The sequence below is a fragment of the Ruegeria profundi genome (assembly GCF_049800715.1).
In the GTDB taxonomy this organism is placed as follows: Bacteria; Pseudomonadota; Alphaproteobacteria; order Rhodobacterales; family Rhodobacteraceae; genus Ruegeria; species Ruegeria profundi_A.
In genome coordinates, this window is sequence record NZ_JBNAFO010000010.1 from 1 (window position 1) to 56895 (window position 56895).

Consider the following 56895-nt stretch of genomic DNA (forward strand, 5'->3'; position numbering starts at 1 on the left):
TGTCCGTTGTCAGGGGTTTTGGGACGGATGGCGGCGTGATCTAAGAGAGTATCTGTCTCATCTGGTTAGATTGATTATGCGGCGGTTTTGCGGTGAAGCAAGCGCCGGGTTTCGATAGTCTTTCGTTTGATCCTTTCTCGTTGTTTTAGAATGGTCTGCCCGCGTCCGAAGTAGACATCAGCGGGCGTGAGGTTTTGCAGGCTCTCGTGATAACGCCGGTGATTGTAGTGCTCGACGAAGGCGTCAATCTGCTGCGTGAGATCACCGGGCAGATAGTAGTTTTCCAACAGGATGCGGTTCTTGAGCGTCTGGTGCCAGCGCTCGATCTTTCCCTGAGTTTGCGGATGGTATGGTGCCCCTCGAACATGATCCATTTTCTGATCTTCCAGCCATTCGGCAAGCTCACCAGAGATGTAACTGGACCCGTTGTCGCTGAGCAGACGTGGCTTGTGCAGCACCGTTGCCTGATCACAGCCTGAGGCGTGCAGGGCGAGGTCCAGTGTGTCGGTCACATCCTCGGTCTTCATCGTCGTGCAAAGCTTCCAGGCGATGATGTAGCGGCTGTAATCGTCCAGGATCGTGCTGAGATAGAACCAGCCCCAGCCGATCACCTTGAGATAGGTAAAATCGGTCTGCCAGAGTTGGTTCGGTCGTGTTGTCTTGTCCTGGAACTCGTCTGCGGCTGACAAAACCACATAGGCTGGGCTGGTGATCAGATCGTAAGACTTGAGGATGCGGTAGACCGAAGCCTCTGACACAAAGTACTTTTCTGTGTCAGTGAAGCGAACAGCCAATTCACGCGGGGAAAGCTCACTTTCCTTCAGAGCCAGATCCTTGATCTTCTCGCGCACTGGCGTGGGAATGCGGTTCCAGACCCGTGACGGCGTGGGTCTACGATCTTCAAGCGCCTCGGGGCCGCCGACGAGATATCGGTCGTACCAGCGATAGAAGGTGGTCTTCGGAATGCCCAGCTTCTCCAAAGTGCGCTTGGTCGGCAGATGCGATTGCTCAACCAAGCGGATGACTTCCAGTTTTTCGGATGCGGGATATCTCATGCGTCGTCGTCCCCATCCGCGATCATGCTTTTTTTGAGCAACCGCAGTTCAAGAGCCTGTTCGGCAACCACCTCCTTCAGATCACGGGCTTCCCGTCTCAGATCCTTCACTTCGGTGGAAGTTGCCGCGCGGGCCGTGTCGCCTGCCAGACGTTTCTTGCCGGCCTCCAGAAATTCCTTGGACCAGCTGTAATAAAGGCTCTGCGCGATGACCTCACGACGGCACAGCTCTGCAATGCTGTCCTCGCCTTTTAGGCCGTCCAGCACGATCCTGATCTTCTCTTCTGCGGAATACTGTTTGCGGGTCGCACGGCGAATGTCCTTTACGACCTTCTCACCGTGGCTCTGCTTGGTTCCGGGTTTCTTTCTCATCTCCACTCCTTGGCGGTTACGATGAGCCAGAAACCCTCTCTTATCAAATCGACCTAAACTGTCCCATTGGCGCTGACGTCAGACACTTTGGGCACCGCAACGAAGGTGTTCTCCGAGATGGAAGCAATGGGCCTTACAATTGGCGAAGTCGGACGTGGAACCTTCGTCCGAATGAATGCCGATGCCCGCGCTATGGAGTTTTCCTACGAGACTCCGGGTGAGGCAGTAGTGGACTTCAGCAAGAACCACCTGGTTCTGCCCGAGCAGGACGGCATCTTCCAAACTGCGATTGCAAAAGTACTGGCCGATCCTGGCTGTGATGTTCTCGATTACCGGAACAATCCGGGGTCCGAGTATGACCGTCTAACGGCTTGGCGATGGCTGAACGAAGATCGCGACACTCCAATCGACAGCCACGAGGCAATCACCATATGCAGCGGCGGACAGCACGCATTGATGCTCGCCCTAATGGCAACCTGCCGTCCTGGACAAGTCGTGGCCGTCGAGCGTTTGACCTATCCGATGGTGCGTCTGGCTTGTGAGATGCTCCGCTTGGACGTGGTAGAAGTGGACGCCGACAGCGAAGGGATCATCCCAGAGAGCTTTGCTCGGCTGTGCCAAAAGCACGATGTCTCAGCACTTTTCAGTATACCCAACGTACAAAACCCGACTTCGACCACGCTGCCGATGGAACGCCGGTCAGAAATCGTGAATATCGCCAAGACGAATGATGTCATGGTTATCGAAGACGACACCTATGGTTTCCTGCTCGAACAGCCGCCAACGTCATTCGCTGAACTAGCCCCAGATCGCACGCTTTACATCCGAACGCTCTCCAAAAGTTGGGCTCCTGGCCTGCGAGTGTGTTACCTCGTGTCGCCAAAGAGTTACAGAGATGCCGTGGACCGTGCCCAACGTGCTTCCGTGTGGATGAACGCACCACTTATGGCTTCAGTTGCGTCTGAGATCATTGCATCCGGTCAATACAAGGCGGTTGTGCATGCCAAGCGCAAAGAGGTTTTCAAACGCCAGGCGATCTTACGTCGTGTTCTTGATGGCATGGAGGTCGTAACAGGACCGCAAAGCATGCATGTACTTTTGCCACTCCCAACCAACGCGCGGAACGACTGGCTGGTCGAAGCTCTTGCAGAGGCAAATGTGTTGGTGTCGCCCGCGTCTCAGTTCGCAGCAAAAGGCGAACGCTCCGGACTGCAAAATGGGCTTAGGCTGTGTATCGGCGCGCCTCGGGATCGAGCGACTATGGAAAACGCCCTGTCAACTCTTCGGACAGTGGTAGAGGCTTCTCAGAACAAACGGGCTTGGCGGTGAGCTGACATTGCGTCTTGGCAACTTATCGGCGACAAAGCCCACGCCTTCACCGTTCGCAGACCTCGAGATTTCGCCATCGTAGCGAATGGCCGCTAAGCGGGCTGCGACTGCAGCATAGTCATTGAGTGGCTAATGTCTCTTTTGGGCCGTCTTTGCCTCTCAAAGCAGGCCAGATCATGCTGATGCTGCGCTGCCTCCGTGGTCGGCCGTGAGCCCGATGTAGCTGTGAGTTTCCAGGCCGTTGGCAAGAAAGTCAAAGGTATTTAGCTTGCAAGCATTTCTTCGACGCACGCGTTAAATCGAACTGCGCGCCCAGGTATTTAATCTGATCGGAGCCGTGCAGTATTCTCCCATTTCGATGAACGCGATTGGGGGAATGCACGGAAAAAAACGAACGCCAGCGAATTGACTGCACGTTTTTCCAAGCAAATCTCAGACACGGTAGACAGCTTGTTCGGGTCGTCAAACTGACGCGTGCAGAACGGAAGTGACCGATCAGGGATTGTCACTTTGTTTCGTTGGCTGACCGCAGGTGGGACAGTGATCAACCTGTGACATCGTTTCGGCATGCACGCGGTTGCGGATATGATCCGCAGCGCGGCGCGAGAGACCCAATTGCTTGCGAACAGCGTCAATTTCCTTCTCATCAGCCTCGCAGATATCGCCATCTTCCAACGCCTTTCGAAATTCGAGCTCCAAGCTCGCACGTCGGCGGTGCAACTGGTCGTTTAGACCGCTTGCGATGATCCCTGCTGGCAATGCAGCCATACCAATGCCAATCACCGTGATCGCAGCACCGAAGATCTTTCCGGCCACAGTAATAGGTGTCACGTCGCCATAGCCGACGGTTGTCAAAGTCGCCATCGCCCACCACATCGCCGCTGGGATTGAGCCAAAGGCTTCTGGTTGCGCCTCGTGCTCTGCTAGCCAAGCGCCACTTGCAGCAAAAATCAGCATCACCATCAGGATGAAGAAACCCGCAAAAAAGGCGCCCGCTTCTTCCTCGAACACCGCAAGCAGCATGCCGAGCGCGGGTGAGTACCTTGTGAGTTTGAGCAAGCGCAACATACGGAAGGTTCTTAGCAGCCGCAGGTCAACCGGAAAGAGTAGGTAAAACAGCGCTGGGAGTATGGCCAATAGGTCGATTATAGCGATTGGAGAAACGGCCCAGGATGCGCGCGTTTTGTAGATTGGGTTTTCTGTCGCAACCCAAAGCCTAGCCGCGTACTCCACTACGAAAACGAACAATGAAAGACTTTCGAACAGATTGAGTGCGAACCCCCAGCGGTCATAGATTGAATCGACCGTTTCAAGGATAACGGCGGCCACGTTCAGCGTGATCAGAGCGATTAGTGCGAGTTCAAGCACCCAAGGTCCGGTCGCAGCACGGTCTGGGCGCTCGAGCCACCAGTACACTCTTTTTCTCAGGTAGTTTGCACCTGTCACAGCTTCAGTCATGGCGAAGCTTCGCTCTGGCGCGCATCAAGGGAACCGCGATTTGCGACAGCAAGGCTGTGCCCCAAATCATATTGCCAACCAACGAGGGGACATGCGGGACAACATAGAAACAGGCGATTGCCAAAACGATCCCAAACACCCGCACATCCCAACGCCCGAAATCTGAGGCCACACGGTGTTCAATGACGTTCTGAAGTACCCAAAGCATGGCGATATAGCCTGCAAGGCCGAAACAGCCAATGGCAGCGTATTCTGTTGGGTAAGGCTCCCAAAACCCGACCTTAACCTCGGCCGCAAGGGCCACGCCGACCATGACGCCACACAACATCAAGACCAGATGAGCAAGCCACCAGATCACCAAGGTCGAAACCTTTTTGTCTTTAGGTTTGGCGTTGCCAACGAAGTCGAAATAGATCCAACACATCACGAACATCGAAACGCCGCCAATAACAAAGTTGACCAGCACGTCGGGTGAAACCTTGTAGATGCCTTTCTCAGACAGTGTGACGACTAGTTTGAAGAACCCTTCACCCAAAACGATCAGCGTCAATAAGGCAAACCGCTCTGCCATATGACCGAGGCGCGGGACGAACCGTTCAAAGCGCAGGACAGTGACGCCGGGGATCATGTACATCGCCTGCGTGGCAACCATCGCGGTAGCAAACGCCCAATAGGCAAGCGGTTTAGGCAGAAACGCCGTGATGGCAAAGATCACTGCAAAGGCCGAGAAGTTGCGGATTTGTGCCGCCGACATCGAAACGCCCGAGGAATTGGTTCGCTGAGCACGGAAATATAGCGCGGCGATCATGGCTCTGTTCGCGGCAAAACCTAACGCGAAGAAAACCCAGCCCTTGCTGTCGATGGCGGGGATGGCGGCGGCCATGAACATCACCGTACAGATCATCACGGCCATGATCAGGCGATGCCAGAAATCGGTGCTGACGTAGATCGAGTTGAAAATACTGAGCTCACCCCACGCGTACCAGAGCGTGATGAAGACACCGGCGAACACAAGAAACCCATTCAGATCGAGGTGGTGTGACAGGTAGTTCCCAAGAAGGAAGATCGTCACAACATGGATCAGGTCATAGAACAACTCGGCCCAGTGGACATGGTCGTGAGTGTGGTCGAGGTCTTGATGATGTTGCGGCTTCCGCCACATGGGGTGGTTATGCAGTGCCATAAATTAGGGACCCTTCAAAATTCCAAGGTTGTAGTGGTCGGCAAGCGATCACCCCGATTTAGTGTTTTTCTATAGGATGAAGGTTGTCTTGGAGACCCTCGCCTTGCAACCCTGCAACGGTTGTTCAGCGAGGGCGCACTGGAATTTCCAGTCCGATCTTGTGGTGATCATGCCGGGAATGCCCGGCATTCACCGCTTCAGCTTCCTTTCACATCACTCGAAAACCGCGCTGCGTTTTCCTTAGCAAAGGCGCTGGCATCTGCGTCGGCGTCCCAGAACTGAGGGTTGGCCTTGGGAATGGCCAACGCCCGCTGCACGGCGGGCCGGGCATCAATGCGGTCGAACCATGCGTTCAGATATGGCAGGTCCGATACATCCACCCGTGCCCAGACATGAGCACGCGCCCACGGGTACAGCATCATGTCGGCAATGGTGTATTCGTCCGCAGCGATCCATTCACGCCCGTCCAGACGTGTATTCATCACCTCCATCAAGCGGCGGCTTTCGTCCACGTATCTGCGGATTGAAAAGGACTCTTCGTGGCCATTGGGTGCTGCAATGTGCTGGAAATACATTGCCTGTCCCATCATGGGGCCTACATGGCCGACTTGAAACAGAACCCATTGCATCACCTCGGACCGTTTTACTGGATCCGCAGGCAGGAACTTTCCGTATTTCTCGGCCAGATGCCACAGGATTGCACCGGATTCGAAGATGGCGCGCCCTTCCGAACGATCCTCGATTGTTGGGATCTTTCCGTTAGGGTTCAGCGCCAGATAATCCGGCGCCTTTTGTTCCTTCTTGGAAAAGTTGATGTGAGTCAGGTCGTAAGGGACGCCTGCCTCCTCTAGAAAGATAACCGGCTTGTACCCGTTCATCGTTCCCGCAGTGAAAAGATGGATATCAGGCTGGGACATGTTCAACCTCGGCAAATGTGGTTTTCAGATGCGCGTCAAATCGAGCGAAATCGGACTCGATTTCCGGGTTCTTCATAACATCAAATGCAGCAAAAGTCGGAAGGGGCTGCATGGCAAAGAACTTTGCGTTCAAGTGCATCGGTGCTAGTAGGTCGTCGACGCTGGCACCCGCAAAAAAAGGCTCGGACGCATCATCGAACGCTTCTTTCGGGGCGTTGAATGTAACCGACAGCAAGTATTTCTTGCCGTGCAGTGATCCACCCATGCCGTACTTGGCCTTTGGTGCGTCGGCGGTGCGACCGTCGCCTGCGCATAGGCGGCCATCCATTCCGGCTGTGTAGACCTCATCCATATATTTCTTAAAAATCCATGGGACGCCCATCCAGTTTACCGGGAATTGCATGATGACCGTATCTGCCCAAACATGCGCCTCGACCTCTGAATTTGCGTCATAGCCATCAGCAACGGTGGTTATGCGTACTTCGTGGCCAATTGCGGCCAACGTGTTACGTGCGCGTTCGACGAGGCTGGCGTTCAACTGTCCGGGGGCGAATTCGTAGGGCTGGGTGCCATTTACGATCAGGATTTTACTCATGTCTATATCCTATATGTGCAATCTCTGAACCCTTGACTTTCGCCGGGTTCAGAGAGCATTTGAGAGTGTAAGTATGAGAAATCAACTAGTATACTTTTAGTAACCTAATTTTCTTAGCGGAAGGATGACGATGCGAGCGCGGATTGAAAAGGACGCCAAAGGTCGTCGACAGGTCTCAGAGGCCTGTCTGGAGCCATGCGCAATCGAAAGAGGTATGCGGATCATTGGCGGAAAATGGACCGGATCGATCTTGTGGCACCTCAAAGATGGTCCCGTACGTTTCAATGACCTGGCGCGAATGATCGGTGGTGCCAGTAAGAAGATGATTGCCGAGCGGCTGCGCCAGCTAGAGGATCAGGGGCTGGTGAGCAGACACGTGATGGATACCGCACCGGTTTCCGTGCAGTATTCTATCACTGACCTTGGCTGCACGGCACTTGGGTTTCTCGACGAATTGCGAAAGTGGAGCGAGGAGCTGCCTAACGGCTTAAAGTAATGAATTTAGTCAGTGTTCACTGATCTGAAAGCTTGAGTTTTTTTGACCGCGTACCGAATGAGGTTTTCACCAATCCGCGGATGAAGTGACAAGGTTACTTACAACAGTAGTCCAAGGGTTTGCTTTCCCGAAGAAAGCAGTGCGAACAACCTTCTGTAGGCTGCTCAGTACCATTTGAACCGACAGGTGACGAAAAAGCTGTCCCGCAGGCGACGAGTTTTTTTGAATTTGGTTCTGGCATCCACCGCGAACGGCTGCTTTGGCGGCCGCACCGCGGCTGCGGCTTTGCCAAGTAAGCGGCAGCAAAAACCAGTCGATATGCATTGCGATTTCCGCCTTGTCCGCTGCGCCGTCATTTATTCCCTCGGAATGCTGCACCTAATATCAACGTCCGCTTCCGGGAAGCTGCGCTGCGGCGAGTTTATACCACTTGAACGGCGGCATTGGGCCGTCCGCTAGACTTTGCAAAGTGAGCTTTCAGTGCATTACGGTCATTGGGGCACCGTAAAGCATTGATCAAAGAGGGCTCGGAGCAGATGTTCGCCTGAATACCGCGAGCGACCGCTATACGGACTTTACCGCCATTCGCCCGAATGATTTGAATGACTGTTTCCCATTCAAGGCATTCAGGTATTCTCCGCTGAGCGCGATTTGAGCCATGCCACAACGTTGGTCACCGACCCATGGTTTTTAGTTGCTCGCGACATGAGGACATAGAAGTCATTTCTACCCACGTCCCAGGCCGCACCAACCTCGACCAAGCATCCGGCTTCAATGTCATGAGCTACTAGAAACCGGCTTACCAAGGCCACGCCTTGTCCAGCGATGGCTGCGTCGACCGCAAGCGACGTTTGGCTCAAGGGAGGTCACGGGGAGACTGGTCCTCGACGCCTAATTGCGCAAGGTAGCTGGGCCATAGATCATGGGTGTCATGGATCTTCGGCAGTTTAGTGAGGGTTTCTGGCTCAAGGAGACCACCGTCTTTGGCCGCGAATTTTGGCGCGGCTACCGCGATGAGCGATTGCTTGAACAAAAGCGTTACGTCCAGTGAAGCGCCGAAGTGTGGCGACCCTTGGCGCACTGCAAGGTCTATCCCGTCGCTATGAAAGCTCGAGACTTTCTCAGTGGCCATGATCCGCAAATCTATATTCGGGTATGCTGCCGAAAAATCCGGTAGGTTGGGGATCAACCATTTTGCAGCGAAAGTCGGGGTGACGCTGATAAGGACTTTGTTCGGCTCTGGCTTCAACTCGGCCGTTGCGGATCGAAGGTCTGCAAACACGTCAGCTATCCGGTTGTGAAAGCTGCGCCCGACCGATGTAAACCGCAGGCCCTTCGGCACCCGTTCAAACAAGGCCACATCAAGATGCGCTTCGAGCTGACGCACTTGTTGCGCCACGGCCCCTTGCGTGACGCCCAATTCATCAGCGGCGGCTCGGAAACTAAGGCGGCGGCCTGCTGCGTCGAAAGCACGCAAACTATTGAGCGGGGGAAGGTCAGTCATTTTGCGATAGTATTTCTACTGTCATGTAGCATCAATTCTCAATCGCTCTCTCTCATTGAGAGAGCCATATATAGTCCAATCATGAAAGGACACTAGTTATGTCAGTGGAAAAAGTAGCTCTGGTCACAGCGGGCGGCAGCGGCATGGGAGCGGATGCAGCCCGCAAATTGGCGGAAGATGGGTTCAAGGTCGGCATCCTGTCCTCGTCCGGCAAGGGTGAGGCGCTCGGCGCCGAACTCGGCGGCTTTGGCGTGACTGGCTCTAACCTTGACGGAGAAGCGCTGAACGCTTTGATCGAGGGTGCGAAGGAACGTTGGGGTCGTATTGATGTCTTGGTGAACTCTGCTGGCCACGGACCGAAGGGTCCGGTTCTCGAAATCAGCGACGACGAATGGCAAAAAGGGATGGAAGTCTACCTGATGAACGTGATCCGCCCGACACGGCTTGTCACACCCACAATGCAGGCGCAGGGCGGCGGAGCAATCATCAACATCTCAACCTTTGCGGCATTCGAACCCGACCCTCTTTTTCCAACGTCGGGGGTATTCCGGGCCGGGCTTGCTGCATTCACGAAGCTTTACTCGGACAAATATGCGTCAGGCAACATTCGTATGAACAACGTCCTTCCAGGCTTTATCGACAGCCTGCCCGAAACCGAAGACCGCAAAGCGCGTATTCCCATGGGGCGTTACGGGTTGGCGTCGGAGGTGTCTTCTCTTATTTCGTGGCTCGCCTCAGAAGATGGTGGCTACATGACGGGACAAAACCTGCGTATCGACGGAGGCTTGACCCGTGCAGTCTGATGTTTTGGTCCTTGGATCGCCTCGCGAGCGCCTTGTCTTCGCGGTCAAGTGGGGCGCATCCGCCGTTCAGATCATGGGATACACTGCGACGGGTTTTGGCTGGGCACCTTGGAACCTATACATGTTTCTTGTCGGTGTCGTTGGTTGGTTCGCCGTTGGCGCACTGTGGAATGACAAGGCGCTGATGCTTGTCCACCTTGTCGCGCTAGGCGCAATGATTGCTGGTATGGTTAGCGACTGATGAGCGAGAACAACCATCTGGCGCTGGGAAGCATTAGGGAGGTGTGGGCTTGGAGCGGTCATTCGCCGAAATTTCCCGAGCGACCGCTTTGCGGACAAAACGGACATCCCATCCAGACAAAAACAATGCGGTTCGCTTCTTGACAGCTATTCTGAATTTGCGTCGATCCAACAAAAGCGGTTTGGTACCCGCGTGGTAGTTTTCAAGGCTTGGGCATTTTTACAACTACACGCCGAGATGCCGCTGGCTGATTTCACTATCCAGATCGCCAATTGCGCCTGACCAGACCGATCTGCCTCGCTCAAGGATTGTCGCGTGATCACAGACCGCTCGCAACTCGCTAAGCGATTTGTCGATTACCAGAATTGAAAGACCAGATTCCCGTTTCAGTTGCTCCACAGTCGCCCAGATTTCTCGTCTGATATTAGGCGCAAGCCCTTCCGTAGCCTCATCCAGTATGAGCAAGCGTGGATTGGTAACTAACGCGCGCCCTATGACCAGCATTTGCTGCTCCCCGCCTGACAAGGAGCCCGCAAGCTGATCGGCGCGCTCGCTGAGACGCGGGAAAAGCGCAACGACCTTGTCTATATCCCAATGGCCAGGCCGGGAAACAGCTACGAGGTTTTCAAGCACCGTTAGATCGCAAAATGCGCGGCGGCCTTCGGGGACAAGGCCGATGCCCAACCTTGCCACTTGGTGGCTCGACAGTCTGCGAATGTCGGTGCCGGCAAACACCATCGAGCCTTTGCTTCCGATCATTCTGCAAATAGCGCGAACGGTGGTCGTCTTTCCCATACCATTGCGCCCCATAAGGGCGACGACTTGGCCCGCTTCGATCGTCAGATCAACGCCAAAGAGGGCTTGGCTTTTGCCATAGCTTGCGACTAGGCCGGAGATGGAAAGAAGGCTCATGGGTCCTCTCCAAGATAGGCGCGCTGAACTATTGGATTTTTGCGAATATCTTCGACTGATCCGGTTGCAATCACGCTTCCGTAGTCAAGAACCGTTATTCGGTCAGCCAATTTGAAGACGACATCCATGTCGTGTTCCACAAGCAGGATCGGAGCCTGATTTCGCAAGTCACTCAGCAGCTTCGTGAGCAGCTTCGTGCCTTCCGCGCTTAAACCGGCCATTGGCTCGTCCAGTATGAACACCTTTGGTTCAAGGGTCAGCGCAACTGCGACTTCCAGTTGGCGGCGCTGACCATGGCTGAGTTCGCCTGTTCGCTTGTCTGCAAAGTCGATCAGGTCCACACGACGCAATGCATTCTCTGCGTGATCGCGCAGGTTTTTGTCGTCAAGAACGGGTAGGAAGAATTGCCAGGGTCGGCCTTTGGCCCCAAGCGCGCCCAGCATGGCATTCTGCAAGACGGTGTCGTCTGACGCTAGAGCGGAAATCTGGAAGGTGCGTCCTAGCCCGAGCCTTGCCCGGTTTTTAGTGGTCTCGTGAGTGATATCCTGGCCCTGAAGGCGAACCGAACCTGCGTCAGACTTTAGGCCGCCGCAGATCTGAGCGATGAGCGTCGATTTACCAGCCCCGTTTGGGCCGATCACGGCGTGAACTTCGCGGGGCCTCACGTCCAATGTCACGTCGTCGTTTGCAATCAGGGCGCCAAAGCGTCGAGTAAGACCGTCAACTTGCAACACGGGCCGCATCATCGGTCGGACCTTCCCGTGATGACGCCGTACAGGCCGCCGCGGGCGAAAAGGACGACCGCCAACAAAAGCAGACCAAGAAAGAATAGGAAATATTCGCTGATGCCTCCAAGCGCATGCTCGAGTACGACGAACAGAGTCGCGCCTGCAACTGGCCCGAACGTCCGGCCCAACCCTCCGAGGATTATGAAAACGATCAGTTCACCTGACATCTGCCAGCTGAACATCGTCGGACTGACGAAGCGATTAAGATCGGCAAAAAGCGCCCCCGCCAGCCCACAGATCATGCCGGAAATCACCAATGCAATGAGTCTCAGCCGAAACGGATCAAGCCCGACCGCCTCTACCCGCTCGGGGCTTTGCCGCGCCGCGTTTAGCGCAAGCCCAAAGGGCGATTTTACGAGCCGCACGTTTAGCCAAAGGACTAAGCCCAGAATTGCAAAACAGATTCCGAAGAACTGTATGGGATCAAGCGTGTTCATACCCGGGAACGAATTTCGAATGTAGATGGAAAGGCCGTCTTCTCCGCCATAGGCGGGCCAGCTGATTGCAAAGAAAAAAAACATCTGCCCGAAGGCCAGAGTGATCATGATGAAATAAACGCCTGAAGTTCGAAGCGACAGAAGCCCGATAATAAAGGCGGTAGCACCTGAAAACAGTATTGCCACCAACCAGATCACAGGCATTAGCTTGGTGCCAGAAATCGTGAACGGCCATTCCATCAATGGCGAATACGTCTGCGCGTGAAAAGCCAGAATACCCATCGCATAGCCGCCAATCCCAAAGAAGACCGCGTGTCCGAGGCTCACGAGCCCTCCCAGCCCAAGCGCGATATTGAGACCAACCGTAGCCAGAGCGAAGATGACCGCTCGGGTCGCCAATGTAATTGTGAATGGTTCGTCCGAGACCCAAGCCCAAAGCGGCACACAAAGAAGCAGGCTCATGAGAATGACGTTTAGTGCTTTTTCTGTGATCATGCTCTTGCCCCGAACAGCCCGGTCGGTCTCCAGATCAGCACGCCGGCCATAAGAACGTAAATCGACATTGATGCCAATGCCGAACCAGTCGACGTTGCAACATCTGGCGCCATGAACAGTTTGAACAGTTCCGGCAAGAAGATGCCGCCCAGGGTATCGGTCAAACCAACCAGCAAACTGCCGATAAGCGCCCCCCGAATGGACCCGATGCCCCCGATCACTATGACGACGAAAGCGAGTATCAGGATCGGCTCACCCATTCCGATCTGGACCGATTGGATGGCACCTACAAGTGCTCCCGCTAATCCGGCGAGCGCTGCTCCGAGCGCGAAGACAAACGTGTCCAAGCGACCAATATCAACGCCGAGTGCTGCAATCATTTCGCGGTCATTTTCTCCGGCACGAATCTGAATGCCAATGCGGGTCCGTGAGATGAAGAGCCACAGCCCAACCGCCACGAAAAGCCCTACAAGGATGAGCACGAGGCGATAGAGCGGATACTGAATGCCGCCTGGCAATGAAACGGGACCGGACAGATAGCTTGGAATTTCGAGAAACAGCGGGAATGAACCGAAGATCCATCGCGTACCCTCGGAGAAAATCAGTATCAGCGCAAAAGTCGCAAGCACTTGCTCGAGGTGATCACGGGCATAGAGCCGACGAATGACTGCCAATTCGACGATGACCCCGGCCATGGCCGCCGCAGAAATGGCAGCTGCAACGGCCGCCAAGAAAGACCCCGTCGCCGCAGCGGCCGCCGCAGCTGCAAAAGCGCCGACCATGTAGAGTGATCCGTGCGCAAGATTTATTAGGCCCATCACGCCGAAGATCAGCGTCAGGCCTGCTGCCATGAGAAAGAGCATGAAGCCGAACTGTATTCCGTTCAGAATCTGCTCGGCGATAAGGATGAAAGTCACGGTTTGAGCAAAAACGGGCCGCCGCCATTTAGTTGGGGGCGGCCTCAGGTTACATTTTACAATCTGCCGCGTAGGCGTCCGAGTGGTTTTCCAACGCCACACCAATGATCCGGTTGGTGAAAACATCCCCTTCCTGAATGACTTCGCGCGCGTAGATAGTCTGAATCGGATGGTGGTTTGGACCAAATTCAAAGTCGCCACGCGTGCTGTCGAATTCGGCCGCGCGCAATGCATCTCTGAACGCGTCTTGATCCGAGACATCAGCCGATCCGAGCGCCGAAACGATCAACTGTGCCGTGTCAAAGCCCTGGCTTGCGTAGAGAGACGGAAGCCGCCCGTACTCGGCCAAAAAGCTTTCAACGAACGCGGCATTTGTTGGATTGTCGATATCCTTGTTCCATTGGCTGGTATTCACAATCCCAAGTGCTGCGGGCCCGACGGCTTGAAGGATGCCCTGATCGAATGAAAACGCCGGTCCCACCACGGGCAGATCGACCCCGCTGTCCGCGTATTGCTTGAGAAACGAAATCCCCATTCCACCAGGAAGGAAGAAAAAGACACTGTCTGCTCCGGACGCACGAATTTGAGCAATCTCGGCCGCATAATCCGTTTGGCCAAGCTCGGTATAAATCTCGCCGGCAAGATCGCCTTGGAAGAACCGCTTGTACCCAGTCAAAGCGTCCTTGCCCGCCGGATAGTTCGGCGCGAGAATGAAGCTGTTGCTATGCCCTGCTGTGTTGGCATAGGCGCCAGCTGCTTCGTGCAGGTTGTCGTTCTGCCAAGCAACGTTGAAGTAATTTTCGTGACAGCCCTGACCGGCCAGCGCCGACGGCCCCGCGTTCGGCGACAAATAGAACTTACCTTGGGCCGTTGCCGCCGGAACAACCGCCATTGCGAGGTTCGACCAGATAATGCCCGTCAGGATATCCACCTTCTCGGATTGGATCATCTTGTCAGCAAGCTGTACGGCAACGTCGGGTTTTCGTTGATCATCTTCGACCACGACCTCGATATCATCTCGCCCAGATTGCTTGATACCCAGCATGAAACCGTCGCGCACATCGATCCCCAAGCCGGCTCCACCGCCGGACAGAGTGGTAATCATGCCAACCTTGGTCTCTGCGAATGCCCCTGTGGCCAGCAACCCTATGGATGCGGCAATGGCAATCGATTTATACGTCATAAGTTTCCCCTATGTTATTTTTCACTGTCACCGGCAGGATTTGTCCGGCCAGGTTTGAAGTTGTACAGCGATTACAGCTTTAGCAATCAGTCATTATTGAGATGCTTTCCTGCTCAGAAAGGCAATGTCCAGTGCAAGTTTTCAATATCTAAGGCCCATATTGGTTATTAGTACCTAAATTCTCAGAAATTGGGGACGCATTGCGAGGCGGAAAGCTAAGCTGGAGCCCCTTATCCGTTATCCTAAAATGCTATTTGCTAAATTGCCGTGTCGCCACACGGAGACAACGGTTGCGGTCAATTAGTATGCTGCAGGGATAGAAGCAGACACTTGCTGCGACGTGCTTGAACGTCTAATTTGCGGACGAAACGGACATTCGACTCTTCACCGTGATTCGGTATCTTCACGACATCTTCAGTTCAAATGCTGGTACCTGACAAATGGATCCGTTCCTCACTGAAAGGCTTTCGGCTCACAGTTGGCAATCGACATTGGAAGACCGGCAGGCGCGCCGAGGGCTGGAGATTGCTTTGTCTGCGATATTGTCACGCCGTGTGCTTGAGCATCTTCCATCACCTCTGCACCTGAGCGGAGATGACGACATTGCTTCTTGGGTGGATGAACGCGCTGAGGAAAGCGACGTTTTTCTTGTCAACTGGAGGCGCAGCTCCGAACTAGTCGGACTGTTGATTTTGGCGTCCGACCCCAGTGACTCGCAAGCGCCAGAACTTCATATTGGCTATTTGCTCGGTGAAGCAACTTGGGGTCAGGGGGTCGCAACAGAACTCGTCCAAGGTTTGGTGTCAGCGGCAGAAAAGGACGGCCCGGTGAGGCTGCTGGGAGGTGTCAGCATTGAAAACCCGGCAAGCGCTCGGGTGCTTGAAAAGGCAGGTTTCGAATTATCACCTGAACTTTCAACAACGAATTCGCTCATGTACTCCAAGAAAGTCGGTTGAAGCGCATTCGACACGTCCGGCCTGGGTTTACGGCAGACCTTTAGGCAAGCGCAGCATCTTCGTTTGAGGACTAGAGCGCTATCTTCAGGACGGCCCAAAGCGGTCGTTCGCCAGAACACTTGGGCGTTGCAGCGCAGCCAGTGATACCGGACCTTTGTCGATTGCGCGGCAATCAATGGATTTCCTTTGCAGAGCTCGCCTAGACCGAGCGGCGATTGGCTGATCACTGAATTTTCAACGGGCGCCGCATTCAACCTTAGTGTCACGCCGTCCCCATTACTGCTAGGGTAGCAACAGTGAGGGGTAGTCTCGAGAAATTTGGGAGAATGATCATGGACAGACGCGTATTCTTGGCCGGAACAGGCATCACTTCGGGCCTCGCTGCATTGGGGTGGAACGTCGCGCCCCTCGGAGCGGAAGGCCTCGTAGCGGCGCGGCGCTACCAGGTGGGCTCGGCGACGGTGCACGTGCTGTCCGATGGGTTCATTTCGATCGGACCTGAAATGCTCTCCGGTGTAACACCAGAAGAGTTCGCGACCTTGCTCGATAATGCGCACATAGCCACCGACGCGCATCCGAGTGCGGTCAATGCGTTTTTGGTCGAAATTGGTGATAGAAAAATATTGGTCGACGCGGGGACCGGCGAAATCTTCGGACCGACCCTTGGCAAGTTGCCCTCCGTGATGAACGCCCTCGGCTTTGATCCGGCCGCTATTGACACGGTGGTCTTCACCCATCTGCACGGCGATCACATCGGCGGCACGGTTTCGCAAGCTGGTAATCCTTATTTGAACGCGACACTCCGGGTAGCGAGCGCTGACATCGATTTCTGGACCAGCGAGGAGATTCAGGCGCAGGCTCCTGATGCCTTCAAAGCTGCGTTTGACCTTGCACGCTCCGCCCTCGATGGTTTTGGCGAACGGATTGAGCCTTTTGGCGCTGAAGAAACCGCAATCGCTCCTGGGCTCTCGACTATGGCGCTGCCCGGCCACACCGTCGGCCATACGGGCCTGATGCTCGAAAGTGACGGCGATGTCCTGCTTATTGCGGCCGACATTATTCATGTTCCCGCGGTGCAACTCGCTATGCCCGCCGTGACCATTGGCTTTGACACTGATCAGGATTTGGCACGTGAAACCCGCGTCAAGACTATGGATATGGTTGCTGCGGATCGCATAATGATGGGCGGGTCGCACATCTCTCTTCCCGGTCTGGGATATCTGGAAACAGCCGGTGACGGATACCGATGGACGGCGGCGCGCCATCAGTATGGTTAGGGTCAGGACCCATTGATTTCCGCTTGGCTGCGTGATTCACGGTTCGAAAATCGAGCGGTGACCATGTCCGATCTTTTCTGGCTGTCGGATGCGCAGATGGCGCGTCTTAAGCCTTTCTTCCCCAAGTCCCACGGCAAACCACGCGTTGATGATCGACGTGTGTTGAGCGGCATTGTCTTCATTAATCGCAATGGGTTGAGATGGCGCGATGCCTCTTCGGCGTATGGCCCACACAGTTGAAGGGGATCGTGGCCCCAGTGGGGCCACGTAAGCCCCGGAAACGCTCTATAACCGTTGGAAGCGGTGGAGCGTCAAAGGCATCTTCGCCCGGATGATGGCTGGTCTGGCTGCCGAACACGGTGAAGAGAAGACTGTGATGGTCGATGCCACCGACCTGAAGGCCCACCGTACCGCAAGCAGTTTGGGCGTCAAAAAAGGGGCGCGGACGCCTGATTCCCTGCCCGGCAGGCGCATCCGGAGGATGCTGCCGAGAGGGGCCGCACCAAAGGCGGCATGAACACCAAGTTGCATGCCATCTACGACAGCCGGGGACGTCCCTCAACCTGTTCATCACCGCCGGTCAGGTCAGCGATTACATTGGTGTGCGGGCACTGCTGAGCGGCCTGCCGGATGTTGATTGGCCGCTCGGGGATCGTGGCTATGACGCCGATTGGTTCCGGGAGGCGTTGAAAGACAAAGGGATACGCGCCTGCATCCCCGGCCGGAAGCAGCGGAAGAAACCGGTTAAGTACGACAAGCGTCGTTACAAACGGCGCAACCGGATCGAGATCATGTTCGGCAGGTTGAAGGATTGGCGGCCTGTGGCAAGCCGCTACGACAGGTGCCCGAAGGTCTTCCTGTCAGCAATCGCCCTCGCAGCACTCGTTATCTATTGGCTATGAGTCCTGACCCTGGCGGTTCGACAAAACACGCTAGAATATCAGCAATATAGTCAAGTTCATTCGGAAATTAGATCGTCTACCGACCACATATATTCCATTAACTAAATGATTAAATGGTCTAGGCTTCCCATTGGATGAATCGGAATTTTAGGAGAAGAACGTGCGATACGTTGCAAAAGGTATTTTGATTTGTTGCGCTGTCGCGTTTGTCGCAGTGTTTGCAGCTTGGCTTTTCCTGTCTTCTGCGTTGTTTTCCTCGGTCAGAACTACTTTCGTCGAAAATCTGATCTCTAAGAAACTTGGCCAGGAGGTTAGAATTGAAGATGAAGTGCGTCTGGGTATTGGTCGGCAATTGCAGGTGTCAGCGGCAGGGCTGGAACTACCCGGTTCTCGGAATGCTGGTGTGAACCTTGCGGCAATCGATGAGATTGAGTTTGAAGTTTCCGCACGCGACCTCTGGAACAGTAAAATGTCACTGAGTGGTCTTTCGCTCTCGGGTGTTCACCTGAACCTGATCACGGACAAAGATGGCATCGGAAACTGGCAGTCTATTTCCCAAACGGAAACTGAAGTCGGAAAACCTACAAAATCCCCGACACCGCTGTTGGCGGGAATTCTAACGGACCGCAAAATTGATCTGACTGATATCGCCATTCTTTATAAAAACAATTTAAACGGACTTGAGTTGGACCTGCAGCTTCCTGAGCTGCTCTTAAAGCGTGATACGGAAACTGATGTTGCGACGGCAGTCGGGGCCGGTTCGCTGAACGGAGAGAGGTTTGATCTGAACGCGACATTCCCCACGGAAGACCCGTTTCGGTTGGCGGTGAACTTCGAACAGACTTCGATTGTCGCCGAGGAAGTTCCTCAAGAGAACGGTCTGCAAGTGGCAACGACCGTAGAGATTGCCGAACTTGGCCAGATTCTCGATATCCTGAAGCTGAGCCGCGTTTTGGAAGGCACAGGGAGTATTGGCGCGACGTTTACATCAGTCGACGGCGTAGCACGGATTGATGACCTATCTGTATTGGCGGAATTAGATGGCGGGCAAAGCCTTTCGCTGACGGGGCAGATTGGAGAATTGGGGAACCCGGAAGACGTATCGCTGACAACCCGAATTAGGTTGTACCCAGAAGATGCGGAACCAGCCCCAGCCGCCTCGCGATATGATCTTAAACTTATCGCAGTCGACATGGTTATCGACAGCGTACCCGGTCGGGTGCCGCAGCGACAAATGGTCATTAAGACCAACGGTTTCACGTTGGACACGTCCGGCGAAGGCCCGCCCCCGATTAAGTTCTCCGAGCTTTCCAGAACACCAGAAGGCGCCTTAAAAGTCGGAAACATCAACCTTAGAATTGGGAACCCAGCCGATCCGTTTATCATTTTGAACGGTTCGGTCGATGACGCGCTTCAGTTGCAAGGCATATCAGCAGAAGGCCTAATGGATATACCGGCAAGCAGTTTGATCTCGCCAGAATTGTTGGGACCAGACGACCAGCTTGGCAGGTTTTCCGGTGACTTCCATTTGAACGGCGACATCAATCAGCTTTCGCTGACAAATTTGGATGGAAAGACAAGCGATACGGAGGTCTGGAACCTTGAGGTGCATGGCACTGTTAAGAATGTACTCAAATTCGAAGACCTGGATTTGGCAATTGATGTCGCAGTTCCATCCGGGGCGGACCTTTTGGAGGCACTATCGCTTGAACGTGTGGAAACCGGGCAGGCTCGCCTTGAAATCAACCTCGTTAGCGAAGGCACCGATTGGAACGCTAGTGCCAATGTTGAGGTCGCCGACTCTATCTTGCAGTTTATGGCCGATCTTGATGATGCAACAAGTGACCCGGTACTGCAGGGTTCCATTGAGAGTGACCTGATAAAGATAGATCAGATCCGAACTATCCTTCAGGCTGCCGCACAGTTGCGGAAACTAGGCGGCCCAGAGCTGGAAGAGAAAGAAACTAAGAAAGAAGAGGAGGGCGACCAAGGCGCGTTAAGAGATGTAACGCTTAAACCTATCGGGCGCTCAATTCTCTTGTCTGGTATGGATATGGATGTCCACGTTGACCTTCGTCACATCGAAGGAGCCAAGGGCATCAGCAGTTTGCAGAGCGAACTGACGCTCAACGAAAATGAGCTAAAGGCCGGACCTTTGAAGTTTGAATATGGAGGTGCTCATTTCGACGTCAGCGGGCAGATGGATCTTTCGAACGACACGCATCTACTCACGTTGACCGGCAAAGCGGGCGGTTGGCAGCTGGATGATATTCTTCACAACCTGAACTTCAAAAAAGGTGCGAGCGGTACGATCTATGCAGATTTTTCGGTGACCGGAGGAACCGATTCACCGAAGCATTTTGCAAACAGCATGAACGGCAATGCCACAGTTTCAATGCGTGATGGCTCGATCGAGACCCAGCTTTTGGATCTGGCAGGGCTAGGGGTGCTACCTTGGGTGTTTACCAAAGAGAAACAAAAGGTAGCTCCAATCGTATGTTTGCGTGCGCCGATTAGTATCTCAAATGGGAGTATTTCGACGAAACAAACCACATTGGAGACAGACCAGGTCCAAGTTGTCGTCTTTGGCGGTGTTGATGTGGCGGGCAAGGTTTTGGACCTAAATCTGCAGCCCCGTAAGATTGGCGAACCTCTGTCGAAGAGCCCCTGGCCCGTGACCTTGAAGGGCCCGCTAGCCAAACCGAAGATTAAAGTCAAAGACGGTCCGAAACGACTGAAACGATCGGATGGTGCAGACAAAATGCCGGAACAAAGAAAGCTATGCGTTCCGGATATATTGCAACTGCAGTAGTTGGGGAGGCGATCAGTTGAAGTCAAATCTAGGGTTCAGAATGGCAGACTTTGCTTCCGAAGAGCAATTTCTGCTTTGGGCTCGGTGCAGACGTTCGCAGAATTTTCACCAATGACCGCTCTGCGGACAAAGCGGCCAATAGGCGGCAGCGTTATGGCGACCGTGAAGGCGCCTCACGGCGGCCCAATAGGCGACCGCAACCCCAATGGCAGCGACCTTGTCAGTATTGCCGGAATGAACACAACAATTGCGGCTGCCGTGAACGCTGGACTTCTGGTCTGCAACCAAGACGGTTCCTATTCGGACCCTGCGGCCCCGGTTGCCCTAAAGAACCCGACCACCGACGCGAAGGCAATTGCTAAACAGGCAGACGACCCTGAGACACCGAAAGCGGAACCTTCGGGGGTCTCTTTTGGGGAAGACGCTGACGCCACCATGCAAGAGTTCCTGAAAGGGCAGAACCCCGGCGATCTCTTCAAGATGGTGGACAGTATCCTTCACCGAGGCGACATGGACGAAGGCACCATCGGACGCATGGCCCGCATGGCAGGCGTTGAGCCAGCGGAGATGCAAGAGAAAGTCGGCCGCGTTTGGCAAGGCGCATATGACAGCGGTTGGGACGTTATGGCGGAGGCTGGCTTGGATAACGAAGATGCCTTGGCTGCCTTCATCGCCGACAAACGGTCATTCGTCGCAACTCTGTTCAATGTCTGCTTCGCGGACGTAGTGGACAAACAGATCCTGTAAAAAACAGAGTTACCTCAGGATTTCGGCCATTGGCTTGGATTGCTCGGCCGAGTGGATTCAGTTTGTCCTTTTCATGAAAGGCAATGTATCCAGGTCCGAAGCAGTAAATTGCTTTGGAAACGTTTTAAACTTGCTCTTCTTGTCTGACTAACGTGCAATATACGAGCTAGATCGCCAAGTATTCCTCGCGAAGGTTGCTGTCCTCAAGCACCTCTTTAGCTGTACCATCAAATACTATGGTCCCGGTATCTAGTATGATCGCACGGTCGGCCAATTCCAAAGCGCGTACAGCGTTTTGCTCAACAATGATCGTGGTCATACCCTGTTGTTTGACGTGAATAAGGGTCTTTTCGATTTCATCTACGATAACGGGCGCCAACCCTTCATATGGTTCATCCAAGAGCAGGACCTTGATGTCCCTCGCCAAGGCTCTGGCGATTGACAGCATTTGCTGTTCGCCTCCTGACAGTGTAATTCCCTCTTGCTTTCTGCGCTCTCCCAAACGTGGGAATAGCTCGTAGAGTCGTTCCAGTGACCATCCGATTGGCGGGGCTATTTGAGCAAGCTGTAGGTTTTCTTCAACGGTAAGGCCAGGAATAATGCGCCTATCTTCCGGTACAAGACCCAAGCCTGCCGCGGCGGCTTCGTAACTACTCATGTTGTGTAAGGGCTTATGATCTAGCCAAATTTCGCCATGTCTTACTTCGGGCTCTCCAACTCTCGCTATCGAACGAAGTGTTGAGGTTTTACCCGCACCATTGCGCCCAAGAAGAGCAAGAATTTCTCCTTCGTGCACATTGAAGCTGACACCTTGCACGATGTAGCTTTCTCCATAGTAGGAGTGCATATCCCAAACGGAGAGAAACGCAGGGGCCGTGCTGGCCAAATTGGCATTTTTCGAAAAGTCCGGTTTCTCGTTCATAGCTTTTCCTTACGCAGCCTCGCCTAGATAGGCCTCGCGAACCTTCGGGTTTCCACGGATGTTTTCGGGAGTATCTTCAACCAAGGGTGTACCCTGAGCCAGCACTGTGATGCGTTCGGCAAGGCTGAAAACTACATGCATGTCATGCTCGATGATTGCGATTGTGATGTCGCGCTCATCCTTAATTTGCTTTAGCAGGTCGATTGTGTTGTTTGTATCCGCCCTCGCCATCCCAGCAGTGGGTTCATCCAGCAGCAATAGCCTTGGGTTTTGGCTAAGGCACATGCCTATCTCAAGCCGCCGCTTGTCGCCGCGCGATAACGAGGCAGCATGCATTTCGCGTTTGTCCGCCATATTCATCTCTTCCAGCATGGCTTCGGCTTGTTCGACGATCTCGCGTTCGTTTGCGATGGTCTCGTATGCATGCATCCGAAATGCTCCGTCCCGCATGGCGAAAATCGGGATTAACATGTTTTCCATCACCGTCAGTTCACCAAAAATCTCCGGTGTCTGGAACACGCGGCTAATACCCATTTGGTTGATCTGGAAAGGTTCAAGGCCTAACACCGAGGCGTTGTCGAACAATACGTATCCAGTGTCTGGCATAAGCTTGCCCACTAGACAATTTAGCAAAGTCGACTTCCCAGCACCATTAGGTCCGATGATCGCGTGAACCGAGTTTTCCTCTACACTTAGGTTTACGTCCGTCAATGCCTTGAGGCCGCCGAAGCGCTTGCTGACGTCTTTGACTTTTAGAATTGCCATGGCTTGCCCCTTATTCCGCCGGTTCTGTTTTGCCTGACTTTGCATCGTCAGCTTTTGATTTCTTGCGCTTCATCCGGTTAAGCAAACGCTGACCACCCTCGACAAGACCACCCGGCAGGTAGATTACGACCAGCATGAAAAGGATGCCAAGCGTCAGATGCCAACCTTTTCCAATGAACGGATGGATCACGAACACGACCGCGTCCTCTAAACCGTCAGGCAGGAATGCAAACCAACTGTGCAACACGTTATCGTTGATCTTCGAGAAAATATTCTCGAAGTATTTGATAAAGCCCGCACCGAGTACTGGACCGATCAAAGTACCTGTACCACCGAGGATCGTCATCAAAACGACCTCACCCGAAGCAGTCCACTGCATACGCTCTGCGCCTGCCAGCGGGTCCATTGCGGCCATTAGACCACCAGCTAGACCGGCATACATGCCAGAAATAACAAACGCCGCCAGCGTGTAGGGCTTTGAGTTTAGGCCGGTATAGTTCATCCGTTGCTGGTTTGATTTGACAGCCCTTAGCATCATGCCAAAGGGCGAGCGGAAGATGCGGATGGACAGGTAGAATACCACCATCATGATTATCGCACACAGATAGTATCCCGCGTTAAAATCAAAACTCCACGCACCCACGTCCATAGTATAGGTTGCGCGCATCGGCAGCCCGAATAGATGTGGCAGGTCCGGAGAGTTGGCACCTTGCAAGATTTGTGGATCGTCTGCGTAAACCTGCAAACCAGTCTCACCGTTGGTGAGGTTGAACTTGGGATTCGACAAGACAGAGTAGGCCAATGCAAAACTCATTTGCGCAAATGCCAGAGTCAGGATCGAAAAGTAGATGCCCGACCGACGTAGACTGACATAGCCAATCAACAGTGAGAACACCCCGGCGACCACAACACTGAGCGCAATCGCCGGAATGATGTTGTAGCTCAGCAACTTGAACATCCACACGGCTGAATACGATCCGACACCCAAAAAGGCTGCGTGACCGAATGACAGGTATCCTGTAAGGCCGAATAGAATGTTGAACCCGATGGCAAAGATGCCGAAGATCACGAAGCGCTGCATCAAGTCCGGATAACCCGCGTTAAATTGCGCCATGGCGCTGCCTTCGGGGAACGGGTTCAGGATGAACGGGGCCAGCAGGGTGAGAAGGCCGACGATGATCAGAAGGCTGGTGTCTTTTTTGTTCAGTCCAAACATCGATTATTCCTCCATCACGCCTTTGCGTCCCATCAACCCACGCGGGCGTGTCAGCAGCACAATGATGGCAACAAGGTAGATGATGATTTGGTTAATCCCGGGGATAGTCGTGGTGGCCCAGGTTGTTGAAGCAAAACTCTCTAGGATGCCCAATAGAAAGCCAGCCAGCACGGCTCCGGGCAGCGAGCCCATGCCGCCGACAACAACCACAACGAAACTTAGGACCAGAAAGTCCATACCCATGTGATAATTTGGCGGGTTTAACGGCCCGTACATTACACCGGCCAAACCGGCCACTGCGGCAGCGATACCGAACATAATCGTAAAGCGCCGGTCGATATTGATACCCAGCAAACCTACGGTCTCGCGGTCCGCCATCCCAGCGCGCACGACCATGCCAAACGTGGTGAATTGCAGGAATGAGAAAACAGCACCGATAATCGCAACGGCAAATCCGAAGTACACAAGACGCCAAATTGGATAGATTATGGCGTTAGGGTCAAAGCCAACCATTATGCCAAGATCGATGGAACCGCTCAGCGCGTCAGGCGGTGGAGTTTGGATTGGATTGGCGCCGAAGAAATACTTCACGATTTCCTGCAACACGATCGCCAGACCAAACGTTACAAGGATCTGGTCAGCGTGAGGACGTTTGTAGAAGTGCTTGATTAACCCGCGTTCCATCACGTAGCCCACTGCTAGCATGATCGGGATCGCAAACAAGACAGCCAGTGGAACAGACCAATCGATGATCGTCGCACCGGTCTCTGGGCCGAACCAAGCCTCGACGTAGGGTGTTTCAACCTTCAGAGGGTTACCTAGGAAGTCGGTCTGACTCTCGTCGATGGTCACAAAGCTCAGGTTCATGAGCTTTTGCAGAGTAACGGCACAGAACGCACCGATCATGAACAGTGCTCCGTGGGCGAAGTTCACTACGCCCAGCGTTCCAAAAATGAGCGTTAGCCCCAGCGCAATCAACGCATAGGCCGACCCTTTGTCCAGACCGTTCAAAATTTGCAATAGGATGGCGTCCATTGGCCCCACCTCAGGGTTGGTCAGTGTGAATTGAGTGGTGTAACAGGATCAACCCTGTTGCAGATGTCTGGCCGCCGCTGTGGCGGCCAGACTCAGACACGCGGAATTACGCGCCCGGATTACACTCACCCAGTGAGCCACCCGAGAACATCGGATGCTCGGGGTCGTATTCGACCTGCGCACGTGGCGTGATCTCGACGATTTCCAGAGTGTCGTAGGCGTTGGTCGGGTTTTCGTTACCACGAACAACCAACACGTCTTTGAAGCACTGGTGGTCGGCGCCGCGATACCAGGTCGGGCCGTTGCCTAGACCGTCGAACTCGAAGTCTTCCAGAGCTTCAACAACACCGCATGGGTTGAATGTACCAGCACGCTCACAGGCATCAGCATAAAGCAGAACTTGTGCGTAGCATGTCTGTGCAGAGTTGGACGGCGGTTTACCGTACTTCTCACCGAACGACTTCACGAAAGCCTTGGTGCCCTCATCTTGCAGCTGCCAGTTCCAGTTCATGGAACCCAGCACGCCCTTGATGTTCTCGCCCGCACCAGCGGCCATTAGTTCCGAGTACAGCGGAACGACGATCTTGAAGTCCTTTCCGTTGGCAACTTTGTCGAGCAAGCCGAACTGAATTGCGTTGGTGAGCGAGTTCACCATGTTACCGCCGTAGTGGTTCAGAACCAGAACATCAGCACCCGAGTTCAATACGGGGGTGATGTAGGACGAGAAGTCCGTCGAGGCGAGCGGTGTTTTGACAGTGTTGACAGTTTCCCATCCCAAGGCTTCGGTCGAAGCAACAATCGACTCCTCCTGGGTCCAGCCCCAGTTGTAGTCAGCTGTCAGGTGATAAGCGCGGCGCTCTTTGCCCATCTCGGCGGCCAACACTGGCGCGAGCGCTGCTCCCGACATGTAAGCGTTGAAGAAATGGCGGAAACCATTGGCCTTCTTGTCTTTGCCAGTTGTGTCGTTGGCGTGGGTCAGGCCTGCCATGAAGATCACGCCTGCTTCTTGACAGAGGCCCTGCACAGCAACGGCCACGCCGGATGACGAGCCGCCGTTTATCATGATGGCACCGTCTTTTTCGATCATCGACTTCGCCGACGCACGTGCAGCGTCTGATTTGGTCTGCGTGTCGCCTGTAACGAACTCGACCTTCTTACCAAGGATACCGTTGCCTTTAAGCGCCTTCGAGGTGAAGGTATTCAAGCAACCTCCATCTCCCTCACCATTGAGATGTTCGACGGCCAACTGTTGCGCCAGCAGCTCATCATTACCCTCTTCGGCGTACGGCCCGGTCTGGGGTACGTTGAAACCGAGGGTTACGGACCCTCCAGTAGGTTCGTTGGTGTAAGCAGCAGCCGACGAAGCCGTAAAGATCGTAGGCAGGGCCAGACCGGTACCTGCGACGGCACCAGATTTCAACACGCCGCGGCGTGTGACAGATTTATTGGTCATTAATTCCTCCCATTTCCCTTTCTTTCGTCGTTTGGCTCCTCTTCCAGCAGACGAAAGCGCACTTATGTGCAAGACAATAATGAGAAACCGAAGGAAAATTTCACAACAAATTACTGGAATTGAAGCAAAATTTTGTAAACTTCTTTTCTTATCTCATTTGCTTTTGTAAAGATTTTGAGATTAAGCTATAATAATTTTTCATATTTCTGATAGTTATATGAAAAAAATTTTCCCTGCTTAGCGCTACAACAATAGTGCTGTAGACTCTGTTGGGCAATAACTTAGAGCTTAGAGCAGCTCGCAATTTCGAGGCAGTCTTGGTTGTTCCAATTTGGCGCAAGGCGCTCTCATGCACCCATCGGAGCCTGTTTTGCCAGATGTCCGGGTTGGGCTCTTTACAGCCGCTCGTCGAAACTTCGTGAAGGACGCATCGCGTGCTTACCGGCCGTTCGTCTAGTCGCTCACTCTTTTGAGAACTTGTTGATAGAACGCGACGTTCGCATCCACAGCAGTAGGCCATGCGATCCATTCTAAATCCAAACTCAGTGCTTCTGCCGGTACGATTTGTCTCGCTATCTCGGGGGGTGTAGTTTCGTCAGACGTTCCATTCTTCCAGTCGTGAAAGGCTGATGAGTATCGTACGACCGCTCCGCTAGCCGTCAATTCCAGCAACCCACCCTCGGCGTAAAACGTCAACCCATCGCCCATTTCTTCGCCTACGAGTTTGAGCCGCTTTCCCAATCGATGTTTAAGGATGGCTACAAACACTATCGCTGCGGAGAATGTGAATTTATCGACAATCACAACAACCTGACTACTCGCGCTTTGCGAGATCGCGTCGATCAATGGCATTGCTAGACAAAAGTCGCCACCAGTGTTTCCGCGAACGTCAATCAATAGTGTTTTGGTCAAGCCGGCGCACACACGTTCCACTGCGGCTGAGATTGCTTTGGGTAGCGCACTTTCATTCGGATCAAAGAAGCTTGGTAGCACTATTGATAGCCCAAGCTCTTGCCAGTCCTGTATTTCCACAAATGTTTTGGGCTCCCAAGCTGGATCAGCCTTGCCGTGCTCGTTTCTCGGGTAGAGTATCGATCCAGGAACTGTAAGTTCATTTGCCAGTTTCAGATTCGCTATCTGACCGTTTTCGTCCTGTACACGATATTCGGTCGCTTTACCGTATGACAAAAAACCAAACGGGCCAAAGCGTACGGCCACGCATAAAGGATCGGACCGATGACCCCCTTCCTTTGGCGAGTTCCCGCCAGAAAATTCTTTGCTGCGGCTTCAATCTGGCTCAAAGCTGCACCGTTGATTGCTATCAATTTTCCTCGCGGTGCAATTACCCCCGGTGCTGCCCCGAAAACTTGCACAGAACGCCCCACGCTCACAAACCTCAGCGGCAGCACCGAGATCGCATCATTCGGGATCAGCCTTGTGTGCCCATTTTGAGGGAGCGCCAATAGGCGCATCGCGGACATCAGGAAGGCTTCGACGGAGCCGTCCCAGGCGTATCGCTGGGTTTCGCTAATGCAGCTATCTATCACGGCCTTATCGATCCGACGAAAGCTGGGATCGATTGGCAGAGCAGTTTCTAGAATTTGCTGCAGGTCTTTCGTCAGTGACATGATTCACAGTGCGCATAGCCTTTCGTCAATGTCCAGATTGGGCTCGAAGCCGTCTTCCAGGCATTTTTGATTAACGTCAGCTTTCGGGTCATTTGCAGCCGCTGACTCCCTGCGATTTGGGTGGCAAGGTTACGCATTTTGCGGATGGGTCACACCTTTCTGATTCAAGTCACATAATTTCAATGATTTAGCCCTGGCATGTGTCACGCCTTTATTGGCGGCGCCCTCAGATTTTAGAGATCCGAACCCTCACTTGTTCAACAGAAGCGGACCGAACTTCCTCGTGCCGCAGTGAGCAATTGAGGTTGATATGCCCAAGTTGACACAAGATCAGCTGGCGGAACGCTGGCACATGTCGCCGCGGACGCTGGAGCAGTGGCGCTGGCTCGGAAAGGGCCCTAGGTTTTTGAAGATCGGCGCACGCGTTTTATACGATGAAGGCGTGATCGAAGCCTTTGAGGAGGCGCAGGTCTGCCAGAATACATGCGGACCGATTTCCGGGGAGGGTGTGTAATGGCAAAGTCCTTTCCCTCACACAAAGTCAAATCGCACCTTGTCTATAAGGCCTGGGAGGTGGCGGACGTTTTAGGATGTCATCGCCAAACCGTCATTCGCTGGATTGGGAACAACGGACTTGCGGCCGATACCAGCAGCAAACCGTGGTTGATCGAAGGACATGTGCTCAAGGACTTCCTCGGACAAAGACAACGCAAGGCGCGGTGCAAGCTGGCATTGCATCACTGCTACTGCCTCAGTTGCAGAGGTCCGCGTGAACCTGACGGCAAGATTGCGGGTTATGTCCAGGAAACAGCTTCCAGCGGCCGCCTAACAGCCCTCTGATCATACCCTTTGCTTTTCTTGCGATCATTGTAATAAAAAATGAACTTCAAGCCCATGAAAAATAAGATTGTTTTTCATTATCCATTAAGTGGGGCGACTGACTTTTGCGCAGTGCGACAACTGTAAAACTGTCGTAGAATGACCCAAAAAAAAAAGGAGACAGTTGCAGTGACGCCCGAACAAGAAGCCAGAGTTAACGACGCGTTGTTACTACAGGCGCAAGGTGGCGACGCCGATGCTGCCCGCACTCTATTCAACGAAAAGTCTAAGCGTATTCGTCCTGTTCGGTTCAGTGAGTGCAATACGCTGGAGCAGCTAAAAACAGCGTTCGAAGACTATATGGCCCAAGCTGACGTTACGAAGGCGGAGTCCGAGCATGCGGTCAAAGCGTTTGACCGTCTTTTCAAGCTCATGGTCGCACAAGAAGAAGCAGAGATTCTACGCGGGAAGCAGCTGGGCCAAGTGTCTGGCTTAATGTTGGTTCCTGTAGCTTCGATTGCAGATTGGGAAACGGAAGCCGAGCGCTCGCAAGCTATCCTAAAGCTTCAAGCGCGGAATTGAGGCGCCGCGAAGACGCCACTGAGAGTGTTACTCGCCTTTCCTTCCAATTTACCCAGACGAAGTAACCAGACGCGAGATAATGAAGCCAGCTTTTAGGCCTAACTATAGGCAGATCGCTCCCGGTGGTTGAAAGCACATATTTAGATCACAACACATAATGGAAGCTTTCGCACTCGACAGCGAAATTAAGGAATCACCTATGTTTGAGGTTGTTCAGCACCTTGTTTTCTCAACTCCTTTGGAGTTTTACACAGCTTTCATTGCGACATTTGGTGTTGCATTTGGGTGTAGCCCATGTCCCCCTCAAGCCGAAAGAATGGCAAAGCATATGAAGGGCTGTGGGTAATTGTGCGCTGGGCTGAACCCCAAGAGGACTTAAAGGATCGTTTAGCAAAGTCGGTTGAGAGGTAGTCGTCTTCGAGCCAATCTTTGATAGCGTTTTCGATGACCCTGAGTTCACCTTGGGTCGGCAAGCGTCCCGTTGGATGACCGTATCTACGATTTCGCTGATAGTGACCCCGGCAATAACTGGACAAGTTGTGGCGTTTGTTTTTGCAGCCTACGACTGAACACTTTCGATCCTTGTTTGCACGTTCTTGAGCAACACGCCGTTGCCTGAGTGCCTCGCGTGAAGCTGCGCTACCTCTTCCTGCCGGGATGGTAGACAAAGGCAGCTTAGCCACTCCCGGTACCGTCCTTGAGCAACAGCGAGTTAACCCTGACTTTACCGCTTCTGAGGCGTTGCAAGGCTTCTGGGATCACAACGACCCCGACAGAGGCTAAGGCTTTGCGTCCCTCGCTACCCTCAGGGTATACAAAGGACTTCATTGCGACACGCCAGAAGTTCTGGGACAGGTTCAGGTCATTGCGGACTTGAAGCGGATGATAGGGACCGGCTTTCGCCAGCGAAAAATATTCAACCAGCAATGGGATGATGGTCGCGTATTTTGAGACATACTCCATAGGTAATTTCCAATTTTCTAAATGTCTTAGTTGAATGTGGATGAGGTCCGGAATTGCCTCACTGATTTACAGAGTCGAGAATTTGGGTTGGAATCTTGTCTTCCCAAAGCCAACTCAGAAAGAGGTTTCGCATCCTGCGGCTGGGCAGGTACAGCGTGATAGGTTTCTTGTCCCTGATCCGAGACCGCCAAACCCACTGGATCAATTCTGTGAGTGCGTAGTCGTCTTGGCTGACTGATCCAGCCCCGAGAAAACTCAAGATGTTTGAATTGATGTACTGGTTGTAGAGGTAAATCAGGTGGGTGGCGTTCTTGTAGTCGTTTGTTCCCCGTGTCGTGTTGGGTAACCAATGAATAGGACCGCCACGGCCTTGAAGCCTTGAACCTTTGGCATAGGGGCCAGGTTGATACCTACCCATTTCGACGCCATCTGAACTGACCTTCGGACTCTTTCCCCCGACAAACCATTTGTTCTTCGGGCAGGTCAACAGAATGTTCTCTAATGGTACACCTCTCAGTGGACGTCTGGCCATCGAACAAAGTACCTTGTCTGCTCGCTGGCTTTGAATGAGTTAAACAGGCGTGCATCTTACTGTGTCTGGTTTCGTGCGATCCTGATCTCGTGATTATCGATCAAGAGGAACTGGCCTATGACTTACTTATCCGCAGTTGAGATTTGCGGCGTCGCCCACCGCCCGACTTACGACCGTTGGGTCATCAGCTTTCTCGGTACAACACTCTAACTGGACCTGTCGAAGTTACTGTGGATTTTCCATAGTGCTCCGACAAGTCAATCAATTTGATAAGTCACTCAAAATGTCGTTGACCAACTTAATCACTGACAGGCCTCAGTGGCGTCGTCCAGTGCCTTCACTGCAAAAACCGCGCTGGCAAAGCACCCAAACCCCAAGCTTGCTGCGCATGCCCCGATCCCAAATGCGATACTAGCACCAGCCCACCCTGCTTCAGATGCGCAATCGTCACTGGCTTGCGTTTGTGGCTGGCTGCCGAGCAGCCTATCTTCCAATCGACTCAAAGCCTCGCTTTGTCGTTGAATATTATTCAACATGCCATCCACGCTCGGAACGTTTCCAGACTGGGCTTCGATTGCAAGATGGCAGAGAGCATTCTCGGCAATTTGGCGTCCTTGGGATATCCAAGGCGAAGTTACAATTCGGTGAACGTCAATATTTGCTTGATTGGCTGATTGCTTGGCTCGTTGATACAGTATTTCGTCAACACGTCGGAGTTGATCGAGCGCCTTTCTTCCAGCCGACAATACATCTTGGACATCTGCATATTGTTTTTTGCCACACCCGCAATCGCCACCACCACGGGGATTCTGCAAAAAGTGCTCAATGGAAACTCGCGAGTCTCCTTCGACAACGATCATTGTATTTCTGTGGACCACAATTTGATCAATAGTTTCGTCAGCCTCGCTGCGAAACTTGGATTGCTCTGATTTGACCACTGAATTGTGCGGGATCCAGACTATTGGCCCAGTGCATGGGCACGGGTTGTTGGGCGAGTCTTGCACACAAAAACACCACAAGATCGGGAAATGAGTCTCCCATAAACCTCGGCCGAGGCTGCTACGTTTGTTTGATGACCCCTCTTTAATTCGTTGGCCAAATATTGTTACGCCAGCTGCAGCTTCGACTAAATTGCGTGCCTCATTAATGCTCAGGCTTTTCCCTTTGCTCATAGTTTTTCTCCAAAAAGTTCATTGAAAATATGTCCAGACGTTAACATAAAATGCCCTAAATTTCTACTTTCACGCGATTTCATACTGACACCCGAGAGCTCATAAAGAACCCAATGACCCGCCGCGGTAAGAACTCAAATACAGCGGAGTAAGCATCGCGTCGCAGTATCTGTTCACTCAGCTTGGTCTATTGGTAACCGTATTAACGCTCATGACGCGAGTTGCCGTGCCAACCAGATACCAACGCTCCTGGATCGTCGTGAGCATCATCGGTTGTGTCCTTGGTTTGGAAAAGTTCCGATTTGAGGTATGCTTACGTTATTTGTGAGGATGATTGATGGCGGATATTTCTACTTCACATCTTCTGCCGCTTTGTCATTGTGTGATCGGCAAGTCGGCGGATACAGCGAGCGCAGCATCAAATGGTTCGCAATTCGATCTCGTGAATTTCGTTTCGACAATAGCTTGGCCGGTGGTCGCCCTCATATTGTTGTTGGCCTACAGAGATCAGATTTCATCAATTGCAAAACGTACGCTTCCCAATGTCACAAGGGTATCTTTTGGAAGCTTCGCCCTGGAGCTTTCGGAATCTAAGGCCCAAGAAGCGAAAATACAGTACTCAGACAATAGAATGGACTACAGAAAAAGCGGCACTGCCGCCCATGTTATTGACTCTACTTCAGCAATGTTCCGCGAGCAATTGGAGGCCTCTGACAAGGCAGACTACGCCGTTGTCGACCTTGGGCGAGGAAACGAATGGCTGGACTCACGATTGTTCATTTTATCGGTCTTGATGGCAGAATTGCGCGGGATCAGGGCGATCGTGTTTTTAGAATCTGTGACTGATGCGCGACGCAGCTTTGTGGGCGTCGCAGATGCAGGTGCAGTATATCGAAACCTAGGAGCTAAACTTCCCTGGCTTGAAGAGGCTTACCGCAGAGCCATGACAACGATTCCAGAGAAAAGCTTGCTTGAAGTCTTTGCCGCACAACAGGTCCTAAGCAACTATTTGACTCTTCTTCAGAAGCAACAGGGGATAGCCAACCTTGTGGGTAACCCGCCACTCTCTGGCGGAACCGTATTCTCTCCGGAGGACTTTGAGGACGAAGATGGGGTACTAGTTTCAGACCCAGACGATCCTCCCGTCATGGTCGAACATGCCAGTTGGTTAAATGGTGATCGATTGGAAAGTCTTCTTGGCGATGATCTTGATACGTCCTCAATTCGCAAGTCGGAGTTAAGGGGTTTGTCTGAACGCGAAAAGGTCGGAACGATATTGAGTGAGCCTGGTCCATTTATCGCGATCACAAGAAGAGACAACCGCCTGGAAGATCTCATAGTTCGTAAGCGCCTGATGGATCACGTGTGCGATCATTTTTTGAATGAACAAGATGGCGCTCAAAGCGATAATGGTAGCTAGTTCTCCGAACGAAATTCGAACCAGCGAAGCAGAGCCTTCGGCTTATCGCCTGTATCTCCGCCTATAGGGCTTGGTAGCCATTGTGCCGGTGCTCAAATCCGAAATCCGGGGATCCGCAGACAGTTTCCGCAAACCATACGTTTAGCTACGCGGCAACACATACCTTATCCGGATCAATCTCCAACAAGGTTTCACGCCCTAACACATCCTTCTTTTTCTGCCCCGCCACACGTCGCAGAAGCGACGAAAAGGGATTGCGAACATCGGGATCAACCAAACCCCAGTGATCCAAGACACGCCAGTAGGACGCTAGGCAGCATTGGTAGGACTGTAATGAACGCGCCGAGAGAAGTTCTCCGGTCCTCTCGGAAGGCGTTCTTTTGAGATGCTCCATGAACCTCAGAGCAAGCTCTCGGTTGATCTGCGTCACCTCAACGTTCCCGGTGTAGACCTCAAGGGTCTCAAGGTGTTGCCGATACCTTGCCTTCGTTGCGTTCTTGATTCCATCGGCCCCAGCCAACCACCGGTGCGCTGTTTCGCTGATGGTTGCCCCTTGTTTTGCAGGCCGTCGTTTGTTTGTTTCGCCAACGGTAGGGGTGACGTCCCCCTCACTTATAGACGACACTATTTTGGCGATGGCTTCCTTATGAAGCACCAAGGCCTCCGCCAAGTCCTGTGTTCCAAGTCCTCTGACTATCTCTTTCTTACCGAGAATCAGTTGGTATTCGGTCGGAACTGCGACTCTAACGGCGTAACCTTTTCCCCTCTTAAAGAGGCCTTTGGTTAACCGTAAATCCATATCAAAAGGCTCCACTTCCAGTTGCATGAACCCGAAAAACCACTTGAAAACATTAGGTTATGGTGCCCCCACACGGACTCGAACCGCGGACCTACTGATTACAAATCAGTTGCTCTACCAGCTGAGCTATAGGGGCACTTTTTCAACTTGGTCCTTCAGTGCAAAGCCAGATCTTTTTGTTCAGATCAAGCCACGAAAGGCTAAGTTTCAAAAGTTAGGGCGCTACCTTGAACACTTTGGTCTATGTTCGTTAGGCAACGGCCAACTGGATGAGCAGGCGTATATGGCAAAAATTTTTGGCCCGCAACCCGCTAATTTACTCAGTTTGTAACGTTGTTCCTACGCTCTGATTTCAACTGGAGGCGGCCAATGGAACCGTTGGCATCCTTCCGTCGTAGCTTGATCGCTTCGGGTCGAAAAATATAGGCTTTCGCCAAAAAACGGATGCTTGGCTCAAAGCGCCAACACGAGGTTCGCAATTGCCGCAACGAGGATAGCTGTGAAGGTCAGGACCATCCCGATCTGGCGCAGAATCACGATCTGCGGGCTGCGGCCAAAGCCGTAGGCGTGCAGCAGGCGACCGCTCAACAGACAGATGCCCAATAGGTTTAGCATCAGCGCCCCAGCGCCCTGAAGTTCGACCAGGGTGATCAGCAGCAGGGCAAAAGGCGTGTATTCGATGAAATTGGAATGCGTCCGTATAACCTTAAGCATGTCCGGCTTGCCACCATCGCCATAGGAGACCTTGTCACTGCGGCGCTGGCTGATGACCATAAAGCTCAGCACAATGTAAAGGATCGCCAACAAAGAGGCGTAGACTGGGGTGATGGACAGCATCGTGTTCCTCCTGAGTATGAAAAAGGCCGCCCGGTTCCCCGAGCGGCCCTTGTGCTTTTGAAAACTAAACTGGTTATTCCAGTTCGACCAGCAGGTCCTTTGCGTCAATTTGGCCGCCGGGTTGGACATGAACGCTAGCGACGACCGCGTCGCGTTCGGCGTGGATGCCGGTTTCCATCTTCATCGCCTCGATGGTCAGCAGGAGATCGCCTTCCTTGACTTCCTGGCCTGCGGTGACCGCAACGGTCGCCACAACACCCGGCATCGGCGCGCCGATGTGGTTGGCATTGCCGACCTCGGCCTTCGGGCGGGCCTGCGTGGTGGCCGTTACAAGGCGGTTGGGCACCCGAATGACGCGGGGCTGGCCGTTGAGTTCGAAGAACACTTTGACCTCGCCTTTCTCATCGGTCTCACCGATAGCCTGACAACGGATTTCCAGCGTCTTGCCCGGATCAATCTCGGCAGTGATCTCTTCGCCCGGCTCCATTCCGTAGAAGAAGGTGCGTGTCGGCAGGGTGCGCACAGGACCATAGGTGCGGTGACGGCCCATATAGTCGAGGAACACCTTCGGATACATCAGGTAGCCGTTCAGATCCTCGTCATCGACCTCTTTGCCATCCAGCTGCTTGGACAGGTCGGCGCGGGTGGCCTCCAGATCGACGGCGGGTACGTTCCTGCCCGGGCGCTCGGTATTGGGGGCCTCATCCTTGAGGACCTTCTGAAGGATCGCAGGCGGGAAGCCGCCCGGAGGCTGGCCCAGGTTGCCGCGCATCATGTCCACGACCGAGTCGGGGAAGGCCACATCGGTTGTTGGGCTTTCCACTTCTTCGCGTGTCAGGCCCTGGCTGACCATCATCAGCGCCATGTCACCGACAACCTTGGATGAAGGCGTCACCTTCACGATGTCGCCAAACATCTGGTTCACGTCAGCATAGGTCTGGGCGACCTCGTGCCAGCGCTCTTCCAGCCCCAGAGAACGGGCTTGCGCCTTGAGGTTGGTGAACTGACCGCCTGGCATCTCGTGCAGATACACCTCAGAAGCCGGAGCCTGCAGGCTGGATTCAAAGGCCGCGTACTGGCCACGCACGGCTTCGAAGTAGTCGCTGATCTCACGGATCGATTTGATGTCCAGGCCGGTATCCCGCTCAGTATGGCGCAGCGCTTCGACCACAGTGCCCAGAGTGGCCTGTGACGTGTTGCCCGAGAAGCTGTCCATTGCGCAATCTACCGCGTCGACGCCGGCCTCAGACGCCGCAAGAATGGTGGCGCTGGCGATGCCTGCGGTGTCATGTGTGTGGAAGTGGATCGGCAGGCCGACCTCTTCCTTCAGCGCGCGGATCAGAATCTTGGCCGAGGCCGGTTTCAACAGACCTGCCATGTCTTTCAGGCCAAGAATATGCGCCCCTGCATCGCGCAGCTCTTTCGCCATGCCGACATAGTATTTCAGATCGTATTTAGAGCGATCCGGGTCCAGAATGTCGCCAGTATAGCAAACGGTGCCTTCACAGATCTTGCCGCTTTCAACGACCGCATCCATCGCCACGCGCATGTTTTCAACCCAGTTGAGCGAGTCGAACACGCGGAACACATCAATCCCTTGCGAGGCCTGGCGCACGAACTCCTGCACCACATTGTCTGGGTAGTTGGTATAGCCAACACCGTTAGCGCCGCGAAGCAGCATCTGCGTCATCAGGTTCGGCATCCCCTCGCGCAGGTCACGCAGGCGCTGCCAAGGGCACTCCTGCAGGAAGCGATAGGCCACATCGAACGTCGCGCCACCCCAGCATTCCACCGAGAACAGCTGCGGCAGGTTCGCGGCATAGCTGGGCGCGACCTTGATCATGTCGATCGAGCGCATTCGTGTCGCCAGCAGCGACTGGTGACCATCCCGCATCGTAGTGTCGGTGATCAGTAGCTGACGCTGGGCTTTCATCCAGTCGGCCACGGCTTGCGGGCCCTTTTGCTCCAGCAGGTTGCGGGTCCCCATCTGAGGCTCGGCTTTCTGGGCAGGGGCTTTTGCTTCTTTCAAATCAGCACGCGGCTCGGGGCGATCCTTGGTTTCGGGATGGCCGTTGACGGTGATGTCCGCGATATAGGTCAGAACCTTGGTACCCCGGTCACGGCGCTTTTTGAAGGCGAACAGGTCTGCCGTCTCGTCGATGAACTTGGTGGTGTATTCATTCGACAGGAAGGTCGGGTGCTTCAGCAGGTTCTCCACAAATGCGATGTTGGTAGAGACGCCGCGCACGCGGAATTCACGCAGGGCGCGGTCCATCCGGGCAATCGCTTTTTCGGGCGTCGGTGCCCAAGCGGTGACCTTCGTCAGCAGCGAGTCATAGTAGCGCGTGATTACGCCGCCCGCATAAGCGGTGCCGCCGTCCAGACGGATCCCCATACCTGTGGCCGAGCGATAGGCGGTGATGCGGCCATAGTCCGGGATGAAGTTGTTCAGCGGGTCTTCGGTGGTCACACGGGTCTGCAGTGCGTGGCCATTCAGGCGGATCTCATCCTGATTAGCTTTGCCAGTGGCCTCGGCCAGCGTCTTGCCCTCGGCGATCAGGATCTGAGCCTGCACGATGTCGATGCCGGTGACCTCTTCGGTGACGGTGTGTTCCACCTGAACGCGAGGGTTCACTTCGATGAAGTAGAACTTGCCGGTGTTCATATCCATCAGGAATTCGACGGTGCCTGCGCATTCATAGTTCACATGGGCGCAGATACGGCGGCCCAGTTCACAAATCTCGGCGCGTTGTTCTTCGGTCAGATAGGGGGCAGGGGCGCGCTCAACGACCTTCTGGTTCCGGCGCTGGACCGAGCAGTCACGTTCATACAGGTGGTAGATCTCACCATGCTTGTCACCAAGGATCTGAACCTCGACGTGACGGGCACGGGTGATCATCTTTTCCAGATAGCCTTCGCCATTGCCAAATGCGGCCTCGGCTTCGCGGCGGCCTTCCAGAACTTTCTCTTCCAGCTCATCCTCGGACAGAATCGGGCGCATGCCGCGTCCACCGCCGCCCCAGCTGGCCTTTAACATCAAAGGGTAGCCGATCTCGACCGCCTCTTTCTTGATCGCGGCCATGTCATCGCCCAGAACTTCGGTGGCGGGAATAACCGGCACGTCGGCGGCGATGGCAACCTTGCGGGCACTGGCCTTGTCGCCTAGGGCGCGCATGGTTTCGGCCTTAGGGCCGATGAACGTGATGCCGTTCTGAACACAGGCATCCACGAAGTCCGGGTTCTCGGATAGCAGACCGTAACCAGGGTGGATAGCGTCCGCACCCGATTCCTTGGCAACGCGGATGATCTCGTCAATCGACAGATATGCCGCGACAGGGCCAAGACCTTCGCCAATTCGGTAGGCTTCGTCCGCCTTGAAGCGGTGCAGGCCTAACTTGTCTTCTTCGGCAAAGACCGCAACGGTGCGTTTACCCATCTCGTTGGCTGCGCGCATCACGCGAATGGCAATCTCGCCGCGATTGGCGATCAGGATCTTCTTGAAATCGGTCATTTTGGGTCCCGGTCTTGGTGTTTCGGCCGTGTTCATAGGCGGAGAATACGCGCAGGTGTATCAGTGGTTCTGGGTATAACCGGCATGTTAACGCTCGCAAACGGCCATTGTTCGCGCGTTTCTTGTAGCGTTGCTGCGCCGCAGCATCAATCTTCGTGATGAATCGTCTTGATTTGGGTCAGGTCGGCAAGGCCCATCTGTCCCATATTTGCGAGCATATCCTGCCGTAACAGATCAATCACATGAGCTGGCCCTTTGGGGCCAAGTGCCGCCAGGCCATACAAAAAGGCCCGTCCAAGCATGACGAAATCTGCCCCCTTGGACAAAGCGCGAAGGATGTCCAACCCGCCTTCGACGCCGCTGTCGAAGATCAGAGGCAGTCCGGTGGCGCTGCGAATCTCCGGTAGAACTTCGATGCTGGCGGGGGCACCGTCAAATTGACGGCCTCCGTGGTTCGAGACCCAAAGCGCGTCCACCCCGGCTTCCTCAAGCATTTCGGCATCGTCTGGGCACATGATTCCCTTGATTACGAAGGGCCCATCCCACTGATCGCGCAACCGTTTGACGTATTCCATGTCCGGTGACGTGCGCAGCAAGTATCCGACATGGGCCGTGAGCGGCATCGATATTGTGTTGTCGATGTACTTGTCCAACGTGCGCATTTTGGGCATGCCCTGTCGCAGCATCCCAAACGCCCAAGCGGGGCGCCGCGCGACTTGGGCCAACAATCTCGGCGTCAGCCTTGGCGGATGGGTCAGCCCTGAACGTGTCTGACGCTCTCTGCGGGACGCGAAAGGAACATCTGCCGTCAGGACTAACGTTTTAAATCCAGCCTGTCGGGCGCGGGCCAGAAAATCTGCTCGAATCTCGGGGTCCCTAGGCGGGTAAAGCTGGAACCAGGCGTTTTTACCCAGATGAGGGGCCAGATCCTCCGGGGATTGGCTGGCTACCGTTGACAATGTGTAGGGCAGAGAGGCCTGCGCCGCCGCACGCGCCAAAATGCCCTCTGCGTCCGGCCAGATCAGACCCGACATGCCGATCGGCGCGATTCCGAAAGGAAGTGGGCAGTCCTGCCCCAGAAAGCGCTTGCTGGTGTCGTATTCCAGTTCACCTTTTAGAATCGCGGGGAGTAGCCGCACCGAGTCCAATGCCGTTCGGTTTCGAAGCATGGCCGTTTCGGTCCCTGTTCCGCTTTCGGTATACTCCCAAACAAAATGCGGAAGCCGTCGTCGGGCGCGGCGTTTCAGGTCGGCGATGCCGGGATAGGTGCTGTGCAGGTCCATGGCGTTTGATCCAACCTGCGCTGCGATTCGGCAAGAGGATCACGCCGCATCAGGCTTCTGTTTGAGCGATTTTGGCCCCGGACATTCAGCCGCCGAGTCGGTATGACCACTTGCAACGCGAACCTGATTTCGGCCGTTATCCTTGGCTGAATAGAGGGCATCATCGGCCGCTCGCATCAAGTCTTGCGGCATCGTCCCATGTGCAGGGTAGTGCGCTACTCCAACCGAGATCGTGATCCGAGGCAGGGACTTGTCGCCATATCTGACCGACACGGCCTCGACCGCTTGGCGCAGGGTTTCAGCCCGTGTCACCGTATCATCCGGCGTGTTGTCGGGGAGAATCAGCATGAACTCCTCGCCGCCGATTCGGCAAGCGATCTCATCGCGGTCGCACCCCTGTTCCAAGGCGGCGCCCACGGCGCGCAGAACCATATCACCCGCGTCATGCCCATGTGTGTCGTTGAACTTCTTGAAATGATCCACATCCACCGCGATCAGGCTGAGCGGCGCACCGGTCCGCTGGCTGCGACTGATTCCCCGGCGGAGGCTGTCGGTCATGTGGCGTCGATTGAACAATCCTGTCAGAGGATCGCGCACGGACTGGTCATGCAATTGATCACGCATCCGCACATTGGCAATCGCCATGCTGATCTGTTCCGCACAAAGCTGCGCCAGTTTCTTGCTGGCGTGAAAGGCCTCACACTTCCCCTCATGGGCGCGCAGGTGCAACAAGCCGACCGTTTCGCCATGAGCGAGAATTGGAAAACAGAAATAGGCCCGCCCGTCATGGGGTTCGGCATGCTCGCAGACAAAATCAATCTCGGAGGCACCGAATTCATAGGTCCGTCCACGGCGTAAGCCCCAGCAGCCCTCGGGGTGGATATGCGCCTTGTGGGTGCCACCGTTCCAACTGGCGCATCCGTCCAGAACATCGCGCGAGTTGGAATAGACATAAACACTGCCCTCAGCCTCGGGCAGGATGTGGGTCATGAAACGTGAGACCATGTCGAACAGCTCATCCAGCGAGCGGCTGGATTGCAGCCATTCATTCAACTCGCCCAGCAGTCGGACCTCGCGCGCGAGGCGCAGTTGGTCATCCATCAACTCTCGTTCTTTCTGCGCACGCACGCGAAGCACGCCCAACTGCCTGCGATTGTTGCGATGCACGATCAGGATCACTGCCGTCAACGCCAGCAGGACCACCGCACTAATCGCAATCAGCGACATTTGAACCCGATCAATGAACAGGTTCCTCACATCAGTGATGTCGGAATAGAACTCAATCGCGCCGAGGAACATTCCGCTCTGAATCACCGGCGTATAAATTTCGGCCACATGTCGGGTGTTGCTGTCCAGATTCTCCAACTGGTCGGCGTTTAGCGAATCCACCTCGGCGATGGGCTTTTCCTCATGCTTGTAGAACAGGTTGCCCATGGCCACTACGTCCGTGAAATAAGGTTTGGTATTCACCGAACCGACATCACCATCGCGGGTCGACCAGAACACCTCACCCGAGGAATCGAACAGCTTGAAGTGGTAGATATCCGAAGTTTCGGGCAGCAAGCTTAGAAAAGCCTCATCATGTTGGCTAAGGATATGTCGTTCGAAGCTGGTCTTGACGTCAAAAAGCTGGCTTTCCACCTTCTTTTCAAGGCGTAGGGCGTGATGGCGCAGATCCGATTCCAGCATGCGGTCCACAAGAGGGGCGGGCAGTGTATATATCCCCCAACAAGCCAAAGCTGTCAGAGCGATCAGCGTTGCCGTGCTGACAAAGACCTTTAGCTTGCCAATAAGGCGTGCTTTTGCCGTCTGTTCCATACCCACATTCTCCCACAAAGTGCGGAGTAGCATCTGTGAGAGGTTTTGACAGAGTGTTAACTTCCTTGCATGTGGGGGCGTGAAAATGATTAAGATTTGTAAGACCCCGACGGAAAATTCGCGCGAACAAGGCGTGAACAAACCCTTTTCCTTTTGGCCCATCCAGCGTAGTTTGCCGATATGAGCAGTTTTGATGAAATGGACGCCTTTGAGGGCGCATCGCTATCGGCGCGCGCCATGGCCGCGCGACCTACGCCCTATCTGGACGGCCTCAATCCAGCGCAGCGCGAAGCGGTTGAGCAGCTAGACGGACCGGTGCTGATGCTTGCGGGCGCTGGAACAGGTAAGACCAAAGCTCTGACCACACGGATTGCGCATCTTCTGACCACTGCCAAGGCGCGTCCGAACGAGATTCTAGCTGTGACCTTTACCAACAAGGCCGCGCGCGAGATGAAAGAGCGGGTGAGCCGTCTTCTTGGCCAGCCCGCCGAAGGGATGCCATGGCTGGGAACCTTCCACGCGATCTGCGTCAAACTGCTGCGTCGCCACGCCGAGCTTGTCGATCTGAAGTCGAATTTCACCATTTTGGACAGTGATGATCAGTTGCGTTTGCTCAAGCAACTGGTGCGGGCTGCGAACGTAGATGACAAGCGCTGGCCTGCGCGGATGCTGGCCGGAATCATCGATGACTGGAAGAACCGCGCTGTGACACCTGACAAAGTGCCGGTCGCGGATGCCGGGGCCTACAACAACAAGGGTGTGGAGATATACGCTCAATACCAGACCCGCTTGCGCGAGTTAAATGCGGTGGATTTCGGTGACCTGCTGCTGCACATGGTCACGATTTTCCAAACCCATCAGGACGTTTTGGAGCAATACCAGCGCTGGTTCCGCTACATCCTCGTGGATGAATATCAGGACACCAACGTCGCCCAGTACCTCTGGCTGCGTCTGCTGGCCGGAGGGCATAAGAACATCTGTTGCGTGGGCGATGACGACCAGTCGATCTATGGTTGGCGCGGTGCCGAGGTAGGCAACATCCTGCGGTTTGAAAAGGACTTTCCTGGCGCCTTCGTAGTGCGGTTGGAACAGAACTACCGCTCGACCCCCCATATTCTGGCGGCTGCGTCGAATGTCATTCGCGGCAATGAAGGCCGCTTGGGCAAAGAGCTTTGGACCGATGCCGAAGACGGTGAAAAAGTTCGACTGATCGGCCATTGGGATGGTGAGGAAGAGGCACGCTGGATCGGGGAAGAGATCGACGCGATGCAGGGCGGCACGCGCGGTGTGCGTCCGATGAACCTCGACCAGATTGCCATTCTGGTTCGCGCCTCGCATCAGATGCGCGCGTTTGAGGATCGGTTTCTGACGATTGGGTTGCCTTACAAGGTGATCGGCGGCCCTCGGTTCTACGAGCGGATGGAGATTCGCGATGCCATGGCCTATTTCCGGCTGGTGGTCAGCCCCGAGGACGATCTGGCGTTTGAGCGGATCGTGAACACGCCCAAACGCGGCCTCGGCGACAAGGCGCAACAGACGATTCAGGTTGTGGCGCGCCAAAACGGGGTATCTCTGGTCGAAGGGGCGCGGATTGCGGTTGAGAATCAGTTGATCAAGGGCAAGGGCGGCAAGGCTCTGAGCGAGTTGATAGACGGATTGGCGCGGTGGAATGGGCTGACGCGCGGGCCAAGGATCGAGGTCGATGACGACTCGGTCATCGACGATGGGGTGTCGCCCATTCGCTACGGCGCGCCCGAACACACACATATCGAGCTGGCGCAGATCATCTTGGACGAGTCCGGCTATACGGGGCATTGGCAGAACGACAAGACGCCGGAAGCGCCGGGCCGGTTGGAGAACCTCAAGGAACTGGTGAATCAGCTGGACAATTTCGAGAACCTGCAAGGGTTTTTGGAGCATGTCAGTCTGGTGATGGACAATGAACAAGAGGGTGACGGGGCGAAGGTCTCGATCATGACGCTGCACGCGGCAAAGGGGTTGGAGTTTCCTGCCGTGTTCCTGCCGGGGTGGGAGGACGGTTTGTTCCCCTCGCAACGCTCCATGGACGAATTGGGCCTCAAGGGTCTCGAGGAAGAACGGCGGTTGGCCTATGTGGGCATTACCCGCGCTGAGGAGGTCTGCACGATTTCTTTCGCGGCGAACCGGCGGGTGTTCGGGCAATGGCAAAACGCGATGCCATCACGGTTCATCGACGAATTGCCTGAGGACCATGTGGAAGTTCTGACGCCTCCGGGGCTGTATGGCGGCGGGCAACCAGCCGCGACAATCGAAACCCGCGCGGCTGAGGCGAATGTCTATAACTCCCCGGGCTGGAAGCGGATGCAGGCGCGGCAGGGCCAGTATGGGATGTCCCAGCCGAAAGAAAGCCGGAATACGGTGATTGATGCCACGGCCATTGCCAGCTTCACCTTGGGTGAGCGGGTGTTTCATCAAAAATTCGGATACGGCGCGGTTACCGGCATCGAAGGCGATAAGGTCGAGGTCGATTTCGACAAAGCAGGCGTGAAAAAGGTTGTTTCTCGGTTCCTGACCGCCAAGGATGACGTTCCGTTCTGATCTTTAGAGGCCTTCGACCAGCACCAGATTGGCCGTCGCTGTCTTGCGTCTGATCTTGGCCAACTCGATATAGTCCGGGTCGTCTTTCCACGCCCGGGCCGCGGCTATGTCCGGAAACTCCATCAGCACGATGCCTTCTTCGGCCCAACTGCCTTCGACAATCTCTACGGGTTTTGAAGAAATGGTCAGCAGGCGCCCACCGTGCCGGTCAAAGATGGGCATGAAGCCTTCAAGATTTTTCTGATACCCGTCCGGGTCATGAATGGAAATCTGGGCGATGAAATAGGCGGCCATGACGCACTCCTGAATAATCGTAACTGCGCCGATCTTATTCCGTTTGCCCAAAAAGCAAAAACGGCGGTTTCCCAGGGAGGAGGAAGGGAAACCGCCGTTCTTTTCTACATCAGGGCAGGGAGGAGGAGAGCCCAGATGTATCTAAACCCGGGTTTGAGCCCGGTATGAGGAAGACGCGGCGACGTCAGGGAGGAGGAAAGACGTCACCGCGCGCTTTCAACACCAGGCAGGGAGGAGGAGAGCCCGGTGTGTCATGGTCCGGCGTTGCGAGGCCGGTATTTGGTGCGGCGACGTCAGGGAGGAGGAGAGACGCCGCCGCTGATTACAGACCCTAAAGGGAGGAGGAAGGGTCTGATCTCGTGTATTCCTGTGCGCTTAACGCGCGGTGAAGTCGTCAGCCGCCTGACGTGCCAGGCCGCGGATCATTGCACGGCTCAGGCCGAGATCGGTCAGCTCGCGGTTCGACAGCGCGGACAGCTCACTTACCGTCTGGCGGTACAGGCGGTAGCGGGCAAAACGTGTCTTTGCGGCCTCGATCATGGTAGTGATACCGCCAAAGTGAGTGCCTTTAAGTGCCGGTGTGTTTGTTGCCATTGCCATCTTGTTATTCCGTTCATTCTTGTCTTGCTGACCGGTGCCAGCGTTTGCTTGAGACTGAAAATAAGTGAATGCTGCGATTGCACAATAGCCTGCAACGTCAATGCTGCTATGCAGCAAATGCATGGATATCAGAGCCTTGTCAGTCGCGGTTTGAAATCACCCATGATTTTTTGGGGTTTGCGGGACCTTGGGCGCTAAGTCTTGGTCGAGCAAAGATTCCTTCTCACCATTCGACTTGCCCGGAGTTTGAGCGCAGCTGCGAAAGTTTGTGCGTTTGATGGACGCTTTGTTTCAACTCGATCACGGGAAAGCGATCTTAGATCGTGGCTTGGGAATTCGTGGGAGCAGATCAAAGCGGCCAAATTCCACGCGGTTTCCTTCTGTGTGATTCTTTGCTTTTTGCGTTGCTGACGGGTCTCAGCCGGCATTTATTCTGAGAATTCGAATTTTTTTTGGGAAATCATGGGTGATCGCGGGAGGTTCATGAGGTCACCATATCTAGCGATCGAATGACTTTTGGTGTCGATATGAGGTGTGTTGGTTCTGAAATTGGCTCAAAATACACCTTGTTTTCATAACCCGTATTAGATGGTGCTCAAAAATTCCTGTTGATTTCCATGAATTCCCATGTCATCCCTAATGCATCCGATGAGGACGAGGCAGCAGGGGCAGCAAACGACCCCAACCAAAAATAATCAGGTTTCATACAGGCATCTCGCTTTCATCACTCAAGAGATCCGGCGCGCGGGCGAGCAGACATCCCCCCAGGTGGCGCGTGCAGCTGGACATCCCGCAAAGCGGGCCAATGCGGCGGGTTGATCAGTGGCAGCAGATCAACCCGCCGTTTTTCATCCGGGGGGACGTGAAATTCAAGTGGGGCGCAAGCGAAAGGGACAGTCGTCTTGGCGCGCAGGTTTAGAGGTGAAAGCCACCATAAGGTGGACACGAAGGGCAGGGTCTCGATCCCGGCCTCGTTTCGCCGTGTGCTTGAATCGTCTGACCCCAATTGGCAGCCCGGTGACAATCCTGAGCTTGTGATTGTCTATGGCGACCACCGCCGCAAATACCTTGAATGCTATACCATGCAGGCAATTGATGAGGTCGACGATAAGATCGACGCTCTGCCGCGTGGCTCGATGGAGCGTAAGATGCTTCAGCGTATGTTCCATGGTCAGTCCTTTCCCACCAATGTGGATGAAACCGGGCGTCTGGTTTTGCCGGCCAAGCTGCGCAACAAGATCGACCTTGAGAATGAGGCCTTCTTCATAGCCGCCGGTGACACCTTCCAGATCTGGAAGCCTGAGACCTATGAGGTCGAAGAGCTCGCCAAAGCCGAGGAATGGATGGACGATCTGCCGGATGATTTCGACCCGATGGTCTATCTCGATGGCGTTGGGGACGCGTAACGGCATGTCCGGCGCTGTCTCTTCATCTTCGAACCCACATATTCCTGTCTTGCTGCGCCCTTTACTGACGGCGGTATCTCCGGTGGCGGGCACTTGGCTAGACGGCACGTTCGGTGCAGGTGGGTATGCCAGAGGTCTGCTTGAGGCTGGGGCCGAGAAGGTGATCGGCGTGGATCGCGATCCGCTGGCATTTGAAATGGCCGCAGACTGGGCAGGCGACTATGGCGACCGCCTTGTGATGCAGCCCGGTGTATTCTCTCGCATGGATGAATATGCGCAGGATCTTGATGGGGTTGTACTGGACCTCGGGGTTTCGTCCATGCAGCTGGATCTAGCCGAGCGCGGCTTTTCCTTCATGAAAGACGGCCCGCTCGACATGCGCATGAGCCAGGAGGGTGAAAGCGCCGCCGATTTGGTCAACACCGCGACCGAGGCGCAACTGGCTGACATCCTGTTCCACTACGGTGAGGAGCGTGCAAGTCGACGTATCGCCAAGGCGATTGTCAAAGCGCGCGCCGAGGAGCCGATCACCACGACCTTGCGTTTGGCCGAGATCATCGAATCCTGCCTGCCGCGCCCCAAGCCGGGACAATCGCACCCTGCGACGCGTAGTTTTCAGGGCCTGCGGATTGCAGTGAACGCCGAATATGATGAGCTGTTTCAAGGTCTTATGGCTGCCGAGCGGGCTTTGAAGCCCGGCGGGCAATTGGCCGTTGTGACCTTCCACTCCATCGAAGACCGGATGGTTAAACGGTTCTTCCAGTCTCGGGCCGGTCAAACGGGTCGTGCCAACCGGTACGCGCCCGAGATAGAACAGGAACTGCCGCAGTTTACGCTTAAGACCCGCAAGGCCGTCGGGCCAGACGAGCAGGAATTGCAGGAAAACCCGCGTTCGCGATCAGCCAAGCTGCGTGTCGCGATCCGTACCGAGGCTCCGGCTGGGGAGATTGACGCCCGCGCCATCGGGATGCCGCAACTTGGGGGAAGGGCAAGATGAAGAGTATTCTGTATGTGTTGACCGCTCTGTCCGTGTTCGGATTGGCCTTGTGGGCCTATCAGGAGAACTACCGGACCCAGCAAGTTGTGAAAGAAATGCAGGCCCTTCAGGGTGAGATCGGCGTGGCGCAGGTTAGGCTGGCGGTTCTGAACGCCGAATGGGCCTATCTGAATCGCCCGGATCGCCTGCGTGAGCTGGCCGATTTGAATTTCGAACGCATGGGCCTGTTGCCCTTGCGGGCTGAGCAATTCGGACGTGCGGACCAGATCGCTTATGCCGAGGACCCCGACCTGCCGGTTGTTGACCCGATAGAGCTGCAGGCGATCACCGATATTCAGGCCTTGGGTGAGGTGCAGATTCCATGACCCGCACTCCCCTCCGCCCTCTGGCCCGCGTTCTGGATGCCCGCGCGAAGGGTGAAAACCCAAAGGTCATCGAGCGCGAGAATATCCGCCAACGCCATGAAAAGATGAAAGACCGCGCCCGTGCTCGTGCCGAGGGGCGACTATTAGTTTTGGGCCTGTTCTTCTTTTGCGCCTTCTCGGTTGTGGGCGTCCGCATGGGTATGCTGGCCACGTCAGAGGCGCAAGAGCCGTTGGCCAGTGCGCCCGGTGCTTCGATTGCAATGCAGCGCGCCAATATCGTTGATCGCGAAGGCCGCATTCTGGCGACCAATCTGGATACCTACTCAGTCTACGCCCAACCGCCTTTGATGATTGATCCGATTGCGGCAGCCGATCAGCTGGTCGCGATTTTCCCGGATCTCGACAAAGAGCGTCTGGTCAAGGACTTCACCGGCAAGCGCAAGTTCCTGTGGATCAAGAAACGCATCTCGCCCGAGCAGAAACAGGCGGTGCATGACATCGGCGATCCGGGCATCCTGTTCGGTCCGCGCGAAATGCGCCTATACCCGAATGGCAAGCTGGCGGCCCATATTCTTGGCGGGTCGGGTTTTGGCCGCGAAGGCGTTAGTGCTGCCGAAGTGATCGGTGTTGCCGGGGTCGAGAAGAAGTTTGACGACTACCTGCGAGACCCGGCCAACGGCAGCAAGCCGTTGCAACTGTCGCTGGACCTGACCATTCAGGCAGCGGTCGAGCAGGTGTTGTATGGCGGGATGAAGATCATGAACGCCAAGGGGGCCTCGGCGGTTCTGATGAACGCGCATACGGGTGAGGTGATCTCGGCCGCGTCTCTGCCGTCGTTTGACCCCAACGACCGTCCGCGCCCGCCAACCTCGGGCTTTGATCCGTCTGATAGCCCTCTGTTCAATCGTTATGTGCAGGGTGTCTATGAGCTTGGATCGGTTTTCAAAATCTTCACTGCCGCGCAGGCGGTCCAGCTTGGCTTGGTGAACTCCGAGACCATCATCGACACCTCAGGTCCGATGAAGATCGGCCGTTTCCCAATTGGTGAGTTCAACGGCAAGAACTATGGTAAGATCAGCGTGGCGGATGTGATCGTCCACAGCTCGAACCGCGGGACTGGACGGTTGGCTTTGCAAATCGGTTCGAAACGCCAGCAAAGCTTTCTGGAAACGCTGGGCATGTTCGAACCCACCCCGTTCGAGATTGTCGAAGCCGCAGGCGGTGCGCCCCTCAAGCCCAAGAAATGGGGTGAGTTGAGCACGGTCACCATTTCCTACGGTCATGGCCTGTCGACCAGTCCGATGCATCTGGCGGCGGGGTATGCCGCGATTGCCAATGGCGGGCACTATGTCAGCCCAACGATCCTGCGCCGCAATGGCCCTCAGTACGGCCCACGTGTGATGTCCGAAAACACCGCGCGTCAGGCGCAAAAGATGCTGCGCAAAGTGGTGACCGACGGCACGGCCAGTTTTGCTGAGGTCAAAGGCTATGATGTGGCGGGCAAGACCGGTACCGCCGATAAGCCCAAACCGCGTGGCGGGTATTATGATGATAAGGTGATCGCGACCTTCGCGACCATCTTCCCGGCCTACGACCCGAAATATGTGCTTATCGTCACTTTGGATGAACCCTCCATTCTGGCTTATGGAGAAAAGCGCCGGACTGCGGGCTGGACAGCGGTGCCCGTTGCGGCTGAGTTGATCGGCCGTGTCGCGCCGCTTTTGGGCCTGCGACCCCGGCTTGAGCCTGAGGCGAGCGCTGCTATAACCCTGACCTCGAATTAGGGTGCCAAAGAACAGGTGGGTCATGGGCGCAAGAACAAAGAAACTCAGCCAACTGGCCCTGACAGCACGCGGAGGCGCGAATCCCGACATCACCGGGCTGGCCGTCGATAGCCGCGAGGTCAAAGACGGTTTCCTGTTTGCAGCGCTTCCCGGTACGCGCGTCCATGGCGGTGAATTCATTCAATATGCCCTGCGCATGGGGGCCGCCGCTATTCTGACCGACGCTGAAGGCGCGCAGATCGCCGAGGCCGAACTGGCCGCATCCGATGCTGCCTTGGTTGTGGTTGAAGACCCGCGCCAAGCGTTGGCCGGCTCAGCTGCGCTTTGGTTCGGTGCGCAACCTCAGACGATTGTGGCGGTCACCGGAACCAATGGCAAAACCTCGGTCGCCACATTCGTCCGCCAGATCTGGTCCGAGCTTGGTCACGCCGCCGTCAACCTTGGCACCACCGGGGTCGAAGGCGCATGGACGGCGCCGCTGGCCCATACCACGCCCGAACCGATCACTCTGCATCGCTGTCTGTCCGAGGCCGCCGAGAATGGCGCAACCCATGCGGCGATGGAGGCGTCCTCGCATGGATTGGAACAGCGTCGTCTTGACGGAGTGCATCTGGCCGCTGCGGGTTTCTCGAATTTCACGCAGGATCATCTGGACTATCACGAGACCTTCGAGGCGTATTTCGGGGCCAAAATGGGCCTGTTCGACCGGGTATTGCCTGAGGACGGGACCGCAGTCATCAACCTGAGCGACCCGAAGGGCGCACAGGTGCGCAAGATCACTGAGGCGCGGGGGCAGTCTGTGCTGACCGTTGGGCTGGGTGAGGCCGACCTGTGCTTGATGAACCAACGGTTTGACTCGACCGGGCAGGATTTGCGGTTCTCGTGGCAGGGCAAGACCTTCCAGACGCGCCTGAACCTGATCGGAGGGTTCCAGGCCGAAAACATCCTGCTGGCCTGTGGACTGGTCATCGCAGCAGGCGACGACCCAGAGCGGGTGTTCGAGACTCTGCCGCATCTGACAACGGTCCGGGGCCGCATGCAGCTCGCCGCAACCCGCGACAACGGCGCGGCGGTGTTTGTGGACTATGCCCATACGCCTGATGCCGTCGCCACGGCTTTGAAAGCGCTGCGGCCGCATGTGATGGGCCGTCTGATCGCTATTGTTGGCGCCGGCGGAGATCGCGACGCAACCAAGCGACCGCTGATGGGAAAGGCCGCCGCCAACCACGCGGATGTCGTCTTTGTCACTGACGACAACCCGCGCAGCGAAGACCCCGCCTCTATCCGCGCCGCCGTGATGGACGGTGCGCCAGAGGCGACCGAAGTAGGTGACCGCGCCGAGGCTATTCTGCGGGGAATTGACGCTTTGCAACCCGGCGATGCGCTCCTGATTGCAGGCAAAGGTCACGAAACCGGCCAGATCGTAGGTGATCAGGTGCTACCCTTTGATGATGTGGAACAGGCGAGCATTTCCGTGGCCGCTCTGGACGGGAGGGTCGCATGACGCTCTGGACTGCGGCAGAGGCCGCCTCTGCAACCGGCGGGCGCGCCACCAATGATTGGACTGTGGATGGCGTGTCGATTGATACGCGGACATTGCAACCGGGCGACTTGTTTGTCGCGTTGAAGGCCGCGCGTGACGGCCATGATTTTGTAGCTCAGGCGCTGGAGAAGGGCGCTGGCGCCGCCTTGGTGTCATATGTCCCTGAAGGGGTGTCCGAAGATGCGCCTCTGTTGATTGTCGAGGATGTGCAATCCGGGCTGGAAGCACTCGGACGGGCCGCCCGCGCCCGGACCGAGGCACGCGTTGTGGGCGTGACAGGGAGTGTTGGCAAGACCTCGACCAAAGAGATGCTGGCCACCATTCTGGAAGCGCAGGGAAAAACCCATGCCAGTGTCGCCAGCTATAACAACCACTGGGGTGTGCCACTGACGCTCGCGCGGATGCCGCAAGACACTGAATTTGCGGTGATTGAGATCGGGATGAACCATCCGGGCGAAATTGCTCCGTTGGCCCGTCAGGCGCGCCCGCATGTGGGTTTGGTGACGACGGTGGCGGCTGTGCACCTCGAAGCGTTCGAGTCCGTTGCCGGTATCGCTCATGAGAAAGCGGCGATCTTTGAAGGGTTGGAGCCCGGTGGTGCAGCCATCGTGAACGCGGATGTCGAACATGCGGGTATATTGCGCCAGGCAGCACAAAACCTTGGCGCTGGAATCGTTGAGTTCGGTCGGCAAGGTGCAGATTACAAGCTGATCGAAGTGACTACCGGGTCCGAAACAGTTCAAGCACGGGCTGAGGTTGGTGACACTGTGTTTGCCTTCGACGTCCATTCGGCAGGTACGCATTTTGCGATGAATGCGCTGGGTGCGTTGGCCGCTTGTGTTGAGATGGGTGTCGACCTGGATCAGGCAATAGACGGTCTGCGCCGTTGGTCCCCGGTCAAAGGGCGCGGGGTTCGGGAGACTCTGCCGGTGGCGAGTGGTGGTCGGATCGAACTGCTGGATGATAGCTACAATGCGAACCCGACCTCGATGGAGGCTGCGCTGGACGTCTTGGCCGCCTCGAACGGCACGCGCCGCATCGCTTTTTTGGGCGACATGAAGGAACTGGGCCCGCAAGAGGTCGCAATGCACGCAGGCATGGCCGAGGTGAGCGCGATGACGCGGGTCGATCAGGTTCACTGCATCGGTCCGTTGATGAAAGCGCTGCACGAGGCTTTGTCGGATACAAAGAGAGGCCTGTGGTTTGAAACTAGCGCCGAGATGGCGGAACACCTGCCGGACTTGATCGAAAGTGGCGATACCGTGCTGGCGAAAGGCTCGCTCAGCATGGCTTTGGCCCGGATTGTTGACGGTCTGCGGAAAATGGGGCAAGGGGGCGCGCTTGACGGGTAACGCGCCCGTGCGCCTCGTGTGAGAAAGGTACTGTAATGCTGTATTGGTTGACCGCCCTGTCGGACGGAGGGGATTTCTGGAACCTCTTCCGCTATATTACGTTCCGTGCGGGTGGGGCCTTTTTGACGGCGCTGATCTTTGGGTTTCTGTTTGGCAAACCTTTGATAAACGTACTGCGCCGCAGGCAGGGTAAAGGCCAACCGATCCGTGATGACGGGCCCGAGGGGCATTTCTCCAAAGCCGGAACGCCCACCATGGGTGGCTTGCTGATCGTAGGGGCGCTGGTCACGTCAACGCTACTATGGGCGCGCTGGGACAATCCTTACGTCTGGATGGTGCTGTTCGTGACGCTGGCTTACGCGGCGATCGGGTTCGCCGATGACTATGCCAAGGTCTCCAAGCAGAACACCAAAGGCGTATCGGGTAAAATGCGCCTGGCGCTGGGGATCATCATCGCCGTGTTGGCCGCCTTCTGGGCGTCTTTGCATCATCCGGAGGCTTTGCAGAACCAGCTGGCGGTGCCGATCTTCAAGGATACTCTGGTTAATCTAGGGATACTCTATATTCCGTTCGCCGTTATCGTGATTGTGGGTTCTGCCAATGCCGTGAACCTGACCGATGGTCTTGACGGTTTGGCGATCATGCCCGCGATGATTGCTGCTACGACTCTGGGAATCATCGCTTATGCGGTAGGGCGCGTCGACTTTACTGAGTATCTGGATGTGCACTACGTACCCGGAACGGGCGAGATTCTGATCTTCACCTCGGCCCTGTTCGGCGGTGGCCTTGGGTTCCTGTGGTATAACGCCCCGCCTGCGGCTGTGTTCATGGGCGATACCGGGTCGCTCGCCTTGGGTGGCGCGCTGGGCGCGATTGCCGTGGCGACCAAGCACGAGTTGGTGCTGGCCGTGGTCGGCGGCCTGTTTGTGGTCGAGGCGCTGAGTGTGATCATTCAGGTTCTCTATTTCAAGCGCACCGGTAAGCGCGTGTTCCTGATGGCTCCGATCCATCATCACTATGAAAAGAAAGGCTGGGCGGAACCCACCATCGTGATCCGGTTCTGGATCATTTCGCTGATCCTCGCGATGATCGGTCTGGCGACGTTGAAAGTGCGATAATAGGAGAAGACAATGCACATGAACGACTACTACGATTTCACCGACTCAAATACAGCTGCTGGACGAGTAGCAAACTTCGTACGAGGGTTTGGTGGGACTGTAGGTTTTGCCGTGGCAACGGTTTGGTTTCTTCAAAAATCAGAAGTTTCGTGGACTGGTTCTCTGTACGCAGTTTTTGGTCTTTTGTTTTTTGTATGTACAGGTGTTGCCGCCGCATACGCATATGACGCGTTATTGAAATGGGTTACCGGCGGGAAAGATCTTAGACAACACTTTGAAGACTACAAAGGCCGTAGACTATTCATGGTGGTTTGCTTTGTGTTGCTCACTTTTTTTGTAGTGTTACTGAGGCTCAATGGTTCTTAAGCTATGATCCCGGTCAAAGGTTTCTCAGGGCAGAAGGTCGCCGTTTTGGGCCTTGGCCGGTCGGGTTTGGCGACGGCGCGTGCGTTGCGTGCCGGTGGGGCGGAGGCGATCTGCTGGGATGACAATCCAGCCGCGCGCGAGACTGCTGAAGGTGAGGGGTTTCAATGCCTTGATCTGCGCCGCCACGGGGCGTTTGATGAGATCGCCACGCTGATCGTCTCACCCGGTATTCCGCATCTTTATCCTCAACCGAACCCGGTTGTCGCTGCCGCGTTGGAGGTCGGCGTGCCGGTGGACAACGATATCGGCCTGTTCTTTCGATCCTTTGCGGGGCCGGAGTGGAACAACTACGACACGCTGCCGCGTGTGATCGCAGTGACCGGATCAAACGGTAAATCGACCACGGCGGCCCTGATCCATCACATCCTGTCCGAGGCGGGGCGTGAGGCACAGTTGGCGGGGAATATCGGGCGTGGTGTGTTGGATATAGACCCCGGCGGCGATGGATCGGTCGTTGTGCTGGAGCTGTCGAGCTATCAGACCGAGCTGGCCCGCGCATTGACGCCTGATGTAGCTGTTTTCACCAACCTGTCGCCGGATCATCTGGATCGCCACGGTGGAATGGGTGGATATTTCGCCGCCAAGAGACGCCTTTTTGCTGAGGGCGGGCCAGACCGTGCTGTGATTGGCATCGATGAGGCCGAAGGCGCCTACTTGGCGGGGCAATTGGCCGAGGGTCCGGCGGATGATCGGGTGATCCGCATCTCGGTTGAGCGCAAACTGACCGGTCCGGGATGGCAGGTCTTTGCCCGTAAAGGCTTCCTTTCGGAGTATCGCAAAGGGCGGCAGACTGGATCGATTGATCTGCGCGGTATAAAGGGGCTGCCGGGCGCGCATAACCACCAGAACGCGTGTGCTGCCTATGCCGCTTGCCGGTCTCTGGGTCTTGCGCCGCGCGTGATCGAGGATGCCCTGCACAGCTATCCGGGCCTGCCGCATCGCAGTCAGATCATCGCCGAAGTGGGTGGGGTGATTTTCGTCAACGACTCCAAGGCAACGAATGTGGACAGTGCGGTGAAAGCTCTGAGTGCGTTCAAGAAGATCCGCTGGATTTGCGGTGGGTTGGAGAAAGAAGGCGGTATCGACGCCCTGAACGGTGCCTTGGATCAGGTGATCAAGGCCTATGTGATTGGGCGCGAGGCGGCGGGTTTTGCCATGCAGCTAAAGGTCGAGGCGCAGGTCTGCACCACAATGGCCGCTGCCGTTGAGCAGGCCATAGCCGACAGTGAGACAGGGGAGACTGTCTTGCTGGCCCCTGCAGCCGCCAGTTTTGACCAATATGACAATTTTGAGCAACGCGGGGATGACTTCGCGGCGCAGGTGCAAAAGCGCCTTAACATCTAGTCCGTTTGCAATTCCTTGCCGATTGAGCGACAGTTTGCGGGTATCGGCTTGAAGCCGTTTAAGAATTTGCTTTTCTGCTCGGAAATTCAAAAAGAGGTCATGGATATGCCTAACCCGAAATCCCTTCTGATCGTCCCGGCTCTGTTGTTGGCTGGGGCTTGCACGAATACAGGCGCAAACTACGTGCCCGTTATTGATGGCCCGGTTGGCCCCAACTATCAGTCGGACCTGCTGCAATGTCAGCAACTGGCGGCGTCTCAGGCGGCGGTCGATGGATCGACCGCGGGTAACGCGGCGATTGGTGCTGCGGGTGCTGCGGCGACCACTGCCATCATTCAAGACAGCAGCGACAACCTGGGTCGCGCTGCTGCGGCAGGTGCTCTGATCGGGGCTGGGGCTGACGTGATCGCGAAGAACCAGAACAAGGAAGTCATCGTGCGTAACTGCATGCGTGGACGCGGCTATAACGTCGTCGGCTAGGGCCGCGCAGTTAGTCGTGCCGGCTAGCGCGCGGAAATGGCCTTTCCGGCGGCGTGGCCCGAGGACCACGCCCACTGGAAGTTATAGCCGCCAAGCCAACCGGTGACATCTACAGCTTCACCAATCGCATAGAGGCCGGGGACATCCCTGGCCTCCATCGTTTTTGACGACAGGTCATCTGTGTTGATCCCACCTAGAGTGACCTCAGCGGTGCGGTAGCCTTCGGTGCCTGAGGGGGTTAGCTGCCATTCGGACAGCGCCGAGATAAGATCGTTCAGCGCCGCGTCCGACTGATCGGCAAGGTTGCCCTTCAGTGGGATATGCTGGGAGAGGTGATCTACCAACCGCGATGGCAAGTGCCGGGCGAGTTCGGTGGTCAGGGCCTTGCGCCCTCCGGCTTGTCGCTGATCGCGCAAAAGATCGAACAAGGGCAAGTCCGGGATCAGATTGACGCGGATCGCTTCTCCCTCATGCCA

The 56895-nt window shown here is 55.2% G+C and carries 54 protein-coding genes, 1 tRNA gene and 1 pseudogene (1 of these 56 only partly in view); 24 read left to right on the top strand and 32 right to left on the bottom strand.

Annotated features, from left to right (window positions below):
- Nucleotides 1–74: 74 nt before the first annotated feature.
- A protein-coding gene (locus ACP15L_RS15810; RefSeq protein WP_425084199.1) for an IS3 family transposase occupies nucleotides 75–1426 on the bottom strand; the annotation gives its coding sequence in 2 pieces (ribosomal slippage) (nucleotides 75–1090 and nucleotides 1090–1426; 1353 coding nt in all).
- A 126-nt stretch (nucleotides 1427–1552) separates the two neighbouring features.
- Between ACP15L_RS15810 and ACP15L_RS15815 the strand changes: the two genes are divergently transcribed.
- A complete protein-coding gene (locus ACP15L_RS15815) occupies nucleotides 1553–2755 on the top strand; it encodes a PLP-dependent aminotransferase family protein (protein WP_425084920.1) in 1203 nt (400 codons plus the stop codon).
- A 495-nt stretch (nucleotides 2756–3250) separates the two neighbouring features.
- Here the strand turns inward: ACP15L_RS15815 and ACP15L_RS15820 are convergent, their stop codons facing one another.
- The 4 genes from ACP15L_RS15820 to ACP15L_RS15835 all read right to left on the bottom strand — a co-directional run bounded on the left by ACP15L_RS15820 (nucleotide 3251) and on the right by ACP15L_RS15835 (nucleotide 6908).
- Nucleotides 3251–4213, bottom strand: a complete 963-nt coding sequence (locus ACP15L_RS15820) for an ion transporter (protein ID WP_425084921.1) — start codon at nucleotides 4211–4213, stop codon at nucleotides 3251–3253.
- Nucleotides 4206–5396 carry a low temperature requirement protein A gene (locus ACP15L_RS15825; protein WP_425084922.1) on the bottom strand — a complete coding sequence of 397 codons (1191 nt, stop codon included), beginning with the start codon at nucleotides 5394–5396 and terminating at the stop codon, nucleotides 4206–4208. Before ACP15L_RS15825 ends, ACP15L_RS15820 begins: the two co-directional genes overlap by 8 nt.
- Before the next feature lie 197 nt (nucleotides 5397–5593).
- Nucleotides 5594–6313: a glutathione S-transferase family protein gene (locus tag ACP15L_RS15830; protein WP_425084923.1), complete on the bottom strand. Its 720-nt coding sequence runs from the start codon at nucleotides 6311–6313 to the stop codon at nucleotides 5594–5596.
- Nucleotides 6300–6908, bottom strand: a complete 609-nt coding sequence (locus ACP15L_RS15835) for an NAD(P)H-dependent oxidoreductase (RefSeq protein ID WP_425084924.1) — start codon at nucleotides 6906–6908, stop codon at nucleotides 6300–6302. The genes ACP15L_RS15830 and ACP15L_RS15835 overlap by 14 nt, the downstream gene beginning before the upstream one ends.
- Nucleotides 6909–7038: 130 nt before the next feature.
- Here ACP15L_RS15835 and ACP15L_RS15840 point away from each other — a divergent pair, with 130 nt between their 5' ends.
- Complete coding sequence (locus tag ACP15L_RS15840; protein WP_425084925.1) at nucleotides 7039–7404, top strand: winged helix-turn-helix transcriptional regulator; 366 nt, start codon at nucleotides 7039–7041, stop codon at nucleotides 7402–7404.
- 66 nt (nucleotides 7405–7470) lie between these two features.
- Here the strand turns inward: ACP15L_RS15840 and ACP15L_RS15845 are convergent, their stop codons facing one another.
- The 3 genes from ACP15L_RS15845 to ACP15L_RS15855 form a co-directional block, all read right to left on the bottom strand.
- Entirely contained in the window at nucleotides 7471–7728 is a 258-nt protein-coding gene (locus ACP15L_RS15845) for a hypothetical protein (protein WP_425084926.1), read from the bottom strand.
- 302 nt (nucleotides 7729–8030) lie between these two features.
- Nucleotides 8031–8216: a hypothetical protein gene (locus ACP15L_RS15850; RefSeq protein WP_425085057.1), complete on the bottom strand. Its 186-nt coding sequence runs from the start codon at nucleotides 8214–8216 to the stop codon at nucleotides 8031–8033.
- A gap of 44 nt (nucleotides 8217–8260) precedes the next feature.
- Nucleotides 8261–8908, bottom strand: coding sequence for a LysR family transcriptional regulator (locus ACP15L_RS15855; RefSeq protein ID WP_425084927.1), 648 nt, complete (start codon nucleotides 8906–8908; stop codon nucleotides 8261–8263).
- Nucleotides 8909–9006: 98 nt separating this feature from the next.
- Between ACP15L_RS15855 and ACP15L_RS15860 the strand changes: the two genes are divergently transcribed.
- The gene (locus ACP15L_RS15860) at nucleotides 9007–9711 is read left to right on the top strand and encodes an SDR family oxidoreductase (RefSeq protein ID WP_425084928.1); all 705 of its coding nucleotides are present in this window, start codon (nucleotides 9007–9009) and stop codon (nucleotides 9709–9711) included.
- The gene (locus tag ACP15L_RS15865) at nucleotides 9701–9952 is read left to right on the top strand and encodes a DUF6552 family protein (protein WP_425084929.1); all 252 of its coding nucleotides are present in this window, start codon (nucleotides 9701–9703) and stop codon (nucleotides 9950–9952) included. The genes ACP15L_RS15860 and ACP15L_RS15865 overlap by 11 nt, the downstream gene beginning before the upstream one ends.
- Nucleotides 9953–10177: 225 nt before the next feature.
- Here ACP15L_RS15865 and ACP15L_RS15870 read toward each other — a convergent pair whose 3' ends face one another.
- The 5 genes from ACP15L_RS15870 to ACP15L_RS15890 are packed head-to-tail and all read right to left on the bottom strand — an operon-like array spanning nucleotide 10178 to nucleotide 14684.
- The gene (locus tag ACP15L_RS15870) at nucleotides 10178–10864 is read right to left on the bottom strand and encodes an ABC transporter ATP-binding protein (protein ID WP_425084930.1); all 687 of its coding nucleotides are present in this window, start codon (nucleotides 10862–10864) and stop codon (nucleotides 10178–10180) included.
- The gene (locus ACP15L_RS15875; protein WP_425084931.1) at nucleotides 10861–11610 is read right to left on the bottom strand and encodes an ABC transporter ATP-binding protein; all 750 of its coding nucleotides are present in this window, start codon (nucleotides 11608–11610) and stop codon (nucleotides 10861–10863) included. Before ACP15L_RS15875 ends, ACP15L_RS15870 begins: the two co-directional genes overlap by 4 nt.
- Nucleotides 11607–12584 (bottom strand): branched-chain amino acid ABC transporter permease, encoded by a 978-nt coding sequence (locus ACP15L_RS15880; protein ID WP_425084932.1) that lies wholly within the window; start codon nucleotides 12582–12584, stop codon nucleotides 11607–11609. The genes ACP15L_RS15875 and ACP15L_RS15880 overlap by 4 nt, the downstream gene beginning before the upstream one ends.
- Nucleotides 12581–13501 (bottom strand): branched-chain amino acid ABC transporter permease, encoded by a 921-nt coding sequence (locus tag ACP15L_RS15885; protein ID WP_425084933.1) that lies wholly within the window; start codon nucleotides 13499–13501, stop codon nucleotides 12581–12583. The genes ACP15L_RS15880 and ACP15L_RS15885 overlap by 4 nt, the downstream gene beginning before the upstream one ends.
- A 49-nt stretch (nucleotides 13502–13550) precedes the next feature.
- Nucleotides 13551–14684: an ABC transporter substrate-binding protein gene (locus tag ACP15L_RS15890; RefSeq protein ID WP_425084934.1), complete on the bottom strand. Its 1134-nt coding sequence runs from the start codon at nucleotides 14682–14684 to the stop codon at nucleotides 13551–13553.
- A gap of 440 nt (nucleotides 14685–15124) precedes the next feature.
- Here ACP15L_RS15890 and ACP15L_RS15895 point away from each other — a divergent pair, with 440 nt between their 5' ends.
- The 5 genes and pseudogenes from ACP15L_RS15895 (at nucleotide 15125) to ACP15L_RS15915 (ending at nucleotide 21378) form a co-directional block, all read left to right on the top strand.
- On the top strand, nucleotides 15125–15640 hold the full coding sequence (locus tag ACP15L_RS15895) for a GNAT family N-acetyltransferase (RefSeq protein WP_425084935.1): 516 nt from the start codon (nucleotides 15125–15127) through the stop codon (nucleotides 15638–15640).
- Nucleotides 15641–15972: 332 nt separating this feature from the next.
- A complete protein-coding gene (locus tag ACP15L_RS15900; protein WP_425084936.1) occupies nucleotides 15973–16917 on the top strand; it encodes an MBL fold metallo-hydrolase in 945 nt (314 codons plus the stop codon).
- A 63-nt stretch (nucleotides 16918–16980) separates the two neighbouring features.
- Nucleotides 16981–17819: pseudogene (locus ACP15L_RS15905) on the top strand (IS5 family transposase).
- A 160-nt stretch (nucleotides 17820–17979) separates the two neighbouring features.
- Complete coding sequence (locus ACP15L_RS15910) at nucleotides 17980–20631, top strand: AsmA family protein (protein ID WP_425084937.1); 2652 nt, start codon at nucleotides 17980–17982, stop codon at nucleotides 20629–20631.
- A 153-nt stretch (nucleotides 20632–20784) separates the two neighbouring features.
- On the top strand, nucleotides 20785–21378 hold the full coding sequence (locus ACP15L_RS15915; protein ID WP_425084938.1) for a hypothetical protein: 594 nt from the start codon (nucleotides 20785–20787) through the stop codon (nucleotides 21376–21378).
- Nucleotides 21379–21544: 166 nt separating this feature from the next.
- On the opposite strand, the gene ACP15L_RS15920 is transcribed toward ACP15L_RS15915, so the two are convergent.
- The 7 genes from ACP15L_RS15920 to ACP15L_RS15950 form a co-directional block, all read right to left on the bottom strand.
- Complete coding sequence (locus tag ACP15L_RS15920) at nucleotides 21545–22300, bottom strand: ABC transporter ATP-binding protein (RefSeq protein WP_425084939.1); 756 nt, start codon at nucleotides 22298–22300, stop codon at nucleotides 21545–21547.
- A 9-nt stretch (nucleotides 22301–22309) separates the two neighbouring features.
- On the bottom strand, nucleotides 22310–23065 hold the full coding sequence (locus ACP15L_RS15925; protein ID WP_170659327.1) for an ABC transporter ATP-binding protein: 756 nt from the start codon (nucleotides 23063–23065) through the stop codon (nucleotides 22310–22312).
- Between the two features lie 10 nt (nucleotides 23066–23075).
- Nucleotides 23076–24281, bottom strand: coding sequence for a branched-chain amino acid ABC transporter permease (locus ACP15L_RS15930; protein WP_425084940.1), 1206 nt, complete (start codon nucleotides 24279–24281; stop codon nucleotides 23076–23078).
- 3 nt (nucleotides 24282–24284) lie between these two features.
- Entirely contained in the window at nucleotides 24285–25316 is a 1032-nt protein-coding gene (locus tag ACP15L_RS15935) for a branched-chain amino acid ABC transporter permease (protein WP_170764849.1), read from the bottom strand.
- A 106-nt stretch (nucleotides 25317–25422) separates the two neighbouring features.
- Entirely contained in the window at nucleotides 25423–26769 is a 1347-nt protein-coding gene (locus ACP15L_RS15940; RefSeq protein ID WP_170659324.1) for a substrate-binding protein, read from the bottom strand.
- A gap of 453 nt (nucleotides 26770–27222) precedes the next feature.
- Complete coding sequence (locus ACP15L_RS15945; RefSeq protein WP_425084941.1) at nucleotides 27223–27987, bottom strand: hypothetical protein; 765 nt, start codon at nucleotides 27985–27987, stop codon at nucleotides 27223–27225.
- A complete protein-coding gene (locus ACP15L_RS15950; protein ID WP_425084942.1) occupies nucleotides 27903–28397 on the bottom strand; it encodes a hypothetical protein in 495 nt (164 codons plus the stop codon). Before ACP15L_RS15950 ends, ACP15L_RS15945 begins: the two co-directional genes overlap by 85 nt.
- A 310-nt stretch (nucleotides 28398–28707) precedes the next feature.
- On the opposite strand from ACP15L_RS15950, the gene ACP15L_RS15955 reads away from it, so the two are divergent.
- The 3 genes from ACP15L_RS15955 to ACP15L_RS15965 all read left to right on the top strand — a co-directional run bounded on the left by ACP15L_RS15955 (nucleotide 28708) and on the right by ACP15L_RS15965 (nucleotide 29798).
- The gene (locus tag ACP15L_RS15955; RefSeq protein WP_058272705.1) at nucleotides 28708–28911 is read left to right on the top strand and encodes a helix-turn-helix domain-containing protein; all 204 of its coding nucleotides are present in this window, start codon (nucleotides 28708–28710) and stop codon (nucleotides 28909–28911) included.
- Nucleotides 28911–29237: a helix-turn-helix domain-containing protein gene (locus ACP15L_RS15960; RefSeq protein ID WP_425084943.1), complete on the top strand. Its 327-nt coding sequence runs from the start codon at nucleotides 28911–28913 to the stop codon at nucleotides 29235–29237. Before ACP15L_RS15955 ends, ACP15L_RS15960 begins: the two co-directional genes overlap by 1 nt.
- A 138-nt stretch (nucleotides 29238–29375) precedes the next feature.
- Nucleotides 29376–29798 (top strand): hypothetical protein, encoded by a 423-nt coding sequence (locus tag ACP15L_RS15965; RefSeq protein ID WP_425084944.1) that lies wholly within the window; start codon nucleotides 29376–29378, stop codon nucleotides 29796–29798.
- Between the two features lie 675 nt (nucleotides 29799–30473).
- Here ACP15L_RS15965 and ACP15L_RS15970 read toward each other — a convergent pair.
- The 3 genes from ACP15L_RS15970 to ACP15L_RS15980 form a co-directional block, all read right to left on the bottom strand.
- Nucleotides 30474–30761, bottom strand: a complete 288-nt coding sequence (locus tag ACP15L_RS15970; protein WP_425084945.1) for a hypothetical protein — start codon at nucleotides 30759–30761, stop codon at nucleotides 30474–30476.
- 58 nt (nucleotides 30762–30819) lie between these two features.
- Nucleotides 30820–31293 (bottom strand): hypothetical protein, encoded by a 474-nt coding sequence (locus tag ACP15L_RS15975; protein ID WP_425084946.1) that lies wholly within the window; start codon nucleotides 31291–31293, stop codon nucleotides 30820–30822.
- A gap of 302 nt (nucleotides 31294–31595) precedes the next feature.
- Complete coding sequence (locus ACP15L_RS15980; protein WP_425084947.1) at nucleotides 31596–32465, bottom strand: hypothetical protein; 870 nt, start codon at nucleotides 32463–32465, stop codon at nucleotides 31596–31598.
- 337 nt (nucleotides 32466–32802) lie between these two features.
- Between ACP15L_RS15980 and ACP15L_RS15985 the strand changes: the two genes are divergently transcribed.
- On the top strand, nucleotides 32803–33885 hold the full coding sequence (locus ACP15L_RS15985; protein ID WP_425084948.1) for a hypothetical protein: 1083 nt from the start codon (nucleotides 32803–32805) through the stop codon (nucleotides 33883–33885).
- Nucleotides 33886–34030: 145 nt separating this feature from the next.
- Here ACP15L_RS15985 and ACP15L_RS15990 read toward each other — a convergent pair whose 3' ends face one another.
- The 6 genes from ACP15L_RS15990 to ACP15L_RS16015 all read right to left on the bottom strand — a co-directional run bounded on the left by ACP15L_RS15990 (nucleotide 34031) and on the right by ACP15L_RS16015 (nucleotide 42133).
- The gene (locus ACP15L_RS15990) at nucleotides 34031–34711 is read right to left on the bottom strand and encodes a DUF6538 domain-containing protein (protein ID WP_425084949.1); all 681 of its coding nucleotides are present in this window, start codon (nucleotides 34709–34711) and stop codon (nucleotides 34031–34033) included.
- A gap of 33 nt (nucleotides 34712–34744) precedes the next feature.
- A tRNA-Thr gene (locus ACP15L_RS15995) sits at nucleotides 34745–34820 on the bottom strand.
- Nucleotides 34821–35137: 317 nt separating this feature from the next.
- Nucleotides 35138–35521 carry an MAPEG family protein gene (locus tag ACP15L_RS16000; protein ID WP_425084950.1) on the bottom strand — a complete coding sequence of 128 codons (384 nt, stop codon included), beginning with the start codon at nucleotides 35519–35521 and terminating at the stop codon, nucleotides 35138–35140.
- Nucleotides 35522–35594: 73 nt separating this feature from the next.
- Entirely contained in the window at nucleotides 35595–39032 is a 3438-nt protein-coding gene (locus tag ACP15L_RS16005) for a pyruvate carboxylase (RefSeq protein WP_425084951.1), read from the bottom strand.
- A 146-nt stretch (nucleotides 39033–39178) separates the two neighbouring features.
- On the bottom strand, nucleotides 39179–40315 hold the full coding sequence (locus tag ACP15L_RS16010; RefSeq protein WP_425084952.1) for an alpha-hydroxy acid oxidase: 1137 nt from the start codon (nucleotides 40313–40315) through the stop codon (nucleotides 39179–39181).
- Nucleotides 40316–40354: 39 nt separating this feature from the next.
- Nucleotides 40355–42133 carry a sensor domain-containing diguanylate cyclase gene (locus tag ACP15L_RS16015; protein WP_425084953.1) on the bottom strand — a complete coding sequence of 593 codons (1779 nt, stop codon included), beginning with the start codon at nucleotides 42131–42133 and terminating at the stop codon, nucleotides 40355–40357.
- A 180-nt stretch (nucleotides 42134–42313) separates the two neighbouring features.
- Between ACP15L_RS16015 and ACP15L_RS16020 the strand changes: the two genes are divergently transcribed.
- Nucleotides 42314–44710: an ATP-dependent helicase gene (locus ACP15L_RS16020; RefSeq protein WP_425084954.1), complete on the top strand. Its 2397-nt coding sequence runs from the start codon at nucleotides 42314–42316 to the stop codon at nucleotides 44708–44710.
- 3 nt (nucleotides 44711–44713) lie between these two features.
- Here the strand turns inward: ACP15L_RS16020 and ACP15L_RS16025 are convergent, their stop codons facing one another.
- Together ACP15L_RS16025 and ACP15L_RS16030 are read right to left on the bottom strand one after the other, a co-directional pair.
- On the bottom strand, nucleotides 44714–45004 hold the full coding sequence (locus ACP15L_RS16025) for a DUF1330 domain-containing protein (RefSeq protein ID WP_425084955.1): 291 nt from the start codon (nucleotides 45002–45004) through the stop codon (nucleotides 44714–44716).
- A gap of 375 nt (nucleotides 45005–45379) precedes the next feature.
- Nucleotides 45380–45604: a DUF1127 domain-containing protein gene (locus tag ACP15L_RS16030; protein WP_425084956.1), complete on the bottom strand. Its 225-nt coding sequence runs from the start codon at nucleotides 45602–45604 to the stop codon at nucleotides 45380–45382.
- Between the two features lie 902 nt (nucleotides 45605–46506).
- Between ACP15L_RS16030 and mraZ the strand changes: the two genes are divergently transcribed.
- From mraZ to ACP15L_RS16080, 10 genes are all read left to right on the top strand, one after another.
- Entirely contained in the window at nucleotides 46507–47010 is a 504-nt protein-coding gene (gene mraZ / locus ACP15L_RS16035; RefSeq protein ID WP_170460901.1) for a division/cell wall cluster transcriptional repressor MraZ, read from the top strand.
- 4 nt (nucleotides 47011–47014) lie between these two features.
- Nucleotides 47015–48007 (top strand): 16S rRNA (cytosine(1402)-N(4))-methyltransferase RsmH, encoded by a 993-nt coding sequence (rsmH, locus tag ACP15L_RS16040; RefSeq protein WP_425085058.1) that lies wholly within the window; start codon nucleotides 47015–47017, stop codon nucleotides 48005–48007.
- Nucleotides 48004–48372, top strand: coding sequence for a cell division protein FtsL (gene ftsL / locus ACP15L_RS16045; protein ID WP_170374977.1), 369 nt, complete (start codon nucleotides 48004–48006; stop codon nucleotides 48370–48372). Before rsmH ends, ftsL begins: the two co-directional genes overlap by 4 nt.
- Nucleotides 48369–50156, top strand: coding sequence for a peptidoglycan D,D-transpeptidase FtsI family protein (locus tag ACP15L_RS16050; protein WP_425084957.1), 1788 nt, complete (start codon nucleotides 48369–48371; stop codon nucleotides 50154–50156). Before ftsL ends, ACP15L_RS16050 begins: the two co-directional genes overlap by 4 nt.
- 22 nt (nucleotides 50157–50178) lie before the next feature.
- Nucleotides 50179–51660: a UDP-N-acetylmuramoyl-L-alanyl-D-glutamate--2,6-diaminopimelate ligase gene (locus ACP15L_RS16055; RefSeq protein ID WP_425084958.1), complete on the top strand. Its 1482-nt coding sequence runs from the start codon at nucleotides 50179–50181 to the stop codon at nucleotides 51658–51660.
- Nucleotides 51657–53051 (top strand): UDP-N-acetylmuramoyl-tripeptide--D-alanyl-D-alanine ligase, encoded by a 1395-nt coding sequence (locus tag ACP15L_RS16060; RefSeq protein WP_425084959.1) that lies wholly within the window; start codon nucleotides 51657–51659, stop codon nucleotides 53049–53051. The genes ACP15L_RS16055 and ACP15L_RS16060 overlap by 4 nt, the downstream gene beginning before the upstream one ends.
- A gap of 35 nt (nucleotides 53052–53086) precedes the next feature.
- Nucleotides 53087–54169, top strand: a complete 1083-nt coding sequence (mraY, locus tag ACP15L_RS16065; RefSeq protein ID WP_170468019.1) for a phospho-N-acetylmuramoyl-pentapeptide-transferase — start codon at nucleotides 53087–53089, stop codon at nucleotides 54167–54169.
- A gap of 18 nt (nucleotides 54170–54187) precedes the next feature.
- Nucleotides 54188–54535: a hypothetical protein gene (locus tag ACP15L_RS16070; RefSeq protein ID WP_425084960.1), complete on the top strand. Its 348-nt coding sequence runs from the start codon at nucleotides 54188–54190 to the stop codon at nucleotides 54533–54535.
- A 3-nt stretch (nucleotides 54536–54538) separates the two neighbouring features.
- Nucleotides 54539–55939 (top strand): UDP-N-acetylmuramoyl-L-alanine--D-glutamate ligase, encoded by a 1401-nt coding sequence (murD, locus tag ACP15L_RS16075; protein WP_425084961.1) that lies wholly within the window; start codon nucleotides 54539–54541, stop codon nucleotides 55937–55939.
- A 99-nt stretch (nucleotides 55940–56038) separates the two neighbouring features.
- Entirely contained in the window at nucleotides 56039–56419 is a 381-nt protein-coding gene (locus ACP15L_RS16080) for a glycine zipper family protein (protein ID WP_170719031.1), read from the top strand.
- Between the two features lie 23 nt (nucleotides 56420–56442).
- Here ACP15L_RS16080 and ACP15L_RS16085 read toward each other — a convergent pair whose 3' ends face one another.
- Nucleotides 56443–56895: the final stretch of an NAD(P)/FAD-dependent oxidoreductase gene (locus ACP15L_RS16085; protein WP_425084962.1), read on the bottom strand. Its footprint extends 726 nt past the window's final position; 453 of the gene's 1179 nt are visible here — the last part of the coding sequence; the start codon falls outside the window, past its right edge; its stop codon occupies nucleotides 56443–56445.

Coding starts and splice junctions, on each gene's coding strand:
- ACP15L_RS15815 (WP_425084920.1), top strand. CDS start 1,553: ATGGGCCTTACAATTGGCGAAGTCGGACGTGGAACCTTCGTCCGAATG.
- ACP15L_RS15820 (WP_425084921.1), bottom strand. CDS start 4,213: ATGACTGAAGCTGTGACAGGTGCAAACTACCTGAGAAAAAGAGTGTAC.
- ACP15L_RS15825 (WP_425084922.1), bottom strand. CDS start 5,396: ATGGCACTGCATAACCACCCCATGTGGCGGAAGCCGCAACATCATCAA.
- ACP15L_RS15830 (WP_425084923.1), bottom strand. CDS start 6,313: ATGTCCCAGCCTGATATCCATCTTTTCACTGCGGGAACGATGAACGGG.
- ACP15L_RS15835 (WP_425084924.1), bottom strand. CDS start 6,908: ATGAGTAAAATCCTGATCGTAAATGGCACCCAGCCCTACGAATTCGCC.
- ACP15L_RS15840 (WP_425084925.1), top strand. CDS start 7,039: ATGCGAGCGCGGATTGAAAAGGACGCCAAAGGTCGTCGACAGGTCTCA.
- ACP15L_RS15845 (WP_425084926.1), bottom strand. CDS start 7,728: ATGCATATCGACTGGTTTTTGCTGCCGCTTACTTGGCAAAGCCGCAGC.
- ACP15L_RS15855 (WP_425084927.1), bottom strand. CDS start 8,908: ATGACTGACCTTCCCCCGCTCAATAGTTTGCGTGCTTTCGACGCAGCA.
- ACP15L_RS15860 (WP_425084928.1), top strand. CDS start 9,007: ATGTCAGTGGAAAAAGTAGCTCTGGTCACAGCGGGCGGCAGCGGCATG.
- ACP15L_RS15870 (WP_425084930.1), bottom strand. CDS start 10,864: ATGAGCCTTCTTTCCATCTCCGGCCTAGTCGCAAGCTATGGCAAAAGC.
- ACP15L_RS15875 (WP_425084931.1), bottom strand. CDS start 11,610: ATGATGCGGCCCGTGTTGCAAGTTGACGGTCTTACTCGACGCTTTGGC.
- ACP15L_RS15880 (WP_425084932.1), bottom strand. CDS start 12,584: ATGATCACAGAAAAAGCACTAAACGTCATTCTCATGAGCCTGCTTCTT.
- ACP15L_RS15890 (WP_425084934.1), bottom strand. CDS start 14,684: ATGACGTATAAATCGATTGCCATTGCCGCATCCATAGGGTTGCTGGCC.
- ACP15L_RS15895 (WP_425084935.1), top strand. CDS start 15,125: ATGGATCCGTTCCTCACTGAAAGGCTTTCGGCTCACAGTTGGCAATCG.
- ACP15L_RS15900 (WP_425084936.1), top strand. CDS start 15,973: ATGGACAGACGCGTATTCTTGGCCGGAACAGGCATCACTTCGGGCCTC.
- ACP15L_RS15915 (WP_425084938.1), top strand. CDS start 20,785: ATGGCGACCGTGAAGGCGCCTCACGGCGGCCCAATAGGCGACCGCAAC.
- ACP15L_RS15920 (WP_425084939.1), bottom strand. CDS start 22,300: ATGAACGAGAAACCGGACTTTTCGAAAAATGCCAATTTGGCCAGCACG.
- ACP15L_RS15925 (WP_170659327.1), bottom strand. CDS start 23,065: ATGGCAATTCTAAAAGTCAAAGACGTCAGCAAGCGCTTCGGCGGCCTC.
- ACP15L_RS15930 (WP_425084940.1), bottom strand. CDS start 24,281: ATGTTTGGACTGAACAAAAAAGACACCAGCCTTCTGATCATCGTCGGC.
- ACP15L_RS15935 (WP_170764849.1), bottom strand. CDS start 25,316: ATGGACGCCATCCTATTGCAAATTTTGAACGGTCTGGACAAAGGGTCG.
- ACP15L_RS15940 (WP_170659324.1), bottom strand. CDS start 26,769: ATGACCAATAAATCTGTCACACGCCGCGGCGTGTTGAAATCTGGTGCC.
- ACP15L_RS15950 (WP_425084942.1), bottom strand. CDS start 28,397: ATGTCACTGACGAAAGACCTGCAGCAAATTCTAGAAACTGCTCTGCCA.
- ACP15L_RS15955 (WP_058272705.1), top strand. CDS start 28,708: ATGCCCAAGTTGACACAAGATCAGCTGGCGGAACGCTGGCACATGTCG.
- ACP15L_RS15960 (WP_425084943.1), top strand. CDS start 28,911: ATGGCAAAGTCCTTTCCCTCACACAAAGTCAAATCGCACCTTGTCTAT.
- ACP15L_RS15965 (WP_425084944.1), top strand. CDS start 29,376: ATGACCCAAAAAAAAAAGGAGACAGTTGCAGTGACGCCCGAACAAGAA.
- ACP15L_RS15970 (WP_425084945.1), bottom strand. CDS start 30,761: ATGGAGTATGTCTCAAAATACGCGACCATCATCCCATTGCTGGTTGAA.
- ACP15L_RS15975 (WP_425084946.1), bottom strand. CDS start 31,293: ATGGCCAGACGTCCACTGAGAGGTGTACCATTAGAGAACATTCTGTTG.
- ACP15L_RS15980 (WP_425084947.1), bottom strand. CDS start 32,465: ATGAGCAAAGGGAAAAGCCTGAGCATTAATGAGGCACGCAATTTAGTC.
- ACP15L_RS15985 (WP_425084948.1), top strand. CDS start 32,803: ATGGCGGATATTTCTACTTCACATCTTCTGCCGCTTTGTCATTGTGTG.
- ACP15L_RS15990 (WP_425084949.1), bottom strand. CDS start 34,711: ATGCAACTGGAAGTGGAGCCTTTTGATATGGATTTACGGTTAACCAAA.
- ACP15L_RS16000 (WP_425084950.1), bottom strand. CDS start 35,521: ATGCTGTCCATCACCCCAGTCTACGCCTCTTTGTTGGCGATCCTTTAC.
- ACP15L_RS16005 (WP_425084951.1), bottom strand. CDS start 39,032: ATGACCGATTTCAAGAAGATCCTGATCGCCAATCGCGGCGAGATTGCC.
- ACP15L_RS16010 (WP_425084952.1), bottom strand. CDS start 40,315: ATGGACCTGCACAGCACCTATCCCGGCATCGCCGACCTGAAACGCCGC.
- ACP15L_RS16015 (WP_425084953.1), bottom strand. CDS start 42,133: ATGGAACAGACGGCAAAAGCACGCCTTATTGGCAAGCTAAAGGTCTTT.
- ACP15L_RS16020 (WP_425084954.1), top strand. CDS start 42,314: ATGAGCAGTTTTGATGAAATGGACGCCTTTGAGGGCGCATCGCTATCG.
- ACP15L_RS16025 (WP_425084955.1), bottom strand. CDS start 45,004: ATGGCCGCCTATTTCATCGCCCAGATTTCCATTCATGACCCGGACGGG.
- ACP15L_RS16030 (WP_425084956.1), bottom strand. CDS start 45,604: ATGGCAATGGCAACAAACACACCGGCACTTAAAGGCACTCACTTTGGC.
- rsmH (WP_425085058.1), top strand. CDS start 47,015: ATGTCCGGCGCTGTCTCTTCATCTTCGAACCCACATATTCCTGTCTTG.
- ftsL (WP_170374977.1), top strand. CDS start 48,004: ATGAAGAGTATTCTGTATGTGTTGACCGCTCTGTCCGTGTTCGGATTG.
- ACP15L_RS16050 (WP_425084957.1), top strand. CDS start 48,369: ATGACCCGCACTCCCCTCCGCCCTCTGGCCCGCGTTCTGGATGCCCGC.
- ACP15L_RS16055 (WP_425084958.1), top strand. CDS start 50,179: ATGGGCGCAAGAACAAAGAAACTCAGCCAACTGGCCCTGACAGCACGC.
- ACP15L_RS16060 (WP_425084959.1), top strand. CDS start 51,657: ATGACGCTCTGGACTGCGGCAGAGGCCGCCTCTGCAACCGGCGGGCGC.
- mraY (WP_170468019.1), top strand. CDS start 53,087: ATGCTGTATTGGTTGACCGCCCTGTCGGACGGAGGGGATTTCTGGAAC.
- ACP15L_RS16070 (WP_425084960.1), top strand. CDS start 54,188: ATGAACGACTACTACGATTTCACCGACTCAAATACAGCTGCTGGACGA.
- murD (WP_425084961.1), top strand. CDS start 54,539: ATGATCCCGGTCAAAGGTTTCTCAGGGCAGAAGGTCGCCGTTTTGGGC.
- ACP15L_RS16080 (WP_170719031.1), top strand. CDS start 56,039: ATGGATATGCCTAACCCGAAATCCCTTCTGATCGTCCCGGCTCTGTTG.